Annotated in this window: 54 protein-coding genes and 1 tRNA gene (1 of these 55 cut by a window edge); 18 read left to right on the plus strand and 37 right to left on the minus strand. The window is 59.1% G+C overall.

Annotated elements, in window-relative coordinates; translation table 11 throughout:
• Positions 1-52: 52 nt before the first annotated feature.
• From LOC68_RS27470 to nadC, 6 genes are all read right to left on the minus strand, one after another.
• A complete protein-coding gene (locus LOC68_RS27470; protein WP_230225008.1) occupies positions 53-634 on the minus strand; it encodes a pilus assembly FimT family protein in 582 nt (193 codons plus the stop codon).
• Between the two features lie 4 nt (positions 635-638).
• Entirely contained in the window at positions 639-872 is a 234-nt protein-coding gene (locus LOC68_RS27475) for a hypothetical protein (protein ID WP_230225009.1), read from the minus strand.
• A gap of 28 nt (positions 873-900) precedes the next feature.
• Positions 901-3,108: a LamG domain-containing protein gene (locus tag LOC68_RS27480; RefSeq protein WP_230225010.1), complete on the minus strand. Its 2,208-nt coding sequence runs from the start codon at positions 3,106-3,108 to the stop codon at positions 901-903.
• A complete protein-coding gene (locus LOC68_RS27485) occupies positions 3,105-3,911 on the minus strand; it encodes a PulJ/GspJ family protein (protein ID WP_230225011.1) in 807 nt (268 codons plus the stop codon). The genes LOC68_RS27480 and LOC68_RS27485 overlap by 4 nt, the downstream gene beginning before the upstream one ends.
• Positions 3,892-4,491, minus strand: a complete 600-nt coding sequence (locus LOC68_RS27490) for a type IV pilus modification PilV family protein (protein ID WP_230225012.1) — start codon at positions 4,489-4,491, stop codon at positions 3,892-3,894. The genes LOC68_RS27485 and LOC68_RS27490 overlap by 20 nt, the downstream gene beginning before the upstream one ends.
• Positions 4,492-4,858: 367 nt before the next feature.
• On the minus strand, positions 4,859-5,770 hold the full coding sequence (gene nadC / locus LOC68_RS27495) for a carboxylating nicotinate-nucleotide diphosphorylase (RefSeq protein WP_230225013.1): 912 nt from the start codon (positions 5,768-5,770) through the stop codon (positions 4,859-4,861).
• A 103-nt stretch (positions 5,771-5,873) separates the two neighbouring features.
• Here nadC and LOC68_RS27500 point away from each other — a divergent pair, with 103 nt between their 5' ends.
• A complete protein-coding gene (locus tag LOC68_RS27500; RefSeq protein WP_230225014.1) occupies positions 5,874-6,311 on the plus strand; it encodes a ComEA family DNA-binding protein in 438 nt (145 codons plus the stop codon).
• A gap of 155 nt (positions 6,312-6,466) precedes the next feature.
• Here LOC68_RS27500 and LOC68_RS27505 read toward each other — a convergent pair whose 3' ends face one another.
• Entirely contained in the window at positions 6,467-10,237 is a 3,771-nt protein-coding gene (locus LOC68_RS27505) for a mechanosensitive ion channel domain-containing protein (protein WP_230225015.1), read from the minus strand.
• A 178-nt stretch (positions 10,238-10,415) separates the two neighbouring features.
• Here LOC68_RS27505 and uvrB point away from each other — a divergent pair, with 178 nt between their 5' ends.
• Complete coding sequence (gene uvrB, locus LOC68_RS27510) at positions 10,416-12,479, plus strand: excinuclease ABC subunit UvrB (RefSeq protein ID WP_315858767.1); 2,064 nt, start codon at positions 10,416-10,418, stop codon at positions 12,477-12,479.
• A gap of 295 nt (positions 12,480-12,774) precedes the next feature.
• Positions 12,775-13,206 (plus strand): hypothetical protein, encoded by a 432-nt coding sequence (locus LOC68_RS27515; RefSeq protein WP_230225017.1) that lies wholly within the window; start codon positions 12,775-12,777, stop codon positions 13,204-13,206.
• A 226-nt stretch (positions 13,207-13,432) separates the two neighbouring features.
• Here LOC68_RS27515 and LOC68_RS27520 read toward each other — a convergent pair whose 3' ends face one another.
• Positions 13,433-14,716, minus strand: coding sequence for a GNAT family N-acetyltransferase (locus LOC68_RS27520; protein WP_230225018.1), 1,284 nt, complete (start codon positions 14,714-14,716; stop codon positions 13,433-13,435).
• Positions 14,717-14,871: 155 nt separating this feature from the next.
• On the opposite strand from LOC68_RS27520, the gene LOC68_RS27525 reads away from it, so the two are divergent.
• Together LOC68_RS27525 and LOC68_RS27530 are read left to right on the plus strand one after the other, a co-directional pair.
• Complete coding sequence (locus LOC68_RS27525) at positions 14,872-15,141, plus strand: hypothetical protein (RefSeq protein WP_230225019.1); 270 nt, start codon at positions 14,872-14,874, stop codon at positions 15,139-15,141.
• 360 nt (positions 15,142-15,501) lie between these two features.
• The gene (locus tag LOC68_RS27530; protein ID WP_230225020.1) at positions 15,502-15,783 is read left to right on the plus strand and encodes a hypothetical protein; all 282 of its coding nucleotides are present in this window, start codon (positions 15,502-15,504) and stop codon (positions 15,781-15,783) included.
• Between the two features lie 62 nt (positions 15,784-15,845).
• Here LOC68_RS27530 and LOC68_RS27535 read toward each other — a convergent pair whose 3' ends face one another.
• The 9 genes from LOC68_RS27535 to LOC68_RS27575 all read right to left on the minus strand — a co-directional run bounded on the left by LOC68_RS27535 (position 15,846) and on the right by LOC68_RS27575 (position 20,895).
• Positions 15,846-16,346, minus strand: a complete 501-nt coding sequence (locus LOC68_RS27535; protein ID WP_230225021.1) for a DUF1579 domain-containing protein — start codon at positions 16,344-16,346, stop codon at positions 15,846-15,848.
• A 55-nt stretch (positions 16,347-16,401) separates the two neighbouring features.
• Positions 16,402-16,983 (minus strand): SRPBCC family protein, encoded by a 582-nt coding sequence (locus LOC68_RS27540; protein WP_230225022.1) that lies wholly within the window; start codon positions 16,981-16,983, stop codon positions 16,402-16,404.
• Positions 16,984-17,039: 56 nt separating this feature from the next.
• Positions 17,040-17,525 (minus strand): SRPBCC family protein, encoded by a 486-nt coding sequence (locus tag LOC68_RS27545; protein ID WP_230225023.1) that lies wholly within the window; start codon positions 17,523-17,525, stop codon positions 17,040-17,042.
• A gap of 13 nt (positions 17,526-17,538) precedes the next feature.
• Positions 17,539-17,850, minus strand: a complete 312-nt coding sequence (locus tag LOC68_RS27550; protein WP_230225024.1) for a hypothetical protein — start codon at positions 17,848-17,850, stop codon at positions 17,539-17,541.
• A 39-nt stretch (positions 17,851-17,889) separates the two neighbouring features.
• Positions 17,890-18,714: a DUF899 domain-containing protein gene (locus tag LOC68_RS27555; protein WP_230225025.1), complete on the minus strand. Its 825-nt coding sequence runs from the start codon at positions 18,712-18,714 to the stop codon at positions 17,890-17,892.
• Between the two features lie 37 nt (positions 18,715-18,751).
• On the minus strand, positions 18,752-19,261 hold the full coding sequence (locus tag LOC68_RS27560) for an SRPBCC family protein (protein WP_230225026.1): 510 nt from the start codon (positions 19,259-19,261) through the stop codon (positions 18,752-18,754).
• A 184-nt stretch (positions 19,262-19,445) separates the two neighbouring features.
• Positions 19,446-19,916: an SRPBCC family protein gene (locus tag LOC68_RS27565; protein ID WP_230225027.1), complete on the minus strand. Its 471-nt coding sequence runs from the start codon at positions 19,914-19,916 to the stop codon at positions 19,446-19,448.
• Between the two features lie 3 nt (positions 19,917-19,919).
• Entirely contained in the window at positions 19,920-20,294 is a 375-nt protein-coding gene (locus tag LOC68_RS27570) for an ArsR/SmtB family transcription factor (protein ID WP_230225028.1), read from the minus strand.
• A gap of 91 nt (positions 20,295-20,385) precedes the next feature.
• A complete protein-coding gene (locus LOC68_RS27575; protein ID WP_230225029.1) occupies positions 20,386-20,895 on the minus strand; it encodes a hypothetical protein in 510 nt (169 codons plus the stop codon).
• A 122-nt stretch (positions 20,896-21,017) separates the two neighbouring features.
• On the opposite strand from LOC68_RS27575, the gene LOC68_RS27580 reads away from it, so the two are divergent.
• Positions 21,018-21,692, plus strand: a complete 675-nt coding sequence (locus LOC68_RS27580) for a class I SAM-dependent methyltransferase (protein ID WP_230225030.1) — start codon at positions 21,018-21,020, stop codon at positions 21,690-21,692.
• 6 nt (positions 21,693-21,698) lie between these two features.
• Here the strand turns inward: LOC68_RS27580 and LOC68_RS27585 are convergent, their stop codons facing one another.
• The gene (locus LOC68_RS27585; RefSeq protein WP_230225031.1) at positions 21,699-22,940 is read right to left on the minus strand and encodes an acyltransferase family protein; all 1,242 of its coding nucleotides are present in this window, start codon (positions 22,938-22,940) and stop codon (positions 21,699-21,701) included.
• A 216-nt stretch (positions 22,941-23,156) separates the two neighbouring features.
• Between LOC68_RS27585 and LOC68_RS27590 the strand changes: the two genes are divergently transcribed.
• On the plus strand, positions 23,157-23,792 hold the full coding sequence (locus tag LOC68_RS27590; RefSeq protein ID WP_230225032.1) for a hypothetical protein: 636 nt from the start codon (positions 23,157-23,159) through the stop codon (positions 23,790-23,792).
• Between the two features lie 190 nt (positions 23,793-23,982).
• On the opposite strand, the gene dacB is transcribed toward LOC68_RS27590, so the two are convergent.
• Positions 23,983-25,593: a D-alanyl-D-alanine carboxypeptidase/D-alanyl-D-alanine endopeptidase gene (gene dacB, locus LOC68_RS27595; RefSeq protein WP_230225033.1), complete on the minus strand. Its 1,611-nt coding sequence runs from the start codon at positions 25,591-25,593 to the stop codon at positions 23,983-23,985.
• Positions 25,594-25,822: 229 nt separating this feature from the next.
• Between dacB and LOC68_RS27600 the strand changes: the two genes are divergently transcribed.
• Positions 25,823-27,022 carry a hypothetical protein gene (locus tag LOC68_RS27600; RefSeq protein WP_230225034.1) on the plus strand — a complete coding sequence of 400 codons (1,200 nt, stop codon included), beginning with the start codon at positions 25,823-25,825 and terminating at the stop codon, positions 27,020-27,022.
• Between the two features lie 46 nt (positions 27,023-27,068).
• Here LOC68_RS27600 and LOC68_RS27605 read toward each other — a convergent pair whose 3' ends face one another.
• The 11 genes from LOC68_RS27605 to LOC68_RS27655 all read right to left on the minus strand — a co-directional run bounded on the left by LOC68_RS27605 (position 27,069) and on the right by LOC68_RS27655 (position 38,154).
• Positions 27,069-27,551 carry a hypothetical protein gene (locus LOC68_RS27605; RefSeq protein WP_230225035.1) on the minus strand — a complete coding sequence of 161 codons (483 nt, stop codon included), beginning with the start codon at positions 27,549-27,551 and terminating at the stop codon, positions 27,069-27,071.
• Positions 27,552-27,631: 80 nt separating this feature from the next.
• Positions 27,632-28,024, minus strand: a complete 393-nt coding sequence (locus tag LOC68_RS27610; RefSeq protein ID WP_230225036.1) for a hypothetical protein — start codon at positions 28,022-28,024, stop codon at positions 27,632-27,634.
• Between the two features lie 383 nt (positions 28,025-28,407).
• Complete coding sequence (locus LOC68_RS28680) at positions 28,408-29,760, minus strand: mandelate racemase/muconate lactonizing enzyme family protein (protein WP_230225037.1); 1,353 nt, start codon at positions 29,758-29,760, stop codon at positions 28,408-28,410.
• A gap of 106 nt (positions 29,761-29,866) precedes the next feature.
• Complete coding sequence (locus LOC68_RS27620; protein ID WP_230225038.1) at positions 29,867-30,499, minus strand: response regulator; 633 nt, start codon at positions 30,497-30,499, stop codon at positions 29,867-29,869.
• Positions 30,500-31,048: 549 nt separating this feature from the next.
• Complete coding sequence (gene zwf, locus LOC68_RS27625) at positions 31,049-32,494, minus strand: glucose-6-phosphate dehydrogenase (protein WP_230225039.1); 1,446 nt, start codon at positions 32,492-32,494, stop codon at positions 31,049-31,051.
• 114 nt (positions 32,495-32,608) lie between these two features.
• Positions 32,609-33,394: an SDR family oxidoreductase gene (locus tag LOC68_RS27630; RefSeq protein ID WP_230225040.1), complete on the minus strand. Its 786-nt coding sequence runs from the start codon at positions 33,392-33,394 to the stop codon at positions 32,609-32,611.
• A gap of 58 nt (positions 33,395-33,452) precedes the next feature.
• On the minus strand, positions 33,453-34,895 hold the full coding sequence (gene gnd / locus LOC68_RS27635; protein WP_230225041.1) for a decarboxylating NADP(+)-dependent phosphogluconate dehydrogenase: 1,443 nt from the start codon (positions 34,893-34,895) through the stop codon (positions 33,453-33,455).
• A 79-nt stretch (positions 34,896-34,974) separates the two neighbouring features.
• The gene (locus LOC68_RS27640; protein WP_230225042.1) at positions 34,975-35,844 is read right to left on the minus strand and encodes an HAD family hydrolase; all 870 of its coding nucleotides are present in this window, start codon (positions 35,842-35,844) and stop codon (positions 34,975-34,977) included.
• A 53-nt stretch (positions 35,845-35,897) separates the two neighbouring features.
• The gene (locus tag LOC68_RS27645; RefSeq protein WP_230225043.1) at positions 35,898-37,199 is read right to left on the minus strand and encodes a diphosphate--fructose-6-phosphate 1-phosphotransferase; all 1,302 of its coding nucleotides are present in this window, start codon (positions 37,197-37,199) and stop codon (positions 35,898-35,900) included.
• Positions 37,200-37,492: 293 nt separating this feature from the next.
• The gene (locus LOC68_RS27650) at positions 37,493-37,816 is read right to left on the minus strand and encodes an Hpt domain-containing protein (protein WP_230225044.1); all 324 of its coding nucleotides are present in this window, start codon (positions 37,814-37,816) and stop codon (positions 37,493-37,495) included.
• 41 nt (positions 37,817-37,857) lie between these two features.
• Positions 37,858-38,154: a hypothetical protein gene (locus LOC68_RS27655; protein WP_230225045.1), complete on the minus strand. Its 297-nt coding sequence runs from the start codon at positions 38,152-38,154 to the stop codon at positions 37,858-37,860.
• 343 nt (positions 38,155-38,497) lie between these two features.
• Between LOC68_RS27655 and LOC68_RS27660 the strand changes: the two genes are divergently transcribed.
• The 4 genes from LOC68_RS27660 to LOC68_RS27675 all read left to right on the plus strand — a co-directional run bounded on the left by LOC68_RS27660 (position 38,498) and on the right by LOC68_RS27675 (position 46,193).
• A tRNA-Cys gene (locus tag LOC68_RS27660) sits at positions 38,498-38,569 on the plus strand.
• Between the two features lie 331 nt (positions 38,570-38,900).
• On the plus strand, positions 38,901-41,210 hold the full coding sequence (locus tag LOC68_RS27665) for a serine/threonine-protein kinase (RefSeq protein ID WP_230225046.1): 2,310 nt from the start codon (positions 38,901-38,903) through the stop codon (positions 41,208-41,210).
• Positions 41,211-41,622: 412 nt separating this feature from the next.
• Positions 41,623-43,038 carry an efflux RND transporter periplasmic adaptor subunit gene (locus tag LOC68_RS27670; protein ID WP_230225047.1) on the plus strand — a complete coding sequence of 472 codons (1,416 nt, stop codon included), beginning with the start codon at positions 41,623-41,625 and terminating at the stop codon, positions 43,036-43,038.
• Positions 43,035-46,193 (plus strand): efflux RND transporter permease subunit, encoded by a 3,159-nt coding sequence (locus LOC68_RS27675; protein WP_230225048.1) that lies wholly within the window; start codon positions 43,035-43,037, stop codon positions 46,191-46,193. The genes LOC68_RS27670 and LOC68_RS27675 overlap by 4 nt, the downstream gene beginning before the upstream one ends.
• A gap of 171 nt (positions 46,194-46,364) precedes the next feature.
• On the opposite strand, the gene LOC68_RS27680 is transcribed toward LOC68_RS27675, so the two are convergent.
• Together LOC68_RS27680 and LOC68_RS27685 are read right to left on the minus strand one after the other, a co-directional pair.
• A complete protein-coding gene (locus tag LOC68_RS27680) occupies positions 46,365-47,459 on the minus strand; it encodes a WD40/YVTN/BNR-like repeat-containing protein (RefSeq protein WP_230225049.1) in 1,095 nt (364 codons plus the stop codon).
• A gap of 3 nt (positions 47,460-47,462) precedes the next feature.
• Positions 47,463-47,735, minus strand: coding sequence for a MoaD/ThiS family protein (locus LOC68_RS27685; protein ID WP_230225050.1), 273 nt, complete (start codon positions 47,733-47,735; stop codon positions 47,463-47,465).
• 409 nt (positions 47,736-48,144) lie between these two features.
• Between LOC68_RS27685 and LOC68_RS27690 the strand changes: the two genes are divergently transcribed.
• Together LOC68_RS27690 and LOC68_RS27695 are read left to right on the plus strand one after the other, a co-directional pair.
• Positions 48,145-49,230: a tRNA dihydrouridine synthase gene (locus LOC68_RS27690; RefSeq protein WP_230225051.1), complete on the plus strand. Its 1,086-nt coding sequence runs from the start codon at positions 48,145-48,147 to the stop codon at positions 49,228-49,230.
• A gap of 319 nt (positions 49,231-49,549) precedes the next feature.
• Complete coding sequence (locus LOC68_RS27695) at positions 49,550-50,980, plus strand: glucoamylase family protein (RefSeq protein WP_230225052.1); 1,431 nt, start codon at positions 49,550-49,552, stop codon at positions 50,978-50,980.
• 109 nt (positions 50,981-51,089) lie between these two features.
• Here LOC68_RS27695 and LOC68_RS27700 read toward each other — a convergent pair whose 3' ends face one another.
• On the minus strand, positions 51,090-51,476 hold the full coding sequence (locus LOC68_RS27700; RefSeq protein WP_230225053.1) for a hypothetical protein: 387 nt from the start codon (positions 51,474-51,476) through the stop codon (positions 51,090-51,092).
• Between the two features lie 23 nt (positions 51,477-51,499).
• Entirely contained in the window at positions 51,500-52,156 is a 657-nt protein-coding gene (locus LOC68_RS27705) for an SIMPL domain-containing protein (RefSeq protein WP_230225054.1), read from the minus strand.
• 176 nt (positions 52,157-52,332) lie between these two features.
• Between LOC68_RS27705 and LOC68_RS27710 the strand changes: the two genes are divergently transcribed.
• Positions 52,333-52,929, plus strand: a complete 597-nt coding sequence (locus tag LOC68_RS27710) for a class I SAM-dependent methyltransferase (RefSeq protein ID WP_230225055.1) — start codon at positions 52,333-52,335, stop codon at positions 52,927-52,929.
• A 71-nt stretch (positions 52,930-53,000) separates the two neighbouring features.
• Here the strand turns inward: LOC68_RS27710 and LOC68_RS27715 are convergent, their stop codons facing one another.
• The 3 genes from LOC68_RS27715 to queG form a co-directional block, all read right to left on the minus strand.
• Positions 53,001-53,468: a hypothetical protein gene (locus LOC68_RS27715; RefSeq protein ID WP_230225056.1), complete on the minus strand. Its 468-nt coding sequence runs from the start codon at positions 53,466-53,468 to the stop codon at positions 53,001-53,003.
• The gene (locus LOC68_RS27720) at positions 53,455-53,886 is read right to left on the minus strand and encodes a GNAT family N-acetyltransferase (protein WP_230225057.1); all 432 of its coding nucleotides are present in this window, start codon (positions 53,884-53,886) and stop codon (positions 53,455-53,457) included. The genes LOC68_RS27715 and LOC68_RS27720 overlap by 14 nt, the downstream gene beginning before the upstream one ends.
• Before the next feature lie 229 nt (positions 53,887-54,115).
• Positions 54,116-55,210 carry a tRNA epoxyqueuosine(34) reductase QueG gene (gene queG, locus LOC68_RS27725; RefSeq protein ID WP_230225058.1) on the minus strand — a complete coding sequence of 365 codons (1,095 nt, stop codon included), beginning with the start codon at positions 55,208-55,210 and terminating at the stop codon, positions 54,116-54,118.
• Between the two features lie 133 nt (positions 55,211-55,343).
• On the opposite strand from queG, the gene LOC68_RS27730 reads away from it, so the two are divergent.
• From LOC68_RS27730 to dusB, 3 genes are all read left to right on the plus strand, one after another.
• Positions 55,344-55,916 carry a hypothetical protein gene (locus LOC68_RS27730; RefSeq protein ID WP_230225059.1) on the plus strand — a complete coding sequence of 191 codons (573 nt, stop codon included), beginning with the start codon at positions 55,344-55,346 and terminating at the stop codon, positions 55,914-55,916.
• Between the two features lie 168 nt (positions 55,917-56,084).
• Positions 56,085-56,600 (plus strand): hypothetical protein, encoded by a 516-nt coding sequence (locus LOC68_RS27735; RefSeq protein WP_230225060.1) that lies wholly within the window; start codon positions 56,085-56,087, stop codon positions 56,598-56,600.
• A 56-nt stretch (positions 56,601-56,656) separates the two neighbouring features.
• Positions 56,657-56,879: the 5' portion of a tRNA dihydrouridine synthase DusB gene (dusB, locus tag LOC68_RS27740; RefSeq protein ID WP_230225061.1), read on the plus strand. It continues 863 nt past the right edge of the window; the window shows 223 of its 1,086 coding nt (coding positions 1-223); it begins with the start codon at positions 56,657-56,659; the stop codon falls past the right edge of the window.

Here is a 56,879-nt window from a genome sequence, read left to right on the forward strand (position 1 = left end):
GAAGGCGATTCCGGAAGCGTTCCGCCGCCGGTCGGCCGCTCTCGTGCGGTCGTTAGCTGGCGGGAATGTCCGGAGGGGTTTGCGTAGGATCTTCCAACGTGGCGACGCCCGTAATCGGATGAATCCGTACGGCCGCGTATTTGGAATCTACGCCACTCCCTGCGCGCAGCCAAATGATTGTCGGCTTTGTCGCGGTAGTTTCTCCCAGAGGACCGAATTCGACGAAGGTCGTACGAGTATCGGTATTGCCGGTTACGACGGCTCCAAGGATCGTAACGCTTACGCCGACGTGCGGCAGGTCGGAAAGAGAGGTGACCTGCTGTTTGCGATTCGCTTCGTTGTTATGAAACGGCGAGCGGGGCAACGTATCAAGCGTCGCGTTCGTGCCGACATGGGTCAGCGTGTAGGTGTTGGCCGCATCGTCAAACGTAATTCGATAGGTTGATCCGTTGGCGATCGCCAGGCTGCGTGCGTAGTCGAGATCCGAGACGACGATCTCACCGCACCCTCGTAGCTGTTGATCAAAGGTCGGCGCAAGCTGCGGCAGCACGACTGCGGTGACGATGCTTATCAGCGCCACCACCAGCAGTAGTTCAATCAGCGTAAAGCCGCGCTTAAGAGCCGTCGAGCGCATCGATCTACTTCTCCGCCAATTCCACTTTCAACTTGCCGCTGCGGAGAATCGCGTTTTGCTCTTTCAGCAGTTGATTCGATTCCTTCAGCAGTTGGATCATCTGTTCGCGCTGCGCGACGGCGTTGGCGAACGGCATGTTTGCGGCCGGCGCTTGGGCCTGCGATTGCCACGCAACCATTCCCACGATCGCCAGCGCGTTCAGGCCGAGCAGTGCGAACCAGCGTTTTTCGTTGTTCATCGGACGTAAACTCCCATAGTCGTTCGGTTTAGCCAGCGCCATTTTCGCTGCGGCGCACATATTCCCAAGCGAGACCCTCGTCGGTTGGATCCGCTACGTATATCGGTTGCGATAAATCCGGCCAATAGTAGCTTCTCGCCTCGGCCGGGGGGGCGATCGACAAATTGTCGTTCGGCTGCAGCCCTCGTTGTTCGGCCAGCCACTGCGGAAAGTAGTCGTCGGCGTCGCCGCCGGTCGCCGCAATGAACTGCGAGAGTTGATTGCCCCAGTCGCCCGAATAGGCGTCCCAAGCGGCTCGCGTTCCGATCGTCGCTTGTTGAGCGTGGAGCATGCCGGTCAGCGCGAATTTCGCGTCGTCGGCGCCCGCTTGAACTTCAAATGCGTTGCTGGCGATGACGGCGCCCTCGATCGTAGCTTGGGCGTCGTTGATAAAGACGTCGTCGCGGCCATAGATCGCCGGCAGCTCCCAGGTACCCGTTTCGTGGATCAAGGCCGGCAGGGTCGGCGCCTTCAATTGGACGTTGTCGCCGCTGATGGTCAGGTCGATGCCGTCCCCCGGCGTGATGCACATACCCTCGAACTTAATGTTGCTGCCGAAGGTGGTGTTCCCGGTCAGACGGACGACTCCCAGCGGATTGTCGGTCATGCTAGGAGCGTACGAGCGATTGCTGACGGTCCCGCTGACGGCCGGAACCGTGTAAGCCTTGCCGCCGGGATAAAGTTGGTACGTGGTCGCCGCCGCGGTGATCTCGGTCGGCGTCGTTATGTTGAAGGTTGCAAAGTTGACGCTCAGGCCAAGCATCCGCGCCAAGGTGAGCCAACCGGCGTACGCGTTCGTCGACTGGTTCAAACGAACGCTCCCTTTTAGCGGGCGAGCGTCGCCCAGGCCGGCGGTATTCATCTTCTGCAAGTCGCTCAGATAGCGCGTGCGTGCGCTCCCCGGCGGGTTATCGCCGATCCAAACGCTGGCCGCACTGTTGGTTCCCGGCGTCCCGCTGACCGAATAGCCTGAGTAATAGCTGCCGTTCTTGTAGAATCGGAGCGTGCTGCCGTCGTAGGTGACGGCGACCAGCGACCATTGCCCCGGCGTCACGTCGCCCCCGCTGGCGACATGCGTGTAGGCGCTGCCGCCGAGTTTCATATGCGTTCGAAGGCGTGGAGTGCTGCTGCCGCCGTTATTGAGACCGAGCATAAAAACATGATCGGAAGCGTTCACGCTGGTCGCTTTCGAGATGATGCGTGCGTACGTATTGTCGGCGTCGCCGGAAAACGGCGCGACCCAGGCGAGAATGGTGAACTTTCCCGTCGCGGGCAATTCAAACTTGCCAAGATCCAAATGCCCTGTCTTGCCGTCGAAAAACGCCGCACGATTGGTGCCGTTGACGGTCACGCCGGGCAGCGTTCCGCCGATATAGGTTCCGGTCTTCCCTCCCGCTTGCGCTGCAGCCGTGGTCGAAGCTGAAGAGGATTCGTTGAACCGCCACCAGTAGCTTGGCGATTGACTGGCGATCTGCGAGTAGACGGTAGCGTTGTCCCCGTTACCGTTTTGATAAATTTGATTGATGTTATACCAATCAACCTGTCGGTCGAAGATCGCCAGCTCGTCGATCAGGCCGTAGAAGGGACGTTCGGCCGTCGGCATCGAAGGCAGCAGATCGAGCGTTCCCTGGATATGGGCCGAACCGCTGATCGCAACCGGCATATCGATCGAATTGGTCTGCGTTCCCCACAGGTAAGTCGTATAGGCCTGGGAGGAAGTGAAGTGGCTCGGATTGGCGGTTCGTTTTTTGCGAACGAGTTGGACGACCGCTTCGGCCGAATACTCCGACTTGTAGGTCGTATCTAGCGGATCGAACGCAACGCCGGTCGCCTTCACGGTGACGCGATACGGGTATTCGCTCCAATCGGGATCGGCGGCGGTTAGTTTCGCATCGCCGGTCTCGTAGGTGACGATGTAGCTTTCGTTGTCGCTGAGCGTTCCGCTCAAGGGGACGTTGACCCCTTGCCAATCGGAGGCGTGCATCTTTCGCACGCCGATCGCCAGGCCTGATAACGCGGCGTGTCGCGCTGAACCGGCCCGGTGCATGTTCCGCTCGATCTGGCTGGCGCTCATCTGCGTACGCATCATCGCGTACGACATCGCCAGCGTGATCGACAACAGCGCAAGGACGATCACGACGGCGATGCCGGATCGTCGCTGGCGAATAGGTCGGCGTTGGCGGCGAACGGAACTCATTTTTCCAACAGATAAAAGATGGCGGCGGAACCGAAGAACGGCGCGGCTTCAGGATCGACTGAAGATTCTTGCGCGGCGGTCGCATCGGGGGCAATTTGAAATTGAAACGCGAGCCACGATTGCCGCGTGCCGGAGGTGAGTCCATAGGCGCGTTGCGGCCAGCGGAGCGTTTCCCAGGTTTTAGTGCCGCCGCGCATGTCGGCCATTTCGGCCGCGTCGGGGCGGACGCGCATTTCAAACCGGAGCGTGCTGTATGACTTCACGGCGCCGGAGACCAGTTTCGGGGCGGCCAGCTGATCGGTCAGTTCCACCTTCTCGACGTTTTCGTCCGCGATTAACTCGTCAATCAGGGTTTGCCATGCGGCGTTGGAGGTGGGAGCGGTTCGCGTGTCGCCGGTCGCTTGAAATTCGAGGAGGCGATTGGGAGCGTCGGGATCGGCGGCGAAGAACTTGATTTCGCCGACCTGCGGCAGTCCGTCGGGATCGGCCGCCGTGGCGGTCGGACTCCAGATGGCGATCGCCTGCGGAAAGGGATAGGTCGAATCGTAGTAAGTGACGACTTGGGCGCCGGGAAACGATTCGCTGGCGGTCGCGGTCGAGAAACTACGCTGGATGCGGTCGATGATCACGCGAGCGTGCTGCGCCATCACTCCTTGTTCGGCGGCGTATTCGTGCGCCATCTGCACCGCCAAAGCGATCGTGCTCAGCGCAGCGGCCATCATGCCCATGATGGCGGTCGCCACCAGCATTTCGGCCAGCGTCATGCCGCGGCGCGTCGTGCGGTTAGGTTGTCGGCGGGACATACGTGAATACGCGGCGGCGAGTCAGAACTTCCCGCCACGTCGTGCCGTCCAGGTGAAAGACGGTCGCTTCGATCGCGCGGTAAGGTCCCGAATTGCTGTCGTCGAGCTCCAAGCTGAGGTCGTTTTTGTCGACGTAATACACTTCGCACTTGCAGCGCCACCGCTGCAAAAACGAGCCGCTCATCTGAAAGCTGGCCGGCAAGTATCGCCCTGCCCCATCGCTTTGTCCAAGAGTTATTCCGTCAATCGACGTGGGGGGAGTCGACGTATAGTCGTTGTAGTCGTCGGTATCGTCATATTCGGACCGGCCGGCCGCGCTCGCTTCGGCGGTAGACGCGCTGAGCGACGTCGGATAAGGATCGCTCATCGTCGGATCGACCCAGTCTTGCCCGAGCGCTTCGTCCAGCATTTGATCAGCCAGGCCCGATGCGATGGTCATCTCCTGCGCGTCCATCGTCGCTTCCAGCGTGCTTTCGACGCTCAGCAGCAGCGCAGCCGAAGTGATCGTGATCACGGTGAGGCAGATGAGCGCCTCGATCAGCGAGAATCCGCGGCGTGGGAGTCGGGTGCGAAGACGCATGGCAGGCTGCAAAGTTAGAGCAATAAAAAAGCGCGGCGAGGTCCCCTCAAGCTCCTAGCTTCCTCGCCGCGCAACGAACTTCACCCCTCCCCAAGGCTTCAGTTCATCTGAAAGATAGGGTCTGTCCGACCAGAGTCAAATCGACCCCAAAAATCTAGAATTCGTCCCGGAATTGTTGCGAAAACGCCACGTAAGACGGCACTACTAGCCCGAGGCGCGAGCCGAGGGAGTGCGGAAGGACGCGATTAAGAGCGACGCCATGCGCTTTGCGGCCCGGAGTACGATCCCAGCTTGTACGATATTGCCATACACATTCCCTCGGCTCGCGCCTCGGGCTAGTATCGCGTCTCGCGTTAGTGGCGTCGTACTACGCTTTCCAGTCGAGGCCGAGGTCGAGCGATACGGCGCCATGCGTTAGCGCGCCAACGCTGACGCGTTCGACGCCGGTTTGCGAGATGGCGCCGATCGTTTGCAGATTGACGCCGCCGGACGCTTCCAGTTCAACGCTGGGCGCCAAGCGATTGCGCATTTCAACCGCAGCACGCAGCGTCTCCGGCGGCATGTTATCGAGCAAGATGATGTCGGGCTGCGAGGGGAGGACCGCTTCGAGTTGCTCCAGGCTATCGACTTCGATTTCGACCAGCTTTTCGGCGGCGGCCGCTTCGCCGAGTTGCGCCGTGAGGAACTGCCGCACTTGCGGCGTGATATCGGCCAGCGTCCGCTGCGTCTCGCTCCACGCGAGGTGATTATCTTTGGCCATCACGGCGGCGAACAGACCGACGCGATGATTGACGCCGCCCCCGCACCGGACGGCGTATTTTTCCAAGCGTCGCCAGCCTGGGGTCGTTTTCCGCGTGTCGTAAACGCGGGCCGAGCCGGTCGCCGCTTCGACGTACGTGCGCGTCAGCGTTGCGATGCCGGTGAGCCGGCAGATGAAGTTGAGGATCGTTCGTTCGCTGGTCAGCAAATCGCGGACGCTTCCCGAGAGCGTGCCGACGACGTCGCCGCGAGAAATCGCGTCCCCATCTTGCTTTTGCGGAGTCCAGGTCAGCTCCAACTCCGCCTCTTCGATGATCAGCGGAATCAGTTGGGTGCCGGCCAGTACGCCGCTAGCGCGGGCGGTGATGTTGGCGCTTCCCTGAGCATCGGCGGCGACCAGCGAGACGGTCGACCAGTCTTGCTCGTTGTCGAGGTCCTCGCGAAACGCCAGACGGATCAGGTGGCGGCAATCATCGGCGAGTTGGGCGTCCCACTCCACCTGGCGGTATTCTTTGGGCATGACGGCGATCGGAAAAACGGGCGAATTAGTGACAATCTAAAGTCTCGCTTGGCGTCGCCGTTTTGTCGATAATAGGCGACGCCCCTGGGAGCCCGAATTCGCCATGTCCCCTGCTTCACCGCCGCCGAAATCGAACCGTCGCCTGCGGTGGACGCTGCGCCGGGGGGATCAATTGGCGGCGGTGATCGTGCTGCTGGTATTGATCGTGGGGACTTCGATTTACGCGTGGCGCGACCAGAATCGCCGCTCACGATCGATCCATATCGAACATGTTGAGCCGCTCCCCGCCGCATTCGTCGTCGATATCAATCAGGCCGACTGGCCCGAACTGACGCAATTGCCGGGGATTGGCGAAACGCTGGCCCGGCGGATTGTCGAGTCCCGCGCGGCGGAGGGGCCGTTTCTCGATCATAACGACCTACAGCGCGTCCGCGGGATCGGACCGCGAACGCTGGAGCGTCTCAAACCGCATCTGCTGCCGGCGGCCGACGTCGAGACGATCGCCGGCGATCTTTCTCCGGCGGAGGAAAGCGGCAGCTAGTTCTTCGTGCCGCTGGCGGTTTCGTAGGTTGGGTGCAGCGCAGCGAAACCCAACAATACGCTGGCAAGCGAAAGGTGGATTACGCAAGCGAGCGACGTCAAGCGAGAGCGTTCGTTTTCTTCGACGCTTGCTCCACCCACCCTACGACAATGACGCTAGTTGGTCTTTCCGCCGTTTTCGGTCGGCGAAGTGGAAGAGCTGGTTGGGCTATGCGGCCCTTCCATGTGCTTGCCGTTGCCGTTTCCGTTCCCATTACCAGAGCCGTTCGCGGGGCGGAGCGAATTCTTCCAGGCCTGCGTCAATTCTTCCGGCGCCGAGCGGATATGGAGATCGGTTTGCGGGAAGGCGATTTCGATGTTCGCTTCGCGGAACGCGTCGTCGATCTGTTGGTGAAGCGAATGGATCGTATCGAGTCGATGCTCGAAGTTCGCCAGGTAAACGCGAACGACAAACGACAACGAACTGTCTCCGAAGCCGGAGAACGTGACCAGCGGTTCCGGGTCTTTCAGCACGTAGGGATGATTGGCGACGATCTCACGAAGCGTCGCTTCCGCTTTGCGGGTGTCGGAGCCGTAAGCGATCCCGATCGGAATTTCGATCCGGTTCAGCGTGCTGCTCAACGTCCAGTTCAGCACGCGACCGGTGATGAACTCTTTGTTGGGAACGATAAACTCCTGGCGATCCCAGTTCAAAATGGTCGTCGAACGAATTTGAATTCGGGCGATGGTGCCGGTCACTCCTTCAATCGTGACGATGTCCCCAATGCGGATCGGCCGCTCGATCAACAGGATCAAACCGGCGATGAAGTTGGCGAAGATTTCCTGCAAGCCAAAGCCAAGACCGACCGACATCGCCGCGACGAGCCACTGGATCTTGTCCCATTGCAAGCCAAGCCAACCGGCCGTGATGATCACGCCGATCGCCACCACCAGGTATTGGAAGATGGTCGAGACGGCGAATCGCCCGCCGGCGTCAAGATCGAGTCGCGGCAAGACGAACAGTTCCAGCACGCCAGGCAAGTTGCGAGCCAGCACGAAAGTCGTGAACCCTGCCAAACAGGCGAGGGCGAGCGCCCCCAGGGTCAGCCGATATTCGGTCGACGTCGTCGACGCGGGAGGCGCCGGTTGCAACGAGAGAGCGGGCGCTGGCGCCGTCGATCCTGGATCGCCGCTTGCGTCTCCCGCGGGCGGAGCGGTCGGCGCCGTCGCGATGGCCGAGGGAGCGACTGCCGCGTCGGCCGACTCGCCGAATTCGATCAACGGGTAAATTGTCGTGCGTCCCAGACTACGCATCGCCGGCAAGACGTCTTGCCAGATGATCGCCAGGCCGACCAGCAAAATGCCGCCGAACATCACTTTGACCAGGTGCCGCGTTTGCTCGCCGATGATCGACGGATCGAGCTCCGGCGTTTCTTGGGCGGCGACGGCGACCTCGCTCGAAAGCGTTTCCTTCTCGCTCTTTTGCAACTGCGCCTTCAAGCGTTCGCGGAGCAGCAGCGTTCGCTTCAGCATGATCCAGCGGAAGAGGAAGCCTTGCCCCACTCCGATCGCAATGACCAGGTAGAGAGTCGAGTTGAGCGTTTCTGCGATGCGGACCGCGCCGTAGTAGTAGCCCCACATGGCGGCGACCGCCAACGCAACGGGGGTCGCGATGAACAGCAGGAACAGCATCGGCGCCAGGTAGCGAAAGACGCCGCTGCTGTAGTTCTCCATGATCCATTTGCGGGGAGCGCTTTGGCTGCCGAGCGCTCGCCACAAAACGAACGTGACGAGGGCGATCGAGACGATAAAGACGGCCCGCGCGAGCGGATCGTCGACTGCCGAACCGCTATGCTCTTCCGCAGCGGCGTTGACGCCTGCGGCGAGCGGCAACAGATATTTCAGCGTCCCACTGGTCCAGCGAATGACTTTCGTGACTTCGTCGGGCACGCGAAAGTGCGCTGACATCACGCCGTTGGGCCGAGCCAGTTGCCGCAGCATCTCCAGCGGAAACAACACGAACGTCGTGGCGTACAAGCCGGCCGAAAGGGCCGCGGCGAACGCCGATTCGGTGCGCAGCAGCGAAAGAAAATAGCCGATCGACAGAAAGACCAGGGGCCATATCATCGCCGTCAACGTCGTCAGGATGAGGGCCTCGGTCGTCATGCGGAGCGGCGAAAGCCGTTTCCATGCGAGCTCCGATCCGATGTCGTTCAGGCGATGCCGCATTCGGCGTTTGTAGAACAACAAGGCGCCAAAGAAGATCGCCGTGAACAAAAAGCCGTACGGACTCTGTTTGAATTGGGCCAGCGCAAGGTTGATGAGGCTGTTCCAGTTCGCGGGCGACAGGAACCAACTGGCGGTTCGCCACATCTGCTGGAACTCTTCCCAGTCGACCGTATTGGGCGAGCGAATCCAGAGAATTCGTTCGTCGATAAAGTTCTTGAAGTCGTGCGTCAGCGACGCGAGTTGCTGTTCGTCTTCCTCGAACTCAATCGTCTTGTCGAACAGCTTCTTCGTCGCGGCCGCATAATCGTCGACAATCGTCAGACGGCTCTCGTAGGCGGCTGCAATCCGCTTGACGATTTCCGGATCGTTCAGATCAGGCGTACGTAGCGTCGAATCATGCGCTTCCATCCTGGCGAAGGCGAACGCATCGTTCATCTGGGCCAAACGATTCAGGCTGCGCGATAACCGGAGGCGAATCCGCCCTGCCCCTTCCATGAAGACCGACGGCTCAATCACTCCCGCTTCGACGTCCGATTTGAGCACCAGCAGATCTTTCGCGGCGTCGCGCACGTCAATCAGGTTTAACTGAAGCGTTTTTCGCTCTTCATTCAAGTTCTGCAATTCGACTTGAAACTGACGTTCTTCGGTCAACTGAGCGCGGGCTTCACGCAACATCACGCCGATGGCGTCGGGCGGAAGATCGAGCGCCGCCTTGTTTTCGGTCTGCTGTTTCAGGGCGCGTAGATTGTCAAGCCGCGTTTTCATCGCGGCGACTTCCTCCTCGCGACTCTTCAGGACGTCCAAGAGCTTGGTCCGAACTTCCAGCAGTTTGGTGTTCAATTCCAAAAACTGCGTAATCGCGGGGGACGCTTCGGTATGTTCTTTCTTAGCTTCCTCCAACTCGTCCTTCGCCGCTTCCAATTGCATCTTGGCTTCGGCTTCGCGTTTTTTCGTCGCCAGTTGGCGGACACGCTCCAACTCTTTCTTCAGGAACGCGTTTTTCTTGGTGGCGAGCTCCTTCCGCAGCCCTTGCGCTTCGCTGGAGGCTTCGTAGGCGGTGAGTTCGATCTTTTCGGCGTCGAGTTGCGCCTGGATTTCGACCAGTTTCGCTTCGATCTCGGTACGGCGAGCCAATTGGGTTGGATTGGCGTCGATCGCCGCGGGCAAGGCGCCCAATTCGGTCTGCAAGTCGGTCGCTTGCTGGGTGAGATCGGCGATCTCTTTGGGATTGGCGACTTGGCGTTCGGTACGGCGGTTCGCTTCGGCCGAAGAGTTGAGCAATTCGTTCTGCAACTGCGTCTGGTCACGCTGCAGTTTTTCTACGGACGCTTCAACGAGCGGAAGTTTGGAGTTTTCGTCGACCGGAGAGCGGATTGATTGTTCGGCCGTTTCCAGCTGGCTTTTCAGCTTCGCGACTTGCTGGTCCGGCTGGTCGATCATCGCCTGCCATTCCGCTTTTTTCTCCAGCCACGTTGCGGCCGCTTTCAAGCTTTTGGCGGCGGTCTCAAACTGTCCCGCCAATTTTTCTTTTTCGGCGTCTTCAATTCCGCCGAAATTGGCGACCGCTTTTTGCCGCACGTCGACATCTTCGGCGGTGATTGGGGCGCTTTGGGTGGGGGGAGCGGTATCCTGAGCCAGCGCACTACCAGGGACCATCATGGTCGCCAAAGTGAGCGCCACCGCAAGAAATAGGTCGTTTTTCAGCAATCGATACGGCATTTTCGTCTCCTACGGCAACGATTTTACGGCAATTTGCCGGTTCACGTGAAGACGAGTCAGCGATCGTAAAGGTCGTGGGGATGTCATTTACCGCTCAGAAGGCGATAATGGAAAGATTCGACCTGCGCTATCCATGGATTGATGGCGCCGCTTCCCCCCGAGTTGTACGAGATTGGTAATGCAGTTCGAGCTTCAAGCCCCTTTTGCGCCTGCTGGGGATCAGCCCGCCGCTATCGAGCAGCTTGTCGAAGGACTTCGCGCACAACGTCCCCACCAGTGCCTGATGGGGGTGACCGGTTCCGGTAAGACATTCACCATCGCCAATGTGATTCAGCAGTTGCAGCGGCCGACGTTGGTGATTTCGCACAATAAAACGTTGGCGGCGCAGCTTTACAGCGAATTCAAAGAATTCTTTCCCCACAACGCCGTCCACTACTTCGTCAGCTACTACGACTACTACCAGCCCGAAGCGTACATCCCGCAGCGCGATATCTACATTGAAAAGGATGCGTCGATCAACGACGAGATCGATCGTTTGCGACTCGCGTCGACCAGCGCCCTGGTCAGTCGCCGCGACGTGATCATCGTGGCGAGCGTTTCCAGCATCTATGGTCTCGGTTCGCCGTCCGACTACAAGGCGATGATGGTCAGCGTCGCTCGGGGGCAGATTATCGACCGCGATGAAGTTTTGGGAAAATTGGTCGGGATTCTGTATGAACGAAACGACGTGGCGTTTGAACGCTCGAAGTTTCGCGTTCGGGGCGATTGCATCGAAATCTGGCCTTCCTACGAAGAATTCGCCTACCGCATCGAACTGTGGGGGGACGAGGTCGAACAGCTGTCGATCATTAACCCGCTCACCGGCGAAGTGATCGCGCCGCAGGATCAGCTCTATATTTATCCGGCCAAGCACTTCGTTTTGCCGGAAGAGCGAATCGGCAAAGCGGTGATCGAAATCAAGCACGAACTGGCGGCTCGGTTGCAAGAGCTTGAATCGGCCGGCAAGTTGCTCGAAGCGCAGCGGCTCAATGCGCGAACCCGCTTCGATATCGAAATGCTGCAGGAAGTCGGCTTCTGCCCCGGCGTCGAAAACTACAGCCGTCCCCTTTCCGGCCGACCGCCCGGTTCGGCGCCAAGCACGCTGTACGACTTTTTCCCGAAAGACTTCCTGCTCTTCGTCGACGAATCGCACGTCACCGTCTCGCAGATCCGCGCGATGTACCATGGCGACCGGAGCCGCAAGATGAACCTGGTGGAACATGGTTTCCGCCTGCCGAGCGCGCTCGACAATCGCCCCTTCAAATTCGAAGAGTGGGAAAACATCCTTAACCAGACCGTTTTCGTCTCGGCGACCCCCGGTGATTACGAGCTGGAAAAGACCGGCGGCGAAGTGGTCGAGCAGATCATTCGTCCGACCGGGCTGCTCGATCCAGTCGTCGAACTCCAACCGGCTCGCGGCCAGGTTCCGCATCTGCTGGAGCAAGTCCGCGAACGGGTGGCGATGAAAGAACGCGTGTTGGTCACCACGCTGACCAAGCGACTCGCAGAGGATCTGGCCAACTATCTGTCGGAACAAGGAGTCGCCTGCAAGTGGCTCCATAGCGAACTTGACGCGTTTGAGCGGGTCGAGCTGCTGCGCGATTTGCGAGAAGGCAAGTTCGACTGTCTGGTCGGGATCAACTTGCTTCGCGAAGGTCTCGACTTGCCGGAAGTGTCGCTGGTCGCGATTCTGGACGCCGACAAGGAAGGCTTCCTCCGGAGCGAAACCTCCCTCATTCAAACGATCGGCCGCGCCGCACGTAACGTCAACGCCAAGGTGATTCTATACGCCGACAAGATGACCGATTCGATGCAGGCGGCCATCAGCGAGACCGAACGTCGTCGCAAGATCCAGCAAGAGTACAACGAGAAGCACGGCATCACGCCGGAGACGGTCAAAAAGAACATCCGTCGCGGCATCGAGTCGGAAGCGGAAGCGCATCGCGCGGCCAACGCGGCGGTCGGCAAAGAGGACGACGCCGAATACATCACGCTCGAATACATCGCCGAACTGCAAACCGAAATGCTAGCGGCGGCTGAGAACCTGGAGTTTGAGCGGGCGGCCGCAATCCGCGATCGGATCAGCAAGATGCAAGACTCGGTCGGTAAAAAGGTGAGCGAAGTCTCCGCCGGCGACGACAAAAAAGGGCGAGGCAAACGCCGCCGCGGCGGCGCAAAGACGCCGCGGCCCAAGCGCGGCTAGCGAATCGCCGGTCGTAGAGATGTAGGCTGGGTCGAGACCCAGCACTTCGGATTCGGACCGTAAAATGCTGGGTCTCGACCCAGCCTACGCTTGATGTCTTTGCTAGCGGGGCGTTGTTCTGGTAAGACGCGTCGACTTTAACGTCGCCGCGGTGTTGGACTCTAACGGTTCGTCCAAATTATTCGAATCTGCCGGCGGAAAACGCCGAATCCAGTGGTGTGCACGGACGCGTCTCGTCCGCGCTCCATTCTTGGCTGAAACCCGCCAGCGAACGAACATTGCCTGGAGTCGAATAATGAAGAAGATGATTTGCGTCGCCACGGCGCTGACGACGTTGCTGGTCGCCTCGGCCGCGATGGCTCAAGACTTGACGGTCCTGCGTAGCAGCAGCAGCCCGAGCGATATGCCGGCCCAGCCGCTGGAAAGCGCCCCGGCCTTGTCGGCTTCGACGCCGGAGATGTGGTTCTACCTGATGGAAACTCGCCGCGCCGAGAGCCCGTCGGTTCTGCGTCTGCAACGGGCCCAGTTCATCGCCGGACAGCGTAACGCCCGCATCGCCGCTCGCGAATGGTACGGCGTTTCGGTGGCTCGTCCCGAAGCGAACGCGACCCCGTTCTTCCGCGAGTACTCGAACCTGCGTACGAACATCTCGTATAGCCCGGAAACGCAATTGCGTTATACGACCGGCGTTCGCCCGGTCTACGTGACCGAAGGTCGCCAGTTCTAATTCGCGATTGCGAACAGAATCGAACAATCAAAACGGCCGAGCGTAATGCTCGGCCGTTTTTTGTTGCGCCGGTTCCTATTAGCCCGAGGCGCAAGCCGAGGGAAAGCGGTCGGCGTCATCAGCAAAGATCCCATTTGATTTGCGGTCGGGAACACGCCAATTCCGTTCAGATTAGTTCCGGACCCATTCCCTCGGCTTGCGCCTCGGGCTAGTACGTAGCCCGCTCCTAAATCAAATGGATCATTCCCCGGAGCAGCGCCAGGGAAAAGTAGAAAGTCGCTGTCGTGAGAACGCTGACGGCGATCCAGGCGATTCGCTTGCGGAAACCGGTAAGAGCGCCCCCGATAATCACTGTATAGAGCGGAACCAGCCACAGTTGCTCGGGCCAAGGGAAAAAGGTGAAGAGATAGATTCTTCCGATGATCGTGAAGACGATCAGGGCGTTCAGACAGACGACGTCGACGCGGCGAATCGGTTCGGCGTCGCGGCCGCGACGCGTACGTAGCGGCGACAACAGAAAGCGATAAAGCAGATTGAGTTCTCCCTCGACCGGTCGCCGCATCCCGGTCTCGCGGGAGTCGTCCCACTTTTTCATCGCGCGAGCGATCGACTTGGGATCGGGGGCGATCAACGCGTCGGGAAAACCGTCGGCGGAAAACTGCACGCTCGCTACTTCCGGCAGCTTCTCCAGCACTTGCAGCGTTCGCTCGCGGAGCGGCTCCATATCTTCCAGCGACAGTTTTGGCTGCATGCCGAAAAAGGTGATGCGATCGAGCGGACCCATTTGCAAGAGCGCTTGACGCGGCTCGGCCAGGATCGCGAGGACTCCTTCGTACTTGCGCTCGTCAATCGAAAACGTCCAGCTCCAGCCGACCTCGCGCCACTTCTGGAGCGTCACTTCCATTTCATCTTCCGGCAGAAACTCGGCGGCGATCTGCTGCGTCAGTTTTTCGCCCGGCGGATCTCCCGATTTATCGCTCATGTGCAAAGTGAGCAGAACGTTGAGCGCCTTGACCGGCGACGGATGGGGAACGGGCTGCAGCGTCGATTTGCGTCTTTCGATTTCGGTCGGCTGCAGCGGCTGGACCAGTTCCACCAGCGGAAAGGAGAACTTCAGGACGTCATAGGAACTGAACCCGCCGACCGCTCGATAGCGGTCGATCGTTTTCGGGTCCGCTTGCCGAGCGACTGCGGATGCGGTCTCGCAGTTCAGTTCGACGGCTTTGGCCAGCAATTGTTTGAGCAACTCTTGCGCAACGCCGGCGTCGCGCCACGCGGAAGTGACCTCCACTTCGTAAATGAAAAACTCATCCGCCTGGTTGACGCGGGTCAGATGAACGCCAGAGGCGTAGCCGATCGCGATCCCTTCGACGAAGACGACGCAGAGGTGATTCCGCGGATCGGCGAGAAACTGCTCGAGCAGCCGCGTGTTGAGTGCGCCGTCGAACAGGTCGCTGGGGACGTTTCGTAAGCGGGACGCTTCGTCAGGGGCGAGAAATCGAAAGTCCACAAAGCGTCTCGGCGATAATCAAAAGCGATTCGACATCGACGTATCGTACACGCTGACGCCGGAAACTTCACGCACTGGGCGTGAAACTTTCTTGTCTGCGCCTACGGAATCGGACTACAATCCCGCCTGATGAGCTGGCTGTTCTTGGGGATTTCATGGATCTATTCATCGCGCGTTCCGGCGGCAGCGAGGCGGTCAACCGGTGGCATGCGGAGCACCCGGCGGCTTTGGGGGTGGTGGCGCTGTTGTTTGGCTTGATGGCCATCTTTGCCGGCGCACATACGCTAGCGACAGGAAAAAAGGACCGCGGCAATAAACAAGTCCTGGATGACGCCGACACGGGGATGCGCGCGTGCTTGAGTCTGGCTTTCGGGATTTGCTCGGTTCTCTTCGGAATCGTTCGACTGATCTATGCGGCGTTCTGACGACGTAAGCCCTATTTTCGTTCCGCTACTATTTCTCTCTGGCGTCACTTCAGGGGCGGCCATAATCGCCCAAGGCGCGAGCCGAGGGAATGAGTTCGGCGCTATGACGAAAGTCGCCCTTCCCTTTGCGGCCGGCGTATCCATCTCTACTTGCGCGGCGGTTCTTTGTACATTCCCTCGGCTCGCGCCTCGGGCTACGAATGTGACATGCGTCCGGTTTCACTTGCGGCCGCATTCCCTTGCTGGCGCTGCGGGATAGTGTTGGGCGCCAGAAGATTGACGTTGGATCTTGCCGGAAGTATTTTCAAGGCGGACTGGCGATCGCCAGTTTTGCGTCGGGCAGCTGGGGAAGGTGGAAAAGTGGACGCGGAGCCAAATCCAGAAGCGAGCGAAAAGCCAGGCTGGCCTTCCGCCATCTTGGCGATGGTCGGCGTGGTCGTATCGCTCACCTATCTCGCCAATTTGACGGCGGGAATTATCGAGATTCCCGATAACTTGCCGATCGTCGGCAATATGGACGAGGTCTTTTTCTCCGGCGTCTTATTCGCATCGCTCGCCCGGTTGGGGATCAACCTGCCGGTCGGTCAGCGGCGCGTCTTGATCCCGGTGGAACCGAAGCGGAGCGACGGGAACCAGAAGTAGCCGGCGCAAGAAAGAACGCCGACCAATGGCCGGCGTTCTGCGGTTGTTTCCGTGAGACGTTCTTAAGCGACTCGTTTGTAGACCGCCTTCATGAAGGTGATCCACTCGCCGTCATCGCCTTGCATGGCCGAAGAGAAGAGCCGTTCGTCGGGGCTGACCAGCTGCAGCGATTCGCGATATTGGGCCTTTCCCTCGCTACCGTCACATTTGGGGCCGCTCGTGTTCAAGATGAGAAGTCCCTTTTCCAGATCAAGCGACCCCTCGTAAACCCACATGTGGTTCATCATCGAGCCGATCCAGGTACCGATCATCGCCTGTTTCTCGGGCGAGTAGCCGATCGTCAAGCAGGTATAGCCGGTCGGCCGCGTCTCCAGTTCGTCGCAGGGGATCTCCCCTTCCCCTTCGGCGACCAGCCAATTCTCGCCGAGCATCCGGACCTTCTCTTTTCCCTTCGTCTTGAGCGGCGGCTCGTCGGGCGGGCCAGTCATCTCCGCTTCAAACGTCCAATCGCCAACCATTTGTTGGAGCCACTGGTGCTCCTTGGTGATTTCAAAACCAAACATGACGCTTCTCTCCGTCCACGAATTTCCAACGAAACGCGACAGTTAAGCCAATAAATTACGAGGCCGTTTCGGCGACCCCGGGCGAAGGTTGCTTCGCCTCTTCTTCGGCGATCTTCTTCAGGTTTTCCAACCCTTCGGTGAATTGATCGCCGCACATCTTTTCCATGTTCATGAACAAGCTCATCACCTTGCCCATAAAGTTGTTCTTCCCGTCCATGCGCCAAGAGACCGTCGTTTGATCGCCGCTAGGAACAAAGGTGAAGTAAACGTCGTTTTCGCAGGCGAAGGGACGAATGAACTTCAGGTCGAACTTGATCTGTTCGTACGGCTCCGACTTGGCGATCGTCAGCGAGCCTTCGCCAATATCCTTGTTGCCGTCCCAACTATATTTGGCGCCGTCGCCGGCTATTGTTTCGCCGTAGGTCTTCTTCATGTTCGGATCGAACTTTTCCCAGGGAGACCACGCTTCCCACTTCTTCAAGTCGTTCACATGGGCGAAGACGACTTCCGGCGGCGCGGTCATCGACAGCGAACGCTCGTACGTGAATTCATTGGGGCGCGTCATCGCCGCAATCAGAATGACGACGATCGCCAGGATCAACAGCAGGACGATGCCGAGGACAATTTTGAGGATCATGACTACGATCTCCACGAGATGGAAAGAGGAATCGGGCGGCGGTAACGCCGCATATATTAAGCCGTGCCGGTAACCAACGCCGTAAGGCGATCCAGCGACTGACTCCATCCGGCCGGCATCCCTTCGATGCAATGCGTCGCATCCGACGAATAGATCGCGTCGACTTTCGCCTGCACGCGCAATCCGGTTCGACCGTGCATCTCTTCGAGCGTAACGGTCGTGATCGTAGTGAACATCGGGCGCCGCTCGGCGTCGAGCGCGGAAGCGGCGAAGATGATCCGCGACGGCGCCTTGATTTCCAAGACCTCGCCCCGCATCGGATAAATCGTACCATCGGGAGCGCACATTTCGATGTAGATTTCGCCGCAACTTGTCGGCTCGAATCGGCAGACAGGATTGGTGAAGCATTCCGGGCCCCACCACTTCGCCAGGTAGTCTTGGTTGGTCCACGCGGCGAAAACGGCGGCTCGGGGCGCAGCAATCGTACGTGTAATGACCAGGCCGGCGTCGGTTTGCGGATCGGCGGAGAGAATCGTATTCATGAGCGAAACTCCGTTAGGTTCGTGAAGTTGCGAAAGCGGCGAAACGTCCCGCCCAAGTCGGCAAACGACGCACGGCCAAGTAAACGAGGGAGAGCGTGCAGACCGCAATCAATCCAGTCCGCAGGTAACCGGCGGTCGAAAGCGGAACGCCGACGCCAGTCAAGAGCGCCAAGTAAGCCGCTACGCAGACCGGGCACTTCGGCATCAGGGCGAGCAGCGTGCCGGGAACAATCCAAGCGATCGCCTCGAAAATGCGGCTGCGCCACGACGTTTTTTCGGGCGCCGCCGACTGGGAACAACAGCAGTTTTCGGGCCGAGTCGACATCGTGCGTTTCCCTTTCTGGCGCCAAGGAAGATTTGCCGTTTACTTCGAGCATCCGCAGCAAGTCGAGTCGGGCGACGACTCGTACTTGTCGTGATGTTTCCACCAGTACTTCCCTTGGCTCCCCAGGTCGGGCATGCCGTCCCAGCCTTCGCCGCGTCCCATTGGGGTCAGGTCGAGAAACTGATTGGTGGTCAGCAGCGGATCGAGGCCGCGGGCATAGGTCGAATAGGAGTGGAAGATCTGGTCGCCGTTGCGGAAGAAGACGCTGCAGCCCGGCTGTTCTCCCATCAGGTGATACGCTTCCCCTTTGGCGGCCAGTTCTTCTTTGCTTTGGAAGTTGTATTGGACCGGCTGGATCGACTCGTCCATCGTGACGTAGAAGTCGTAGTTGAAATCGCTGCCGTACGACGAGAACCACGGCATCGTCCACCCCATCCGTTGTTTGAACGGAGTGATCTTCGCGAGCGGCGCCCGGGAGATCATCACCAGGCTGGTGTCGCGAGCGTGCAAGTGAGCCGCGTGGGGCCAACAATCGGCCAGGTGCGAACAGCCGGGGCAGCCAGCTTCGTGCGGGCCATGTTCTTTCGCCAGCGGCGAATCGTCGGGCTCAAACATGAAGTGATAGATGATCAACTGGCGGCGACCCTCGAACAGATCGATCAGCTTGACCGTTCCCTGCGGGCCCTCAAATTCGTAATCCTTGCTGAGCTCAACCATAGGCAGACCGCGGCGGGCCATGTTGACCGCGTCGCGATGTCGGGTGAGCGCCTTCTCGGCGGCGAGCAGCGTTTTGCGAGCGGCAAGCCACTCTTCGCGCGTGCCGACTTCGGGCAACGTCAGTTCGGAACAAGCAATTGAATCCATCTTCCGTCTCCGTAAATCGTAAGGAATTGAAATTGCGTTACAGCGTAGCGAGATACGCTTCCAACTGATTCATCGAACCGCCGAAACCTTGCTTTAGTCCTTCGTGTCCTTCGAGGAAGGTTTGTCGCTCGACGGCGTCGGCATTAATCGGCGTGCTCCAAAGTTCGGCCCGCGTCCGGCCGTCGTCGTCGAACAACTCGACGGCGCTCAGCACTTCCTTGGGCCAGGTCGGGCTCATTGGGTGTGTGGCGATGCCTTCGTCCGCATCGGAAAAGGAGACGACGAAGGTGAGCATCCGATTCGGCTCGATTTCGCGATAAACGAACTTGCCGAACATCTCCGGACCGCCCGGCATCTGCATTGCGTAGTGAAACGTGCCGCCGGGGACGAGATCGAGTTTGGCGACCCGAACCGGCAGTCCCGGAGGTCCCCACCACTTTTCGAGGCGGTCCGCTTCGGTCCAGGCTTGGTAGACCAACTCCCGCGGAGCATCGAAGTAGCGAGTAAGTTGAAAGTCGATTTCGGAATTCGCTTTGGCGGCGGTCATGGGTTTTCTCCGAGCGATTTGGGCGATAGGTCTTTACGTAGACGCGTATTTTCTCTGTCGACACGCTCTGGCGGCCATCGCCGATTGAGCACGTCCTTAGCATGTAATTTGCGGGACTAAGACATGCTCATCCGGCGAAGACGCCGCAAGAGCATGGCGCCAGTCGATAGCGAGAAGCGAACGGCTAGTTTCGTTGGCGAGCCAGCCGTTCGGCGTGGTCCTTGATCCGCTGATTGCGGCTTCCCCAGCCGGCGTTCGCGCCGTCGAAGACTTCCTGGGCGATCTGACCAAGGCCGCGATGGGTCATCTGCATCGTCGTCACGCCGTCTTCTTCAATCAGGCGATATTGCAGATGGTTGGTTACTGCGTAGGACATAAAGAGGGGGCCGCAGATTTCGAGGAGCTTCGACGGCTTGATGACCTGCACATGACCCCAAAGATGGCCCGCGTCGTTGCCGAGATCGCGGTACCAACGTCCGCCGGGCCAGGCTTCCAGCACCATCGGAAACGGCGTGTCGTCGCTGTTCGGCAGGACGCATTCCGGTCCCATTTCGGCCAACATCGCTTCCCAAGCGATATCAATCGGCGCCGCGATTTCTGTTTCTAGATAAATGTGCAGCACGCGGACCGCTTCGGAATTGTTGACGGCGACCATCGATTACATCTCCTTCGGGCTAGAGGACTTGGACTTGGCGGCGCGCTGGGCCGCGATCTTTTCGGCACGCTCTTTGATTCGGGCGAGCTGGCCGCTCCAGAAACGTTCGTAGGTTTTCACCCAGTCATGCACGGGTCGTAACTCCACCGCATTTAGTTCGTACAAGCGGTGCTGTCCCTCTTTCCGCACCGAGACGACGCCAACCTTGCGAAGCACGGCCAGATGCTTCGAGACTGCCGGCTGCGGCAGCTGAAGCGCCTCGACCAGGTCTCCGACCGCTTGAGGGCGGCTGGCTTGGGCCAACAAGTCAATGATCTGCCGGCGCCGCGGTTCGGCGATAGCGTTGAAAACGTCGGTGGTGGTAGCGGCTCGTGGCATGTCTCTATTTATATTCCCATAACGGAATATGTCAACGGACGAAGTTTGAAAAAGTTCAAATCCAAGTTCACGCATTGATTGCCGGAACGTCTTACGACGCTTCGTTCGGCCACTGGATCGCCAGCACGATGGACATGATCGCGCCGAGCGTCATCAGCAACGCGAGCAAGAGAAAGATCCAGTGCGTCCAAAACCAGAGAGAAAGGATGTATTGCTGGGCGCCGGCCTGAAAGTCGATCGGAATGAACTCGCGCAGAATCGCTGGGGCAGGCGTCGACTGCAGCCACGCGAAACAGCTCGCGATCAGCGCGAGCATGCTCGCCAAGAAGAGATCGATGCCGGCGAAGTAGATTCGTCGTCGCGTCGCTTCCGAGGCGAACGTGTGCGTCGCGCGGCTCCAGTTAAACGCCAGCGCGCTGAGCGACATGATGACCAGAAACGAAGTAAGCGAGAGAATTTCTTGTCGCGACGAGAACTCCGTAAACTGCCAGGCCAGCACGATCACGGCGACCAGGAATAAAAAGGTCGGCGCGACGACGCAGGCGATCAGCCGCAGGAGTCTTTGGAGATGGGAAAAAAAGCTAGTTGGCGGGGCGTTCATGGGGCGACTCATCTGGAGAAAAGGAGGGATGTTGCGATACTACGATATCGAACCAGCGAACCGCTCGCCACAACAAATTGTCTTGCCAACTTTCCCACCCATCCCTCTCGAGAGTCAATCGCATGACCAACGACCTCTCCGGCGTACGCCAAGGTTATGATCGCTGGGCGCCGGTTTACGATCATGACTTGAATCCGATGCAAGGAATCGAACAGGCGCATCTGCATCGCGCTGTCGGCGATGTGCATGGCCAACGCGTGCTCGATCTCGGCTGCGGTACCGGAAGGCATTCGCTCTGGCTCGCCGCGCAAGGCGCCGACGTCGTCGCGGTCGACTTCTCCGCCGGGATGCTCGCCGAAGCGAAGAAGAAACCAGGCGCCGAACGCGTGGAGTTCGTCACGCTCGATCTCACCGAGCCCCTCCCCTACTCCGCCGAGTTCGATCTGGTCGTCAGCGGATTGGTACTGGAGCATCTTCAAGAACTAGAGCCTTTCTTCACCGCCGCATTCCAAACGCTCAAGCCCGGCGGACGCGCGGTGATATCCGGCATGCACCCTGCGATGTTCTTGCGCGGCGCTCAGGCCCGCTTCACCGATCCGGAGACCGACGAGTTGGTGATGCCGGGTAGTCTGGCCCACTCGGTCAGCGCTTTCGTCATGGCGGCGGTAAAAGCGGGCTTTCAGCTGGAAGAGGTGAGCGAACATTCGCCTGACGCCCAGTTTTCCCAAGCGTTTCCGCGCGCCGAGCGTTATATCGGTTGGCCGATGTTGGTGTTGATGCAGCTGCGGCGAGCGTAGTTGAGACTATGCGGCTCGCGAACGTGCCGACGTCGGTCTTTCTTCCGCCCTGGGAAACGGTATCGAGATCGTTTCGGGTTCAGCGTCGGCCTCGGCGACTTCTTCTGGCGGAGCCTGGCGTTCCATGAGAGCGGCGGCGCACTTTTTGCCGAGCTTCTGCGTCGGCTTTTCCACCGTCACATGCAGTAGCCAGGCGACCGCGAAGCAGCCGATCGTGACGCTGAACAACGCCGCCGACGGCGAGGCTCCTTGCCGCATCAGCAGGGCCAGCGCAACATAGCCGGCGATTCCGTGGATGACATACAGCGGATAACTGACGTCGGCCAGGAAGTTGGTGACTCGATTGGTTGGGATCAGCCAAGGGGAGTGATAAGCGAAGAGGAAAGCGCACAACGCGAGACCGTAGCACGTGACGTGCGTGAAGCTCTCGGCGAGCGGGCCCGTCGCCCAGGCGGCCGAAAACATGGCGAGCAATCCGGCGGTCAGCCCGTACGCGGTCGGCGTCGTAATTCTCTGTTCGTAGAGGTAGTGAAAGGCCACTCCGATGAACATGAAGATCTCAAATTGCGCCGCGAACGCGAAAATCATCGAGAAGCGATGCGTGTAAGGGGCGTAGCCGAACCAGCCGTTCGAAATGCCGTTGAGTACCATCGCCATGGCGAACAGGCCGACCGGTACGAGAAAGACTCGATGCGATTTGCTTTGGAACAAGCCGATAAAGAGCGCGCAGAGGATATAGAACTTCATCTCGATCTCCAGCGTCCAGATGACGCCGTCGATATTTTGCGTGCCCGCGAAGTCGCGAATGCCGGGAAAGAAATGAGTCACTACGTCGACGAGCGGCCACTTGAAATCGACGTTGAAGTAGTAGCACGAAATGACTAACGCCAGCAGCGTAACGCTGAAGCCGGCGGCGTAGGTGGGAAGAATTCGGAAGAGACGTCCCGTCATAAAGCCAGCAAAGTTCGCCCGCTTCAGCGAGAACGGGATGACGAAGCCGCTGATCAGGAAAAACAGGGCGACGCCGAGCGCTCCCCAGTTGAAGTGCGGTATCGGGATCTTGGAGAGGAGCGGGACCCAAGCAGGCGTCGGATACGTTTCGGCGCTTAGATTCGGCATTCCCGTCAGTTCTGAGACGAGACCTCGATTGAACCAGAAAAGACCGTAAAGGTGCGCGATAAGGACGAATAACGCCGCAATCCCCCGCAATGTATTCGCAAATTCGACTCGATTTCTATTCGGCGTCATATTTACTTCGCGGTTTTGCAGGGAATGGCTTTATGCGACATGCGCGCGGATTGTGGCATAGCTCCTAGGTGGGGACAAGAGCAATTGGCGGTCGGAAAAATGTCACGCTCGAAATCCCGGAAGGTATAGGTAGAATGGGGAGGTCGCTCCCTGTCCCAGACTTGTCGGAATCGTCTGGACGCCCAAATTGATCGACTACCAGCAGGGGTTCGCCGTATGGGGTTGTTTCTCTCGATGTCAGGCGTAATCGGCAAAGACGCCGCCGCCGTTGAAAAAGCGCTCGCCGCGTTCGCCGCGGAAAAAGAGGGTGAGTTCGCCCAGGCGGAGCGGACGATCGAAGACGAAGATTGCCTCGTGCTGGCAGGCGAAGGAGATCGCGTTTCGATCCTCTATCCCAGCGATTTCTTCGATTGGGACGCCGCGAGTCAGTACTTGTCGCGGGTCCTCAGCACGCCGGTCTTTTCGTTCCATATCCATGACGAAGACCTCTGGATGTACTTGCTGTTTCGTAAGGGACAGCCGATCGACGCGTTCAACCCGATTCCCGATTATTGGGACGACAACCTGAGCGAAGAAGAAATCTTCTACTGGTCAGGCAACGCCCGGCAAGTCGCCCAGGCCGTTCCCGGCGTCGCGTCGGAAGAGATCGAGAACTATCTGAAACGGTGGGAAGATCCCGACTACGAAGAAATGCAAAAAGCGTACGCCGACGACGAGTTCGCCGCGGCCGATTGCTGGCAGCTGCTCGACTTTCTGAAAAAGCTCGGCTTTGAATATCCGATCACCGCCGACGGTCAGATCGAAGGGAAGACGTTCCGCTTCGCTTGTGAGACGAAGGGGGAAGGCGTCTAGAGGCGTCGCGCCAACCGCGACAATAGCCCGAGACGCAAGCCGAGGGAATGCGTTGGGCCAAATGACGAATGTCGAAACCAGAATGACGAACGGAGATTGGTTCGTCGTTCTCGCTTCGACATTTGTTGCTTTCTAGAGACCGCATTCCCTCGGCTTGCGCCTCGGGTTAGTGTTGGGCTTCTTGGCCTCTTTAGTTCTGCCGCCACCACCACGCGGCGATTTCTCCTTCGTCTTGCATCACCTGAATAACGTCGTCGATGCCGGAGATGACGCCGATGTTGTTGACGACCAGGACGAAGGCGTACTTGCGGCCGCTGGCGGCGTCAATGTAGCCGGCGGTTCCCTGAGCGCGAACAATCATGCGGCCTTGTTCGTCGCCGGTGATGTAAGTGCCGGTCTTGGCGTAGACGTTCGCTTTGGCGCCTTGGAGCGCGTCGTTTTCTTCGAAGCGAGTGACGGTGGCGAGCGAACCGTTGACTCCCAGGATCGGCAGGGCCTGTTTGAAGGTGGCGAAGTTGTCGAGTTTCGTCCGCGCCGTTAGCATCTTGGCGATCGCTTGCGACGTCGCGGCGGTGTCCCCTCCTCCGCTGCCGTCGACAAAGTGAAATTCACTCGGCGACACGTCGAACCGCGACTTCAGCGCTTTCGCTTCGGCCGCGAGCGACTTTTCGAGCGTATCGACTCCGTTCTGCACGCCGTACAACATCAAGCTGGTGTCGGCGCCGATGTTGTAGCTCACCTTCAAGATCCACTGGGCGAACTGGGCGTACTTGGCCGACGTGAGCTTCGCCACTTGATGATCGGCTTGGTACGATCCGACCGCCGGCAGTTTGGCGGCGTCGTTGGGGGCCGTCTTGTTGGCGGCGACTGCGACGCCCGCTTTGGCGAGCTCTTCGATCAACACGGTGCGAGCGTAGTTTTGCGGTTGCGTGATCCGGACGTTGCGAACGAGCGGCCATTCGCCGGTCAGAACCGGCTTCAGATCAATCGGCAGGTGGCCGGTCAGCGGGACCTGGCAGCCTGCCTTGCCGATGCAGTTCGGGAGATCGTCGTAGTCAAGTTCAAGTTCCGAGCCGGGCCCCGTCGTCTTCAGTTGCGGCGCGAGCGTCAATGCGGCCGAATGAGGACGCCACGCAACGTCAGCCGGTGTGCCCGCTGTAGCGCCTGGCTGCAGCATCATGTCGACGACGTCGTCATTGATGAAGATCGGGCGGAGATCGAACTCGTGCCGGAAGTTGAACGTTTGGAACAAGCGATCGTCGATGATGACGTCGCCGTCGACCCGTTTAATTCCGGCGGCGGCGATTTGCTGAGCAAGATTGCGGTAGCCGGCCAACGGATCGGTCTTCGTCAGGATCGCGTTGCCGAGCGAGTTCGCTTCGTTGTGATCGAATTTGGTGTAGGCGATCGTACCGTCGGCACGTTCACGTCCCCCCATTGATAGATCGCCGGAAGCGACCACGACAAGATCGCCGTTGAGGACGCCATCTTTCACTTCCCCCTGGCGATAGATCGGCGTGACGAAGCGATAGTCTTCGCCCAACTGATCGAGCGCAAGGCCGACCGAAAACATTTTGCGGATCGAACCGATCAGCATCTGCCGGTCGGCGTTCTTCGAGAAGACGGTGTCGCCGGTTTGCAGGTCGATGACCAGGATGCCCCAGGTCGCGTTCTTGTAGAGCGGCTTTTGCAGGATCTTGTCGACTTCCGGTGAGAGAAGGACCTGCGACTGAGCGACCGAGGTCAGCGAGAGCAGGATTACCGGAAGAATCGTCAGGATCGTGCGCGGGAAGCGGAACATCGGGCGGCTCGTGGAATGGGCGGGAGGAAGGACGTGCTTTGTTACCCTACGACGCCAATGAATCGACGCAATCAAAAATCGCATATCGCGACGAAATTGACTGCTGAAGCGACGACCATTTTGATTTAATCTGTTGGAATTCGCCCTATCGCTCGTTGACGGAACGTAGTCCGGAGTTGGGAAACTCAAATATCGTCGAATTTCTTTCTTAGTGCGATTGGAAAAAACTTTGACTGGATCGGTACGACGCGGCCAATGGCTTTTCTTCGTTATTGTCATCCCGGTGGCGCTGCTGGAATCGGCGAACTTGGTGTTGGCGTTTTTGCGTCCCTGGAATGAGATTTCCTGGTTTCGCGGCGTCATTATTCCGGCGGTACTTCTACTTCTTTGTTACTCGCTTTGGTTCGGTAGCCGATCGACCCGCAGCACGCTGGCGATTTGGCTGGGCCTGAAAGGTCTAGTACTGTCGGCAATTATCTTCGCCATTGCGAACGCGATGTTTAAGGAGACGCCGCCGGAGGCGATGCAATTGCTGTTTCAGATAATGCTTCGAGTAGCGGGCGTAATCGCCGTGGGCGCCTGTTTCTATTTTTGGGCCGGGTTAACCGTTTGGCTTTCACCGAGCTTACGGAAGTTTCTTGATCTGCAAGAGATGAAAGAGCAAGAGCTTGGCGTCAGTCCCTTCGCTTGGCTACGTCGCAGATCAACGCACTCGCTGGTGCATCGATACATCGGCGAACTGCCGCTTCCGTCCAGGGTCTTGCTACTCGCGGACCCCAAGAACCTGCCGGGACTGTCGGTAACCGGCTTTGGGGGCGAAGCGGCGTACCTGTTTATGACGCAGGAATCGACTCCCCCGCGATATGGACGAGTTCATTCGGTCAGGGTGATGTTTGAAACAGCCGACGAAGTGCGGCGGCGTAGGCTGGGCGAGGTTCCAATCGATACGGCTCGCTTGGTGCTGGTGGATCAAGGGAACTACGATCGCGATTGGAACGAAGAAGGTCCGATGCGACGTGGAATTATCGTGACTCGCAATAGCGACGATCTGATCGAAGAACTCCATGAGAGTTTGGGCGTCGAGATCGAAGGGACTTTCTCGGGATACCCCTGCATTAAAGGCCCCGTGTCCGAAGAACTGGAAGCCGAAATCCGCGCCTATATCGCTTCCAATCCAAAATACCCTGACTACTTCACGCACTTTGAGATCGCGACCGACAGCAGTCTCGAGCGTGCGTTGTGCCCGGAGGACGGATTGCAGCCGATCGCAGACCGGCCGAAGGGCCTTTTTTTCGTATGCGGCGCTGGCTACGGCGACGGGACGTACGACGTAATCGGGGAATTCGCGAACGAGCGGCTTGTCGCGCTTGAAATCAACTTCTTGACGGAAGAGGAAGCGAAGAGAGTCGAGGCGTCACTTCCCGGCTAAGTTTGCCGGCAGCGGCGACTGCCGACAAGGCTGCGTCAACGAGTATTTATTTTGCCCGCTCAAAATAGAGGACATGTCCTGTTCCACGGTGACACGAACATTGATGGCTATAGGCGATCTCCATCACATGGTCGTTGACCATGTAGCTGCAAAGAAGCCCTTGGCCGCTGGGGAGCGTAAGCATCAGGAGGTCCCAGCGGGAAAAACCGATCTCTTTCTTCTGCGCCGGCAGATTCAGATCGTGGGCGAACGTCGCGGCAAGTTTTCCTTGCAGGTAGATCTGGTTGCCGCGGATTTCGATGGCGGAGCCGTTTTGGGCGAATTCGACCTCCTGCGGAAGCTTACGGTCGTTGATGAAACTGCTGGGCAGGTAGGCGTGTTTCATAATCCATTCCCCCTGCATCAGCTTCAACGTTTCGGCCGGCGAGACCTGCTGGTCGACCTGTTCTTCGGCGACTAGCGGCGAGGCTTGGCTGACGAACAACGCGCAAACGACTGCCGTGAGCAGCCAGTTCTGGAAATTGAACATGAGCGAATCCTTACTGAAGGTGGTGTTGCCGTTCGATGGATTGCGGCAAAATCGGGTATAGGAGGCGCACGATAGGCGACTTAGTTTTTCAAGACGTCGACCCAGTCGGAATAGACGCCTTCGTTCTGTCCATTTTCTCGTTTAACGAAGACGCGCACTTTGGAGTTCTCCTTCGGCACAACGTCATGACCGGAGGCGCCGGGAGAAAACTGGCCAGGATGACGCTGGAAGCAATAGGCGCGAAAGATCTCGCCAGGCTTGATGTTTTTCCCTTTCGTAACCGACTCGACCCGCATCTCGACGATGTAGTTGGCGTAGTCGAAGTGATCCCGGCGATAAACGGCGGTCACTTTGCCGGTGAGCACATAGTCGGCGATCGACCGGTCTTCGCTTGGTCGTTCCGCCATGGAAACGCCGACGAAGGTTACGGCCAGCAAAATAGCGACGATCTGTTGGAGCTTGCGAGGTTTCATATCGATCTTTCCATCAGGCGACGTTAGGGAGACATAGACGGATACGAATCGCTTGCCGCTGTAAGATGAATGTCCAGCGGCGCCCGAAAGAGGACAGCCCCGTCGTCGCCAAGGAGAGACCCGTGGCATACGCTTCAGCGGCGGAACTCTTCACGTTGGCCGCGAACAGCGAAAACAATGCGGCGGCGCAAAGCGTCAAGGAGCGAAGAAAACGCATTGGGGGCATCCCAATAGTGACGTAGGCGATTCGACGTATTCCAAGCGAATACGTCGCCACGAACTACGAAACGCAAGCCGCGCCCCAAAACGGACAGACGCCGCAAAAGAATTTGCGGCGTCTTACTTCAATTCCCTCTCTGGTCCGCACAGCGGACCCTGCGTCGCTAGAAGCCGAGGCCTGGACCGTCGAGAACTGCGGTGCCGACCGTACCGTCGGTGATGTCGAACATGCTGGGGAAGCGTTTCGCCCATTCGACGTTGCCGGCCGGGCAGTATTGGCGGCCGTTTCCTTCGATCGCGGCGATTGTCGGCAGACGCGCGGCCAGGCTGGCCGAATGGAGGAACGAGTAGCCGGGGCAGGTCAGATCCTGCACGCAGAGGAACATCCCGAACTTCTGAGCCGCGGCGCCCATCAGCAGCGCTTCGCTTTGCCCTTTGCAGGCTTTCAGCGCGACGCCGCTATAGCCTTGTTCGCGGGCCAGGAGGAGCGATTCGTAGTCGACGAGCGATTCGTCGATGACGACCGGTTTGATCTTCGCCGCGGCGTGCATCCGGTTTTCAGGATTAGCCCGCAGGTCGCGGCTGGTCGGTTGTTCGATGTACTGAACGCGATCGAGCGCCTCGGGGCTCGACTCACTGAGCTTCGCGAGGAAGTCGAGGATGTACTGCACGTTGGGACAACGCTCGTTGAAGTCGAGCGAGTATTGCCACACTTTCACCCCCCGCTTCGCCTGGGCGGCGATGGCGACGGCGTCGATCTTGGCGACGCGGGCAGCGTCCCAATCAAGGTTGTCGCCGTTCAGCTTGATTTTCAGGTGGGTCAAACCGTCGGCCAAGATCCAGTCGCCGAGCGTCTCGGGCAAGCCGTCGCCGACCGGGTTTTGCAGTTCGTCCAGATCGAGCGGATCGAGTGCGCCGACCAGATGATAGAGCGGCATCTTCGGTTGCGGCTTGCGGAGCGTATAGCGATCGAGATATTCGCCGGCGAATTCGCTGGAGAGATAGGTCGCCAGGTCGGTATTAACGTACTCGGCGCCGAGCAAGTTGTAGCTGTTTTGGCCCAGGGCCTTGCCGTAGGCGTCATGAATCGCCGCTTCGGTCGGGCTGGCCGCGACCAGCGCAGCGAGCTTCGGAACCGCTTCGGTGATGCCGGCCTGGCTGGCGACTTTCGCAGCGATATCGGCGTATTGCGTGTGAGCCGCAGCGGTCAATTCCAAGGGATGGCCGCTGAGGTCGAGCTTTGGCGCCGCTTCGGCGATAGCCGTACCGATGTCGACCAGCGCCTGCAGCGTCGCTTCACCAGAGGTGATCGACGTCGGCCAAGCCCACACGTTCCCCATCGGCATTGAACCGAATCCGCTGCCACGTCGTCCATCGGCCGTTTCGACTTCGAGCGCTACGTTCAACAACGTAACGTCATTGACCACGCGCCCCCCGAACTTGATCGGGGTGCGGTAGTTAATATGCTCCGCCGAGATTTGGACGTCGCAGATACGAATATCGGTAGGCTTGGCCACGTGGTTGCTCCTTGGTTCTACGCTAGCGGAATATTGCCGCGTGTGGTGAACCGTAGAATATGGCGGGAGACAAGCTCCGCCGCAACCAAGCTTAAAGGCTTTTAGACTAAACCAAGCCTTTGCGAACCGCCCAAACTGCGGCTTGCGTGCGGTCCGAGACCCCCACTTTTCGCAGAATGTGTTGGACGTGTTCTTTGACCGTCTCGTAGCTGATGTGCAACGCCTGGGCGATTTCCTTGTTCGTCAGGCCGAGCGCCAGTTGGCGGAGCACTTCGCTTTCGCGTTGCGTCAGCGGCACTTCGACGTCGGCGTTCAAACGCGGGGTAGCCAGCGCGCCGGTCACGCGACGTAGTTCGTCTCGCGTCCAGGCGCTTTCGCCGTTGGCGGCCGTGTGGATCGCTTCGACAAGACGATCGCGCGGATCCCCTTTCAAAACGTAACCGTTGGCGCCCAGGGCGACGGCGCGTGCGACGTAAGTCGGGTTGTCGTAGGTTGAGAGAATCAGGATCGGCAGATCGGGCCGTTCCAGCTTGATGCGACCAAGCGTGGTCAATCCGTCCCCTTCGGGCATGCGAATATCAAGCAACACGACGTCAGGATTGACGGAGGTAACCATCCGCACCGTTTCTTCCCCGGTTCGGGCTTCCCCAGCGACTTCGATGTCGGTACCCGAAACAAGGCTTTTTAAACCGCAGCGGACGACTTCGTGATCGTCGGCAACTAACAATCGAATGGTCATTCAACACTCCAGATGCAACGCTCGACTTGTCGTATTCTTCCTTATTGTACCCGCCATCGGTGTTACTGGCGGCGATGCTCTAGGTTCTTTGCCAAATTCCCTGCGGATTTACGGCAATTTTCTAGCACATCTGGCGCCAAGTAGCGTCGACGGAAATTCGCTGGCTAAAGGTTATTGGGTGCCAAGGAAAAAAATGACAAAAAATGGGTTATTCGAATCTTGGCTGTTTGGCTGAGATTCCACTGGGGGGAATGCTTGCCCTCTCCCCACTAATGCAATCATTACGACAACCGCCCGCAGTTGCTACAGCGGTTTTCCGCGGACTCATCATAAACCACGTGTTTTTTGAAGGAAAATCCGTGGCCGTCGGATCTTGTGGACGACGTTATGCGGCCGGTGCGCATCAATTACGTACCCAGAACTCCTGGCCTACCTATAAATAAGTAGTTCTCCGACGAGTAATGGCTAGTCGTTTTTGCGCTCAAACCGCAAATAGATGATAAGCGAAAAAATGAGAAAAAAGTAGGATAAATTTTCCAGAACAGTCCTCTAGTGGAGGACCGGGCAGACGTCGAACCACTGGCGACCCTGTTTGTACATCCACTCGGCCGACTCTTCCGGGCCCCACCCGCCGGGTTCATACTGCATGAGCTCAGAAGCGGCCGGGCTATTCCAAGCCGCCAGGATCGGGTCGACGATCCCCCATGCCAATTCGACTTCGTCGCTGCGGGCGAAGAGGCTCGCGTCCCCTTGGATCGCATCGAGCAGCAGACGCTGGTAGGCGTCCGGCATATCCCCCGCAAACTGACGACGGAAGCGGAAGTCGAGGTCGGTCGTGCGGGTCCGCATGCCGGCATCCGGAACTTTGCTCTGGATGTGGACCTGGAGCCCTTCGGCCGGCTGGATCTGGATGACCAGGCGGTTTCCTTCCATCGACTGGCAATGCTCAAACAGCGTGAGCGGCGGCTCTTTGTATTGGATGACGATCTGGGTCGTGCGGCAGGACATCGCTTTGCCGCTCCGCAGATAGAACGGAACGCCCTGCCAGCGCCAGTTATCGACCCACAGTTTGAGCGCCGTAAAGGTCGCCGTTTGGCTGTCGGCCGGAACCCCTTCTTCGCTTAGGTACCCTTTGTATTGGCCGCGGATCGTGTTCTCGGCGAAGTCAGCGCCGTGCATGGGGCGAATCGCCTGCAGCACTTTCACCTTTTCGCCGCGGACCATCGACGCGTCGAAGCGGACGGGAGACTCCATCGCCGTGATCATCATCAGCTGCAACAGGTGGTTCTGCACCATATCGCGCATGACGCCGGAGGTGTCGTAGTAACCGCCACGGCGACCGACGACCACTTCTTCGGCCACGGTAATCTGCACATGGTCGATGTAGTTACGATTCCAGAGGGGCTCAAAAATCGAGTTGCCGAACCGCAGCACCAACAGGTTCTGGACGGTTTCTTTCCCCAGGTAGTGGTCGATGCGGTAAACGTGATCTTCCGCGAAGACCTTGTGCACGCGGGCATTCAGTTGTTGTGCGGTCGTCAGGTCGGTGCCGAACGGCTTTTCGATCACCACGCGACGCGGACCTTGCGATTGATCGGCCATACCGGCGGCGCCAATCATTTCGACGGCGATCGGATAGAGCTTCGGCATCGTCGAAAGATAGTAAATGCGAGTCGCTCCTCCACCATCCAGCTCGTTCAAAAAGCTGGCCAGGCGATCCATGTCATCCGACTTTTGCAGGTCTCCCGGTTGATAGTAGACCTGCGAGGCGAACGTATTCCACGCGGCGGCGTCGAACGAATCGCCGGTGAATTTCTGGGTCGTCTGCTCGAGATCCTCACGCCAGGCGTCGTGCGAGAACTCGGTCCGAGCGACGCCGACCACGCGAGTCGACTCAGGCAGACGCCCCTTTTTGTGGAGCAGGTAGAGAGCGGGAATCAGCTTGCGGCTCGTCAGGTCGCCGGAAGCGCCGAAGATCACGATCGTGTGCGACATAGTTGTTTTCGTGTGTTGTTCGGACAGGACGCGCGCAGTGCGATCCGGCTATTCTAGGTTTTCTTTAGCGTTATGCGAAACCCGGCCCTTGGCGAGCTGCGCATCTCGCGAAAATTAGAATCGCATTGCAGTAAAACCGCCGTCGACGTAGATCGTCGCGCCGGTAATGAAGCTTCCCGCCTTGGGAGATAAGAGAGTAATCGCCGCCCCTACCAACTCTTCCGGCTCGCCGAAGCGTTTCATCGGCGTTTGCGCCATGATATTGGCGACGCGATCTTGATCCAAGATTTTTCGGTTTTGCTCGGCCGGGAAGAACCCGGGGCAAAGAACGTTCACGCGAACGTTCTGCGTAGCGTATTCACGCGCGACGTTTTGCGACAGATTAACGACCGCCGCTTTGGAGGCCGAATAGGCGAAAACGCGCGACAGCGGCAAGTGAGCCGTGACGCTGCCGATGTTCAAAATCGACCCGCCGCCAGGCTGCTTCGCCATCAATGGGGCGAACAGCTGGCAGGCCAAATGGGTGCCGGTCAGATTGGTCGCCAGGACGCGGTCCCAATCTTCGTCGGTGATTTCTTCGTACGGAACGGAAGAGTTGATGCCGGCGCAGTTGACCAGCATGTCGATCGAACCGTACTTGGCGAGCGTCACGTCCTTCAGCTCGGCCAGCGACGCCCGACTAACCGCGTCGACCGGCTGAAAAATCGCATCGCCACCAAGTTCGAGGATGCGGGCACTCTGGGCTTCCCCACGCTCTTCGTTCATGCCAGAGACGACGACGTTGGCGCCGGCTTGGGCCAGCCCTTCGGCAATGGCCCCGCCCAAAACGCCTGTGGCGCCGATAACGATGGCCGTTCGCCCTTCAAGACCGAACAAACCCCGCAAATAACTATCTGACATATCGCCCTAATCCTCTTCCGTACGATCTAACTCTAACGTTCTTTGCTGGCGAAAAGCCTTACTCTTGCGGCTCTTTACGCAGCTTCAGCCATTCGGCGTGGAAGGTTCCTTCCATGTCGGTGCGCTGGAACGTGTGAGCGCCAAAGTAGTCGCGTTGGGCCTGCAGCAAGTTGGCCGGCAATTCGGCGCGACGGTAGCCGTCGTAGTAGGCCAACGCGCCGGCGAACGCCGGGGCCGGGATGCCGAGCTTCGCCGCGGTGGCGACGACGTTACGCCAGCCGGCTTCGGCCTTCGCGATCGCGTCGGTGAAGTACGGGGCGAGGAGCAGGTTCTCGAGGTTGGCGTCGGCGTCGAACGCTTCCTTGATGCGATCAAGGAACTGAGCGCGAATGATGCAGCCGCCGCGCCATAGCAAGGCGCAGTCGCCGTAGTTGAGCGGCCAGTCATGCTCAGCAGCGGCAGCTTGCAGCTGCACGAAGCCTTGGGCGTAGCTGATGATCTTCGAGGCGTACAGCGCGTCGCGAACGTGGGCGATGAATTCCTTCTTGTCGCCGGTGTAGCCTTCAGTCGGACCCGACAGGACCTTGCTGGCGCGAACGCGAGCGTCCTTGGCGGCCGACAAGCAGCGAGCGTAAACGGCGGTGGTGACCAGCGTGCTGGGAACGCCCAGGTCGAGCGCCAGCTGGCTCATCCACTTGCCGGTACCCTTGGCGCCGGCGACGTCCAGAACCTTGTCGACCAGGAAGTCGCCGGTCTTTTCGTCGATGACGCTGAAGATGTCGCGGGTGATCTCGATCAGGTAGCTCTGCAGTTCGCCCCGGTTCCATTCGGCGAAGACGTCATACAGCTCTTCGTTGGTCAGGCCGATGCAGTGCTTCAGCAGGAAGTAGGCTTCGCAGATCATCTGCATGTCGCCGTATTCGATGCCGTTGTGGACCATCTTCACATAGTGACCGGCGCCGCGCGGACCAACCCATTCGCAGCACGGAATGTCGTTGTTCGGACCGACCTTCGCGGCGATCGATTGGAAGATCCCCTTCAGTTCCGGCCAGGCCGCTTCGCTACCGCCCGGCATCAGGCTCGGACCCTTCAGCGCCCCTTCTTCACCCCCCGAAACGCCGGTGCCGGAGTAGAGCAGGCCCTTTTCTTCGACGTACTTGGTGCGGCGTTCGGTGTCGCTGTAGAGCGTGTTGCCGCCGTCGATGATGATGTCCCCTTTGTCCATCAACGGAATCAGCTGATCGATCAACGAGTCGACCGCCGGGCCGGCTTTGACCAGCATCATCACCTTGCGGGGAGTCTTCAGCGACTTGACCAGGTCTTCCAGGGTGTGGCAGCCGACGAACTTCTTGCCGGCGGCGCGACCAGCGATGAACTCGTCGGTCTTTTCGGTCGTGCGATTGTAAACGGCGACGCTGTAGCCGCGGCTTTCGACGTTCAAGGCGAGGTTTTCGCCCATGACGGCCAAACCGATCAAACCGAAATCACATTTTTCGGACATGGTTGTTCACTTTCTTGCAAGATGACTGGTCCGACGCGGTACGCGGACTGGCGGTTACTTCAATATCTCAGTGTGCTCGTTAATCTTCGACAGGCCAGCTGGGACGCGAAGGGAGATAGCGATCGAATTCTTCCAACAGCGATTGTTGGTAGGCTCCGGCGAACTGGCCGCTGAGGAACTTGTCGATCCCTTCTTCGTAAAAACGCTTCCAGCTGTTTTCCTCGTCGCCCGGGTTGATCGGGTAGAAGAGGCAGTTGTTGGCTTTGGCGGCGGCGTAGTCGCCGGGGGCGTCGCCAATCATCAGGGTGTGGTTTTCAGCGTACTGCGTCGCGTTGGTCAGCGATTCTTTCTTGTTGCCCGCTTCCTGGCCGCAAATCGCGGTGACGAATTGGGTCAGGTCGTGTTCGGCCCATTCCGCTTCGAGCGCTTCGTTCGGCGTGGCCGAAATGACCAGCATGTCGGCGCTGTCTTTCAGCTTTTCCAGCGACTGGCGAACGTACGGGAACGGCGGCACGCCGCGAACCATCCCGGCGATCATTTCGTTGACGGCGACCGACCACTTCAAGCAGTGAGCCAGCTCTTCGTCACCCGTCTCTGCGACCTTCTTCTCGAGGGCCGGGTTGCCGAGCTTCGTCTCTTCCTTCATCCATTTGGCGACCGCTTGCGGGATCTGGATGTCGTAGCCGCGAGCCTTCACTTCCGGACGCTTCGAAAGCCATTCGAGCGCTTCGATGAGCGCCGGAAAGCGGTTGATGCCGCGGCTCTTGCTGTACAAGTTGACGAACTCCGCCGCTTCGCGAGCGTACTTGCTGACGCCTTGCAGTTCGTAGTAGTTGATGATGTTCGGAATGAAGCATTCTTTGTGCTTCAGTTCCATCGTGTCGAAGACGCAGCCGTCGGAGTCGATGCCGACGAGGAACTTTTTGCTCGGTTCGATTTTGTAGGTCATCGTCTTGATTCAGTCTTAAAGTTCGTGATGGGGAAAACGCCGACAGCGGCTGACTACTTCGGCGCCTTTTGGCGATCGGCTTGCGGCACGTAAGCGGGCAATTTCTGCTCGGCGAAGATCGGCTGCAGACGGGTCATCCGTTGACGGCCGTCGATCATCGGCAGCGAGATCATCCCTTCGCCCAGCAGCGGCTTGGCGTAAGCGACGAATTCGTCGGTCACGTCGTAACCGCTCGGCGTGATCCATTCTTTCGGGAAGGTCCGTTCGCTGTTGGCGACTTCGGCCAGCGGGGCCTTGTCGTAGCGAACGCTGTAAACCGGGCCTTCGTTTCGCAGGATCGTCGACATGAAGCCCGACTCGCGATTCGAGGCCAGCAGCGCCGCTTGTTGACCGGCGTGATACGCTTCTTCCAGGTCGACGCTCGAAGCGTAGGCCATCGCGTGACGCTGATCGGTACCCGAAACGTTGCAGCGAGCGGCGCCTTTGGCGGCCAGGCCCTTTTGGTTCAGGTAGTTGGTGACCGTCTGGGCGACGGTAATCTGGCTCGAGCTGAACGAGGTGTGGCCGAACGCGTCTTTGACTTCGCCGATGTCGCCGACGTTGAACCCTTCGCTGATGACGACCATGCAGCGGCCATCTTTCTTCAGCTGTTCGTTGACGTTCTGGTGCAGCTCTTCCAGCGAGCACGGCGACTCGGCCAGATAGATCTGCAGCGGCATTTCGCGGTTGGGGTCGGCCAGGCGAGCGGCGGCCGGAATGTAACCGATCTTGCGCCCCATCGCCTGCATCACGAGAACCGGATCGGCCGGGCTGCTCCCTTGGTTTTCTTCGTTGGCGTACTGAACCATGTGCATCCAGTACTTGGCGGTCGAAGCGTAGCCAGGCGTGTGGTCGATCAGCTTGAATTCGCTGTCGCCTACGTCATTGTCGATCGTCTTGGGTCCGCCGATGCCGATCAGGTCGAGGCCGCGCTCTTGGGCCATGATCGCCATCTTGTTGGCGGTGTCCATCGAGTCGTTGCCGCCGATGTAGACGAAGTAGCCGATGTTGTGCGCCTTGAAGACTTCGATCACGCGATCGAAATCCTCGTTCTGCCAATCCTTCAGCTTGTAGCGGCAAGTGCCGATCGAACCGGCGGCCGGCGTGTAGCGGAGCAGCGAAATTTCTTCGGCCGGCTGATCCGAGAGGTTGATCAACTCTTCTTTCAGCACCCCTTCGATGCCGTGATGAGCGCCGTAGACCGTGCCGATGTTGTCCAGGTCGCGAGCCATCTCGACGATGCCGCGCAGGGTGTTGTTGATCACCGGACTCGGGCCGCCGCTTTGGGCGACGATCATATTCTTGGGTGCGCTCATTGGGTAACTCAGGCAGCAAAGGGGCGATGAAATTCGTGCCGCTGACACCACTGATGAAACAGAGGGCCGCGACAAAACCGCCAATTTTAGTCGAGTAAAAAGAACCCGACAATTAGGGGCGAGAGAACCCAGGCAAGCGCCGAAGATGGCGGGATTGGGGAGGAGATTGGGGGATTAGCCCCGGAAAAGCGGAAAGCGGAAAGCGGAATGGGCATTTGGAAGGACATTCGAGCGCTGCCAAACGGCAAGCGCTTTCTCGTCCGCTTTCCGCTTTCCCGTTTCCGCTTTTCTGCTTAGACCGTCGCTTTCCGGCCAGCTCGGGCATACGCGCCCAGCAGTTTCAGCACATGGCGTCCCGCTTGTTGCTTGTCTCCCCCGGCGGCGGCGTTGCAGACCGAGCCGGCGATCTCGGCGATCTCCGGGTAGCCATACACTTCGCTGCAGCGATAGATGAAATGGCTCAGCCGGCCCGCTTCGGACCAGTTCTTATCTTTGACGGCGGCGACCAACTCGTCGATGTGAGGGGTGAGCCCGTCCAAAAACTTCTGTACGCGGACGTTATTCAGCGCGATTCGAAGCGACATACCCGAGATGTCGGGCAGTTGAGTATCGGACAAGGTAGGAGGCTCCTCGGTGGCTGGGGCAAAAACGTAGTCGGCTACGCCGCCTTGGCGAGTCGAATGTAATCGCGCGATTGCTCGGCGGTCGGCTTCAACAGTTCGGAGACCAGCATCAGCGCAAGCGACGCTTCAAAGAGTCGTTCGCGATGGCGAATCACCAGGTGACGCTCGGCGCCCCGGATTTTGTCGAGTTCGGCGTGGATCGCTTGAGCGGCCCGAGCGCGAACAAATCCGCGGAATTCGGCGTCCGACATATCACGACATTCGTCATCCAGCCGGCGACGGACCACCGGAATCGCCGCGGTGGCGATTTTGGCGGACAATTCAGCAACCATGCGTCGTCGGGATCTTCCCCAAGGGTTCAACCAATCCATGGCGTTCCCTCCCCTGTTTAGGCAGTTTTTCCGAAAGCTGCGTTCACCCCGGCAGACGCCGGTTCAACGCATCTCTACTATTCGAACAAACTCCACCGGAGCGATCAGACTTCTCGCCGTTGGTTCTGTTAGTCCGTACAGCGAAATCGGGCCGCTGGTAACTTTCGTAACATTTAGATCAAGCTGAACGGTCATGACGCCGATATTGAACCTTGTCGCTAACGAACAATCGCTACGACCGGAACTGCTACCGCCACTTGACCAGCAGAGGCAGTTTCTCTAAGTTTGCGTGAATCAAAGACATGGCGCCGTGGCCAAGTGGCTAAGGCAACGGATTGCAAATCCGTCATCCCCGGTTCGAATCCGGGCGGCGCCTCTCTTCAAACCCAAGTCAGATAAAGACTTGGGTTTTTTCATACGCACGCTGCGACAGCAATTCTCGGTGCGAATTTCGCCCGAAATTGTGATTGGCTTCCTAGCTTCGCACGCTTTTCTACCTTGCCTGAATTGAGGCCGCTCCGTCGATCCGTTCGACGCGCCTTGCCGCCGCCGCAGCTATTTTTTCCAGGCCCCGATTTTGAGGCATGCGCCGCGCCAAAGTTGCGGCGCGCGGTTCCGGAAATGCTCCCCGTGGCACGGATTGCCATGTAAGCTTGAGTAATCTAGTCCTGATTTTCCGGCCACTCCCCCCAACAGCGAACCATCGCATGTCTCCTTCCGACTCCTTCGGCGATTCCAGCTTCGGCGAAACGGTCGCTCATTCGGCCAATGGAGATTTCAGCAAAGAGCAGCAGGATATTGCGATGTCCGCTTTGCTGCTGCGGACGGGTGCGCTGACCGAACGTCAGCTCGCGCAGGGGTTCGCCTCGTGGACGCTCCACGGCAATTTGCCGCTCAACGAGCATCTCCTGGCGATCGGCATGATCGACGACGATACGAATAAGCGAATCAAAAACGGCGCTCCTCGTCTGCTGGAGGAGATGGAGAAAGGAGGTCAGCGCAACTCGTCGGTCGAGTGCGTAGTGGCCCAAACGCTAGATGCCGTCGATCCTGCGGGCACGATCGCCCGGCTGATGGGGATCCGCGCGGTTGCCGGTTCTGGCGCCGCCGACGCGACCGGAGTACGCACTTCCGAAGCCCGCTACAAGCTGCTGCGCAAGCTTGGCCAGGGAGGTCTCGGCCGCGTTTGGTTGGCGTATGACGAACATCTCAAACGCCCCGTCGCCGTCAAAGAGATCACTGCCCGCGACCAGGCGACCGCGCTCGAGCGTTTTCGTCGCGAAGCGGAAATCACCGGGCGGTTGGAACACCCCGGCATTGTGCCGATCTATCAGCTGGGGGAAGACGCGGCGACCGGCCAGGCGTTTTACGCGATGCGATTTCTTGGCAAAGAGACGCTGCATGATTCCTTGATGGAATACCATGAGCGCGTGGCCGAAGGAGATCACGATCCGATGCTGCTGCGGCGATTGTTGACCGACTTCGTCAACGTTTGCCAGGCGATCGGCCATGCTCATTCGCGGAAAGTGATTCACCGCGATCTCAAGCCGGAGAACGTGGCGATCGACAGCTTCGGTCAGGTGATCGTGATCGACTGGGGGATCGCCAAAGTGATCGACGAGCTGCAGTCGCTCGATCATCTGGCCGGCAGCCACAGTGCGGCCGGCAGCGGCCATAGCACGATGGAAGGCCAGATCCTCGGAACGCCTCTTTACATGGCGCCGGAACAAGCGGCTGGACGCGTCGATGAATTGGACGAACGGACCGACATTTACGGTCTGGGGGCGATCCTCTACGCGATTCTGACCGGCTCGGCCCCGCATGAACAAACCCGAGAAAACTCGAAGACGACGACCGGACGAGAGCTGTTGTCGGCGATCGCCGGACGCCCTTCACCGAGCGTCTTGGAAGCGAATCCGCATGCCGACCCGGCTCTGGCCGCGATCTGCGCCAAGGCGATGGCGCGTCGGCAATATGCCCGCTACCAAAGTGCTACCGAACTGGCCGAAGACGTCGAACGCTGGATGGCCGGCGAGCATGTCAGCGCCTATCGCGAGCGACCGCTCCAAAAACTGGCCCGCTGGATCCAGAACCACCGGATCTGGTCGCAGGCGATCGGCTTGTTGGTGGTGACCGGGATCGTCGGTTTGACGGTCATGATCGTCGCTTCGCATCAAGCGGCCCGAGCCAACCGCCAGGTTCGCTTTGACGAGATGCGCGGTTATAGCCGCGAACTGGAAGTGCAACTGCGGTCGACTGCCGAGCAGGTGTCGAAAGACGCCCGATTCATGTCGAACTTGCCGCCGATTCAGACGTTGATCGCTCCCCCAGAGAACGCGGCCGACGGCGAATCGGAAGAGGTCTGGAAGAGCCGGCTCGGCATGATTTACGAAGAGTTCTTGCGGGCAAATCCCGACTACGTCGCAATCGCTTACATGAAGCTAAGTGAGGAAGCGGCGACCGATATTGTTCGTGTTGAACGGAACACGAGCGATGCTGCCTACATCCGCCGCGTGCCGACAAGCCGGCTGATTAAGTTTGAAGAGCAAAACGTGCTAAGGCAGACGATGCAGCTCGATCGGGGCGATGTTCAGCTGGTGCTGCGAGACGCCAATGACGATCCAACCGACACGGTGACCGACGGCGTTCGTCTGTTTGCGGCGACGCCAGTTTACGACGCCGTGAAAGGAGACCTGTTTGGCGTGGTCGTGGTGCAGGTCAATCTGCTGAACCGGCTGTCGAAGTTTCTGGCGCGGGTCGACCAAGGCACAGCGATCATTGACGTGACCGATGGCGAAGGAAACGTCTGGATCAGCGACAAGCCAGGGGTCGGCGTCGTCGCCAGCAATAAAGTGACGCCGATCTCGACGCAGATCCCCGAGCTGAAAGAGTTCTTCAGCGACCCGGATCAGACGAAGAAGATTGACGCCGCCGCCGGAGTGATCGCGTCGAAGTTGACCCTCGACCGGCTGGACGACAAAACGACGGTCGGCGTGGTTCTAAAGCTGACCGAGTAACTTGGTTTTCGGCGGGCCAAGGTGCAAGCGGGGCGATTCTCCGCAATTCTGGTTTAGTTTGCACGCTAATGTGTTGGATCGCACCGAGGGGAAGCGGTCGGCGGCGTTATGATTGGTGATTGTGATCTAAGTTGCCTGCATAAAGCGACTTAGGTCGTTACTCCCCTGGCTTCCTCCCTCTCCGTAGCTCTCTTGCGGCGCACGAAAAACTCCCTGCTGAATCGCATTCTGGAGGATCAGGCAAGTAGTTGACGTATAAACAAATGCCCGCAAATCTATGCTATCAGAGAAAGATTACTAGGCGAATCGTTAGCCTGTCGGCTAAAATTGCCCCGACGGTAGAAGCCTGGGCAAAGTGCCTGTCTGGAAAAAGTCGGAATTATCAAAGCATTCCCCTGAGCAATTGCTTTTTATGATGAAAACAAGCCATACTCGCTTCCTTCTGTTGGCCACAGCGGTCTCCTGCGGACTTGGTTTTGCAGCATTCTCAGGCTGCAACCAGGCTTCCAGCGGTCCCCCTCAGCGCCCGACCCCGACCGTCACGGTCGCCCAGCCGATTCGCAAAGAGGTGGTCGAGTGGGACTCCTACACAGGGCGACTCGAGCCGATCGAGTTTGTCGAAATCCGAGCGCGGGTCAGCGGCTATTTGCAGTCGATTCACTTCGACGAAGGGCAACTGGTTAAAGCGGGCGACTTGTTGTTCGTGATTGATACGCGGCCGTTCGTTGCGGAATTGAACGGCGCGAAGGCGGCGCTCAATCAAGCTCAATCGCAACTCGCGCAGGCCAACGCCCAAATGCAAGAGTCGGAGGCGCAGCAGCAACAAGCCAGCGCCCGGGTCAAATTGGCGATCTCCCGCGTCACGCGTGCTCGGACGCTGCGAACTTCGGCGGCGATCTCGCAGGACGAGCTCGACCAGCATGAGGCCGAAATCGAACAAGCTCAGGCCGACGTCGCCGCCGCGAAAGCGGGGATTGGACTCGCTTCGGCTGGAATCGCCACGGCGCAAGCGGCGATCGAAGCGGCGCAGGCCGGCGTCGAAGCGGCCGAGCTCAATCTGAGCTACACCCAGATTCACGCTCCCGTCTCGGGGCGAATCAGTCGCGAGTACGTCACCGAAGGGAACTTGGTGAGCGGCGGCACGGCGACTTCGACCTTGCTGACCACGATCACTTCGATCCAGCCGATTTATTGCACCTTCGACGTGAATGAGGCCCAGGCGCTCAAATACATCCGTTTGGCCCAGGCCGGCAAACGAGAAAGCTCACGCTCGGCGAAAAACCCGGTCTATCTCGGCCTGGCCGACGAACAAGGATTCCCGCACCAAGGGCACATGGACTTCGTCGACAACCGCTTCGACAACAACACCGCCAGCATGCGGGTTCGCTGCATCTTCCGGAACGAAAGGCAGGACCTGGTGCCGGGGATGTTCGCGCGAGTTCGCTTGCCCGGCAGTGCGGCGGAAGAACGCGTGTTGATTCCCGATTCGGCGATCGGCACCGATCAATCGACGCAGTTCGCCTACGTCGTCGTCGACGGCAAGATCGAACGCCGTGACTTGCAAGTCGGCCCGCTGGTCGACGGCTTGCGGGTGGTGCGAGAAGGTTTGAACGGCGACGAAGCGCTGGTGGTCGAAGGGCTGCTGATGTCGCGTCCTGGAATCGCGGTGAATGTCGAACAACGCACGATTGAGATCGCCGACGACGGCTTGCCCGACACGTATCAACCGCTGCCGCCGGACCAGTGGATCTCGGCAGGGCTTACTGCTTTACCGGAATTGGATGACACGGCGAACGCGTCGCGCCAGAAGCGGGAGAAAGTGCAATGAAGTTCCCCCACTTTTTCATTGAGCGGCCGATCTTCGCGTCGGTGCTGTCGTTCATCATCGTGCTGGTCGGCGGGATTACCTACCTGACGCTGCCGGTCTCGCAATATCCGAACGTCGCTCCGCCGACCGTGCAAGTTCGCGCCAGCTATCCCGGCGCTACGCCGCAGGTGATCGCCGACACCGTCGCGACGCCGATTGAGCAAGAGATGAACGGAGTCGACGACATGCTTTATATGGAGTCGTCGTCGAGCGCCGACGGAACGATGCTGCTGACCGTGACGTTCAAGCTCGGTACCGACTTGGACGACGCCCAGGTGCTCGTGCAAAACCGCGTTTCGGTCGCCCTCCCCCGCTTGCCCGAAGCGGTCCGTCAGATCGGCGTGACCACGACCAAGCAGATTCCCGACATGCTGCTGGTGGTTCACCTGACGTCGCCCGACAGCAGTCGCGATCAGCTGTACATCAGCAACTTCGCCTTCCTGCGGATTCGCGACGCGCTGATGCGTTTGGATGGGGTCGGCGACGTTCGTATCGCCGGCGGTAACGAATATGCGATGCGCGTCTGGCTCGATATCGAGCGGATGATTTACCTCGATCTGTCGCCGGGGGACGTGGTCAACGCGATCCGCGGGCAAAACGTGCAAGTGGCGGCCGGCGTGATCGGCCAACCGCCGACCGACGATACCGGCGCGTTTCAATTGAACGTGACGACGCAAGGTCGGTTGGAGAGTCCGGAAGAGTTCGAACAGATCATCGTCAAGCGTGGCGAAGATGGCCGCGTGACGCGGCTCGGCGACATCGCACGGCTGGAACTGGGCGCCCAGGACTACTCGCGTATCAGCTATCTCGACGGCAAGCCTGCGATCGCGGTGATCGTTTATCAGCGTCCCGGAACCAATGCGGTCGAAACGACCAACCAGATCAAGCAGACGATGGTCGATCTGGAAAAGGACTTCCCGCAAGGGGTCGGCTACGAGATCGCCTACAACCCGACCGACTTCGTGGAAGAGTCGATCGCGGAGGTGTTCGACACGTTGATCATCACCACGGTGCTGGTGGTGCTGACCGTCTTTTTGTTCCTGCATGGGTGGCGGCCGACGATCATTCCGGTGATCGCGATTCCGATTTCGCTCATCGGCACCTTCGCGGCGATGCAGTCGCTGGGGGTGACGCTCAACACGTTGTCGCTGTTCGGCCTGGTGTTGGCGATCGGGATTGTGGTGGACGATGCGATCGTGGTGGTCGAGAACGTCGAGCGTCTGATCGGCGAAGGGATGGAGCCGCGGGCCGCGACGCATAAGGCGATGGATGAGGTCGGCTCGGCGCTGATCGCGACGACGCTGGTGTTGATCGCGGTGTTTGTGCCTACCGTCTTTATTCCGAGCATCAGCGGACAGTTTTATCAGCAGTTCGCGTTGACGATTGCGATTTCGACGGCGTTCTCGACGTTCGTCTCGCTGACGCTCAGTCCGGCGATGTGCGCGTTGCTCCTCCGTCCGAAAGACGCCGAAGTGAAAGGCTTTTTCGATCGGGCCGGCGACTTTTGCTTCGGCTGGTTCTTCCGCTGGTTCAATCGGACGTTTGACCTTTCGAGCAATTTGTACGCCTGGATGATCGGGCGAACGATTCGCGTTTCGGCCGTCGTGCTGTTGGGCTACGTGGGGCTGTTGGTCGCCACGTGGTATAGCTTCGGGCTGGTTCCGACCGGCTTTATTCCGCCGCAGGATCAAGGGTATTTGATCTGCAGCATCCGCTTGCCGGATGGCGCCGCGTTGTCGCGCACCGACGTCGTCACCAAGAAAGTGGCGGAAGTTGGCGGCAAAATCGACGGCGTCGCGCATTCGGTCGGCATCGCTGGTCTGAACGGCTCGACCTTTACGATCAGCCCGAACGCCGCAGTTACCTTCCTGCCGCTGGAAGATGCGAAGGCTCGCGCCGCTCGCGGACGCGATTTGAACGCCATCATGGCCGATCTGCGCAAGGAGATGGCCAAGATCAACGAAGCGGAGATCTTCGTGATTCAGCCTCCTCCGGTCCGTGGCATCGGCCGTGGCGGCGGTTACAAACTCTACATTCAAGACCAGAGCGGCGCCGGACTCGATGCGCTGAATCAGGTCACCAACAAGATGCTGGCCGACGCGAACGCGCAGCCGGGGCTGGTTCAGGTTTACTCCAACTACCGACTGAGCGTGCCGCAGGTCTTCGCCGACGTCGATCGTACGAAAGCGGAAATGCTCGGGATTCCGGTGAGCGACGTCTTTACTGCGCTGCAGGTTTACCTCGGCTCGGTCTACGTCAACGACTTTAACTTCCTGGGACGAACCTACCGCGTGACCGCCCAGGCCGAGCCGGAGTTCCGTGACGATGCGAGCGACATTCTGCAATTGCGGACTCGCAGCGATCGGGGCGCCAGCGTGCCGCTTGGTTCGGTCGTTCAGTTAGAACGCGTGACCGGTCCGGATCGCCTGGTCCGATACAACTTGTATCCAGCGGCCGACATCAACGGCGATACGGTGGCCGGTTTCAGCACCGGTCAGTCGCTCGCGACGATCGAACAGCTTGCCGATCAAAATCTTCCCCCAGGCTTCGGCTACGCCTGGACCGACATCGCGTTTCAAGAACGTCAGGCCGGCAACACCATCGTTTACCTCTTTCCGCTGGCGGTCCTCTTCGTCTTCCTGACGTTGGCCGCGCAGTACGAAAGCTGGATCTTGCCGCTGGCGATTATTTTGATCGTGCCGCTCTGCTTGTTGTTCGCGATCCTCGGCATTTGGTTCCGCGGGATGGACAACAACATCCTGACGCAGATCGGCTTCATCGTGCTGGTTGGCCTGGCCTGTAAGAACGCGATTTTGATCGTCGAGTTCGCCAAGGCGGAAGAAGACGCCGGCAAGGATCGCTTCGAAGCGGCGATCAGCGCTTGTCGTCTCCGTTTGCGTCCGATTTTGATGACCGCGTTTTCGTTCATCCTCGGCGTGATTCCGCTGCTGATCGCAACCGGCGCCGGTTACGAAATGCGACGCGTGCTCGGCACCGCGGTCTTCGCCGGAATGCTCGGCGTGACGATCTTCGGGTTGTTTTTGACCCCGGTCTTTTACGTGGTGTTGCGACGCTTCGCTCGCCAGCCGAAAGAAGCGACAACCCCGGCGGCGTAAGAAAATCGAAACACTAGTCCGCAGCGCAAGCGAGGGAATGCGTTCGACTAAATGACGAATGTCGAAACCAGAATGACGAATAGGAATAGATTCGTCATTCGAGCTTCGTCATTCGTCATTTTATGATGACCGCATTCCCTCGGCTCGCGCCTCGGGTTAGTGTGGCGACCACTACGCCACCAGGCTCTCATCAATGTGCGTCACCGCGTAGATCGGCGGGAGTTGCGACGAAAACGTTCGCCAGGTTTCGCCCCGGTCGCTTGACGTATAAAAGCTGCCGCCGGCAGTCGCCAGCGCCAGATGATCGCCGCAGAGCGACATGCCGTGGCGATAGGCGAAATCGTAGACGTGCTCTTGTGGGAGACCTTCTCGATACTTGCGCCACGTTTTGCCGCCGTCGGTGGTGTGAGCGACGAAGAGAGCCCGGTCGATCGCGACTCGCTTTTCATCCGACGTAGCCGGCACGACCCACGCCGTGTCGCCGTCATCCGGATCGACCACAACCGTAAAGCCAAACTTTACGCCGACGTCCGGCTGCGAAACGTCTTGCCAGTTCTCGCCGTAGTCGTCGCTATGGAAGACGCCGCAGTGATTCTGTTGCCATAGCTTGTGCGGTTGGGTGCGGCACTGCACCAGCAAGTGCGGATCGTGCCCAAACTCGACATCCGGGTTGGGCATGAACTCCGCCTTCAGCCCTTTGTTCCGGTGCGTCCAAGACTTGCCGCCGTCGCGCGTTTCAAACACGCCGCAGCAACTGACGCCAACCAGCATCCGGTCATCGTCATTGGGATCAATACAGATGCTGTGAATTCCCGCTTCGTCGCGACCGCCCCCAAACCAAAACTCGGGACGCGACGGATGATTCCAGAGAGCGTCGTTCAGTTGGCTCGCGGCGCCTTGCTCCGCGAGTTCAAACAGCCCGCCTGGTTCGCTGCCGAGGTAAAACGTTCCCGGCCGTTTGTCGCTCGGAAAGCCGACGGCCCACAAGTATTTCAGCACGGCCGGATCGCCGGGACGGATTTCGGATCCTTCGGGATACTTTGGGGCTTCGAGCTCGGTCCAGGTCTTGCCAAGATCAGCGGAGCGATGAAACTTCACGCCCCAATGCCCGTGATCCAGACAAGCGTAAAGCGTCCCGTCGCGCGGGTCTTGCGCGGTGATCGACATTCGCGCGCCGAGAAACGATTCGCTCTCCAAGGCGAAGCGGTCCCCGTCGTCGCGTACCAGCAAGAGACCTTTGCGAGTCGTCAGTGCGAGCAGCGGCATGAATTAGCCTCCCGAAAGGGCCTGCATGATGAAGAGTCGAGTCACCCCGGCGGTCGAATCGCTCAAGCGTTGGCGATCGCGCACGAACTGGTCGTCCAGGAAGATATTGACGTGGCGCCGCAATGAGCCGTCTTCGTGACGCAGGTACGAATCGATTGCGGGCGCAATCATCGCCAATTGATCCAGCGCAGCGGCGACCGTCGGCGCGTCGACTTCCACCGAGTCGGGAAGGTCGACCAGCCGTCGCAAGTGCGAGGTGAACTCGATTTCAAGCATAGACAGACGAAGCGAAGTTCCAACGAAAGCGAAGCCGTTATGATTTCCGCTGGCGGCGCCGCACGCAAGAAAGAAAAAAGGACCGACCGGTTGGGGCAGGAAACCGGTCGATCCCCAGAGGTTGCCGCCTACGTAAGACAGGCGACAACATGTTAGAATGTTTTGATTAGCGGCGGAGTCGAGATCTCGTCGCGTTTCCCCGTCATCGGGGAACCCTCTCCGCCGTCGTATATATGGCTATCGGTCGCTTGCGGTCTACCGCCTTAGCGCAAAGTCGCCAGGGATTCCCTAATTGCGGGTGATGGTTGCCGCTGACAGAGGAGGCGCAGTTTTTCGCCGTTAACCGCCGTAAAACCGCGGATTGCGCCGGCGAAAAGAGTAGTGAATAACTGGCTGTTTGTGACTTTTGATGATTAACAACCAAACGAACCTGGTCGAACAATCCCCATTTGCCCCGCTGCGCATCGGCGAGATCGAGCTCGGTTTCCCGGTCGTCCAGGCGGCCCTCTCCGGCTATAGCGACATGTCGATGCGCGTGATGGCGCGTCGCTTTGGGGCGTCGTACGCGATCTGCGAGGTGATGCTCGATCAGTTCCTGGTCGCCTTCAAAGACCGCAGTAAGAACCGGCACTTTCTGGCGATCGCCGATGAAGAGCATCCGGTCGGCGGTCAGTTGATGGGCGCCGAGCCGATCCAATTCGCCGCCGGCGCGGTCAAGTTGGTTGAAGCAGGTTACGACGTTATCGACATCAATTTCGGCTGCCCTGTCAAAAAGGTGCTTGGCCGTTGTCGCGGCGGCTTTCATCTCAGTCAGCCGGAAGTCGCCCTTGAAATTGTCGCGCGTACTCGTGACGCGACGCCGCCGGAGATTCCGGTCACGGTAAAGATGCGCCGCGGCATCGACGACACGGCCGAAAGCCGAGACAACTTCTTCCGCATCCTCGACGGTGCGTTTGATCTCGGGGTCGCCGCAATCACCGTTCACGGCCGCACGGTTCAGCAGCGCTACATTGGGCCGAGCCGATGGGAGTTTCTCCGCGACGTGAAGGAGCATGTCGGCGACAAAACGATCTTGGGAAGCGGCGACTTGTTTACCGCGCAAGATTGTTTCGACATGATGCGCCAGACCGGTATCGACGGCGTGACGGTCGCACGTGGAGCGATCGGCAATCCGTGGATTTTTCAGCAAGCCCGGGCGCTCTACGCCGGGCAACCGCTTCCCCCGCCGCCGACCGTTTTCGAGCAGCGGGAGGTCATCCAGGAGCACATGCGGATCGCCGACGAGCTGTACGGCGAAAAACGTGGCTTGGGACATATGAGGAAATTCGGTATTAAATACTCTTTCCTGCATCCCGACCTGGAACTGGTCCGCAGCAAGTTCACGAAAATGCGGACTTTAGAGGACTGGTACGCGATTCGGGACGAGCACTACTGCGAAGACCGTCCTGGTAACTACCTGAACCCTCAGGTCCATGCCGGCACAGCCGAGTGCTAGCCAAGCTCTTCTTACGCTTTCTACTCTTCAGCCCAGGGGGCTTAGGGGCCTCCGTTCAATAAGGTGAAAACGCCCAACGTTAATCTCGTGCCAGTCCACCCACAAGTGGCAATTTGCGGGAAATGGCCACTTTAAGTGGCATCTAAAAGGCCTAGTTCGCCTTTACTCTATTCTGAGTTTCTCATATGATTCTGTGACGAATCACCACTCCCCCTCTGGGATTTCGTCGGCCTGGACGGCTCGATGCCCAGAGGAAACCGTCACCAGAACTGCCTCCCGTAGCTCCATCCTTCCTTTCGCCTTTAGGGACGAGTGCGCAATGAAGCGTCGAACTTTCCTCGCTGCCGGTCTGTCGCTGCCGCTGGTGATGAGCGGACTGCTGTCGCGTCGCACTTTTGCCGATTTTCTTCCGAGCGATCCCGCCGCCGGACTCGACGGCGAGGCGTTCGTTCGTGATATGCAGCGCCGCTGCTACCGCTACTTTCTGGAAGCGGTCGATCCCCAAACGCAACTCGTCGCCGATCGCGCTGCCGCCGACGGCAGCGGACACAGCACCTACGCCAGCAGTGCGGCTTGCGGCTTTGGTCTGGCCGCGCATGCGGTCGCCTCGCAGTATGACTGGGCGCCGCGGGCCGAAATCGAAAACCGCACCCGGACGATGCTCCACTCGCTGGTCCACCTGGCCGCGCACGAAAAGGGATTCGTCTACCACTTCTTCGACGCCAAGAAGGGGACGCGGGCGATGCGCTGCGAAGCGTCGACGATCGACACCGCGCTGATGTTGGCCGGCGCCCTGACCGCCCAAGTCGCCTTCCGCGACAACTCCGAAATCAGCATGCTGGCCGACGAACTCTATCGCCGCGTCGACTGGCGGTGGATGCTCGGCAGCAACAACTGTCTGCACATGGGGTACTCGCCGGAACTTGGGATCCTGCCGTACCAGTGGGATCACTACAGCGAACATCTGATTCTGCTGCTGTTGGCGATTGGCGCTCCGGAGAACCCGGTTCCTGGTTCGGCTTGGAACGCCTGGCGGCGCGAGCCGGTGATGGAACTGAACGGCAACAAGTTCCTCAGCTACCCGCCGCTATTCGTCCATCAATACCCGATGGCGTTCTTCAACTTCCAGAACTACCGTTCGTCGCGCGGACGCAACTACTGGGAAAACGCGGTCACCGCTCACCAGGCGCAGATGCAGTTCACCGACAGTCTGGCGGCGAAGTACCCGAAACAACTCGGCCATTACAACGCCGATCTCTGGGGGATCACCAGCAGCGACAGCCAGACCGGTTATCGCGACTGGGGCGGACCATACGAAGATGGCCGCGTCGAGCCTGATCGCGGCATCGACGGGACCGTCGTGCCGAGCGCCGCCGCCGGCGGTTTGGCCGCCGTGCCGAACGAAGCGCTCCGCACGCTCGCCTATCAAAAGGGGAACTACGGCGACCAGGTCTACGGCCGCTACGGCTTTGTCAACGCGTTCAACCCGGCGACCGGTTGGGTCGGCTCCGACGTGATCGGCATCGACACCGGCATCTCGCTGCTGATGGGCGAAAACATGCTGACCGGCCAGGTCTGGAACATGTTCATGCAGCACCCGGCCGCGACCCGAGCCCTGGAACTTGCCGGCTTCACCCCGGCCAACGCTCCAGCCGTCAGATTGGCCAGCCACACCGAACCAGTCGAAACGCCAGACAGCGTCCCAGTCCTGGCGGACGAAACGATGGTTTCGATCCCTGCGACGCAGTAATCGGAGCGTCTCCTACGACGGGTGGCCCAGCCAGTCTGCCAAGACTGGCTGGGTCGCTTTAGCGACAAGATGCCGCGCCATGCGGCTGAGCATCTCCATTTCGCTACTTCTACCAGTCAAAATCTTCCGCGATCGCGTCCCAATCAACGCCGCGGATTCCGTCGAAGGCGACCTTTTCGATCGACTCGTCTTTCCACTCCTCTCGATACCAAACGATCCACGCTTGCGACGCCATCGCCTCGCTGCCAATTGGTTCGCTGCACCAAACGTAGGCGACCAATTGCACGGGCGGAAGAACAGGATGATCGGGGTCCTCATCATTGATCCGCGGCGGTATGACGAAGGCCCGACTCGCGGTTTGGGATCGCGTCCGGTCGATGATCGTATAGTTCAGTCTCGCTGTAGGCCGCCCTTCGAGCAGACCGCTATAGGTCCGGCTGTACTTGAGAGAGTCGAGAAAGACCGAGCGGCCGCAATCGAGTTGAAAGCTGAGCATGGATTTGATTTCCCACAGGTGTATTACGCCGCGCTGGCCGCAAACCTCTCCACCATAAAATCGGCGCTGACCGACACGACGAGTTGGGTCGTATGCGAGAGTCCGAATTCGGTAAGCGAAGAGGCGCACGCTCGGGCTTTGCGGTATTCATCTCGCGATTCACTACGCAGACGGAGCATGTCGTCCAGTCCGCTGACTTCGTACGTCAGCTTGTGCACGCCCAGCAGCGCGACTCCGAGCGACTCGGCGACCAGTTGGGCTGCACGCTTCGCCGTCTCAATCGCGGCTTGCATCACTTCATGCTTCGCCTGGTCGAGGTTCTCATACTTCCAGGCGATCGAGTACAGCTTCGCATTCTTTTGCGACGAGATCGCCGCCATGATCGGGCCGAGCGATCCGCTGTTGGGGCAATCGATCAGCAGGTCGTAAGCGGCCGACGAACTTTTGGTAAGGAGCCCGCTGTCGACTTGCAGCGAAACGTTCCGCAAGTGGACCTGCTCTTCCGCCAGTCCAACTCCCTTCAGCGCCGTAACCAGCTGCGCCACTTCGGCCGCTTTGGTAAACGCCTGGTCGCCGGTGAAAAACGACTGCCCGGCGACGCGTACCGCCAGCTTGGCGCCGCACGCATGCAGGTCTTTGGAAGAGGCCTCGCGAACCGAAATCAAGTGAATCGTTTCCATGGCGTCCAATCTCGCGGGTGAATCTGAATTGCCAGCGCCACTTCGCGAATTCTAGCCGTCCGTTACAACGGTGGCGAACAATATGCGCCCCGCTCGTCCGAGTCCTCTATAATGGGATTGGCGAAACGAGACTCGTTCGCGATTGCAGTTCTTTCTCTAGCCGCCGAGGGAAGACCATGCCAGAAATACACGATTGGAATCAACGCTACTTGGAAGGCAACCTTCCCTGGGACACCGGACTACCGTCGACAGAGTTGCAGAAGGCGGTGATGCAGCACAAGCTGGGGCCGTGTCGCGTGCTCGATATCGGCTGCGGGACCGGGACCAACAGTCTGTGGTTGGCGGAGCAAGGTTTTGAGGTGACCGGAATTGATCTCGCGCCGCTGGCGATCGAGCGGGCCGAGCAGCGAGCTCGCGACGCTCACTCCAGCGCGACCTTCGCCGTCGTCGATATTCTCACCGCGCCGCTGGCGGCCGGGCCGTTCGATTTCTTCTTCGATCGCGGCTGCTACCACGCCGTCCGCCGCGAAGCGCCCCACGGGTACGCACCCGCCGTCGCGCGACTGCTGGCGCCAGGCGCCTGCGGTCTGATCCTGGCCGGCAACGCCAACGAACCGCATGACCCTGGCCCGCCGGTCGTGTCGGAAAAGCAGATCCGCGAAGAGCTAGGAACCGAATTCGAAATCATCGAGCTCCACGAATTCCGCTTCGACCCCGGGCCAATGCGAGAAGAGCCGTTCTTGGCCTGGTCGTGCTGGGTCGAAAAGCGGTAAGTGAAATCGTAGGGCAGGCCGTGCCTGCCGAAATGATTGCGGCCTGATCCATTCGGCAGGCACGGCCTGCCCTACGACGCTTCATGATTGGTTCGTCGACGATTCTGTTGCACCGCCAACTGCCGATTCCGTTCCGGCTCTCCCAGCTTGTCAAACCAAATGTGGAGCCAGCGAAACGCTAAGAAGATCAAGAGGTAGAGTGGGACGCCGACGCCGTAGTACGAAGCGATGCCCTCCGCATTGAGAATCAAACCGATCCCGAGGGCAATTGGAATGGGCCAGAAGACGACAAAGTCAAATGTCGGCACGCCGCCGCCACGGAAGGGATCGCGTGACGCATTCCAAACGACGCATACCTTGAACGCAGCGCCGAGGATTCCGATCACAAGGATGACGATTCCGCTCCAGAACATCATGGGGAAGGCATTCCGAATGCCGTTGACTTGGGCGAGACCAAGCTCTTCCTGTTGGTGACTTTGAAAATGCGGGGTCTTGACCCAGCCTATAAGGCTGAGCAAGCGATTGTTAGGAGGGATCACGTTTCATTTTCGCGCTGTCGTCTTGGCGAACGAATCCGAGGCGTCCGTACCAGTTTATCAACGCGTTCTGATCTAAGTCGATTTTTCGAGCGTACGGATATGCCAATAACGAAAGTGTTATTGAATTGGCGTCCGCGAGCGCGCAAAGGGCTTTCATTAATCGGGTCGCGTTTCCTTGGTTTCGTTCGGATTCGTTCGTTTCAATATGCTCGATATAAATTTGGGCGTCACGTGTACTCAGCGTTGCTTTTGACGATCGAATTTGAATGGAGTAAAAATCCCCTGACTCGGTTATTCCTTCTGATGAAAGGAACCTTTTTTGATTGGCCGTATGGGTTGCTCGCTTCCTTTCCCGAAACTGTTTGACGAAAGTTTCAAAATGATTGGCCTCAGCTGGCCTTGGTTTTTCTTTGGCCATGATGTTCTCTAAATTAAAATGACGATAAGTCGATCGCATGGTGGGGCATATGTGTTGCAATTACCAGGATGAATCTTCTTTCAATACTGACTTGTCCAGCAAGCTTCGCTCTCGTGGCTCTGATTTGGATCCTTTGCTGGATTCTATGCGGTGACACGAGGTTTGGCATACTTCCCGTAGTTCGACGTTTCGTGAAAAGCGAGCGTTTCACCCTAAATCATAAAACGCCTTAGTGCTTCAAAGCTAGATGGATCTCCTCCTGGACATCGGTATCCTTTTCCGTCAATATTCGTGCCTGAAGTGCCATCAGGGATTTAGCACACCCATACTTCGAAAGCGCCCAAGCCGCCGCGCCGCGGATTAGCGGCTCCTCATCATTCAATCCTTTAATTAGCGCCGGCACCGCTTCCGGCGTTGGCCGGTTGCCGAGTGCGATCGCTGCGTTGCGCAGCAGGCCTCTTCTGCGCGGGCGCCAGATCGGCGATTTGCGGAAACGTTGTTTGAACGCTTCGTCGTCCAGATCGAACAGTTCGATCAGATCGAGCGGGTTGTTGCCGCGCTGAGGGAGGAATTGTTTTTCTTCGCTGTGCGGCGCTTTGCGGTTCCAGGGGCAGACGTCTTGGCAGAGGTCGCAGCCGAAGACCCACTCTCCCATCCCTTCGCGGAGGTCGCGGGGGATGGGGCCGCGCAGTTCGATCGTCAGGTAGCTGATGCAGCGGGTTGCGTCTAAGACGTGCGGCGCGGGGAAGGCGCTCGTCGGGCAGACGTCTAAGCAGGCGGTGCAGGTCCCGCAATGGCTCGCGTTGTGCGGCTCATCATATTCGAGTTCGACGTTGGTGAGGAGCGCAGCGAGGAAGAACAGACTGCCGGCATGCTTGTTGAGCAGCAGCGTGTTCTTGCCGATCCAGCCGAGCCCGGCGAGTTGGGCGAAGTCACGTTCCAAGAGGGGCGCGGTATCGACCACTCCGCGAGCGTCGGCGTCGCCGGTTAGTTGTTGGAACTCGCGCTTCAGCGCTTTCAGCTTGTCGTGAATCAGGTCGTGGTAGTCGACTTCGCCCCAGGCATAACGGGAGACTCTCCCCTGTCCTGCTGCGGTTGGCCGCGGCGTTTCGGTGCGGTACGGCAGGGTCAGCATCACGATGCTGCGGGCGCCTTCCAGCACGCGGCTGGGATCAGCGTAGGCGTCGGCCCGGTCGGCCAGATACTGCATTTCCCCGGCATATCCGGCGGCGAGCCAGTCGCGGAAGGCGTCGATTCCGGTCGGCGTTACGGCCGGGCAGACCCCGACATGCAAGAAGCCAAGCCGGCGGGCGGCTTCCTTCAAAGAATGCGTCAGAGTCGATGGATCAGGCGGACAGGTCAATCGTTTTTTATTTGACTGCTAGCGATTCGTAATTAGCGTGAGAGTTATTGAACCAAGATAGGTGCTTATCGTCTCCCCGACAAGCGAGTCTCCCATGTTACGCTCTCTTTTGTTCGGCCTTGTCGCCGTTGTAGGCGCTTGCGCCGTCAGCTCTCAGGCTGACGCTTTTTTCCCTGGCTGCTTTGGACCGCGCGTTGGATATAGCGGTTTCGGCATCACCAACTTCGGCGGCTACGGCGGATTTGGTTACTACGGCGACAACATTCCGTCCCCGCCGTACTACGCGATTCACCCGCCGGTCTATTACTCGTACCCGGTCGCGCGTCCGTATGGCGTAAGCCCGTTCGCGATTGGCGCGTATCAGCCGTCGCAGCGCTTCGTCTATCAGGCCCCGACTCCGGAGCCGCAGGTAGTCATGAACCCGTACGTTTCGACCGAAGTTCCGGTCGCTACCGACGCTCCGGCGGAAGTCGCCCCGGCTGATTCGCCGAGCGATGAAGGCGCTGGGGAAGAAGGTTTGACCGACGAGCCGGCCGCGGAAGAAGCTGCCCCGGCGGCGAACGAAACGACTGCTAGCCCCTGGCCGACGCCGCTGGTGGTGATCAACCCGTTCGTCGATTCGAACGAAGTTGTGCCGGTCAGCTTTACCAAAATTGTGACTCCGTAGTCAGAATTTTGAAAATACCTCTTGGTCGGCGCCAGCGATCTAGCTATCCTTCCGCGTGCTTGCATCGACCAAATCAAAACCGCTCGTCGTCATTTCGTACGAAATGCGACGAGCTGACGCGTCCGACTCGAGGATCGAACGAGACGTTTAAGGGGAAAGGAATTCCCGATGAATCGCGTATATCTTGGGCTCGCTCTCGCAGCATGCGGACTGACGCTCGGCTGCCAAGGCAATAACTCGCAGCTCAATCCCTTTGCGGCCTATGGTCCGCAGCGAGTTCCCCCTCCGGCAACCGGCAGTTACGCGCAGCCGGCGACGACCGCCCCCTATTATCAGCCGCAAGTAGGCGCGGCCCCAGCCGCGACGCTTGGCGCTCCTGCGGCCGGCGCTTACGCTCCGCTGGGCGGAACGTTGGCTCCGCCGCCAACGAGCGGCGCGGCCCCTGCTCTGACTGCGCCCCCGGCAATGACTTATCCGGCGACAGGCGCTCCTCCGGCCAATCAGTGGCGCGGCTCAAGCTATGACACCGCGAGCAATTCCAACGTCCAACTGACCAGCGCTGAAGAGCCGATCCAATCGGTGACCACTCCGGTTGCGGCGACCGGCGCGCCGACGCTGCAGACCCAGGGAATGCGCGTCAACGAGCCTGCCGGCGGGCTGAACTGGCAGCCGGTCAGCCAATAATCGTTGCGGCAAGCGCCGCTTGACGGCAAGCGGCATGGCGCCGACGATAGAGCGTTATGAATGAATCCGCCGACACAACGCTCCCCCCGGTCTCTGTAAAGCCGCTGAAAATCGGCGACCTGGTGATTGATATCCCCATCCTGCAAGCGCCGATGGCGGGGTACACCAACTACGCCTTCCGGCAAATCGTCCGCGAATATGGGGGCGCCGGGCTGCAAGCGACCGAAATGGTCAGTGCCCGCAGCTTCGTCTGGCTCGATCAGCAGGCCGAATTCCCCG

This window comes from Blastopirellula sediminis (assembly GCF_020966755.1).
GTDB classification, from domain to species: Bacteria; Planctomycetota; Planctomycetia; order Pirellulales; family Pirellulaceae; genus Blastopirellula; species Blastopirellula sediminis.

Coding starts and splice junctions, on each gene's coding strand:
- LOC68_RS27580 (WP_230225030.1), top strand. CDS start 21,018: ATGACCAACGACCTCTCCGGCGTACGCCAAGGTTATGATCGCTGGGCG.
- LOC68_RS27505 (WP_230225015.1), bottom strand. CDS start 10,237: ATGCCGTATCGATTGCTGAAAAACGACCTATTTCTTGCGGTGGCGCTC.
- LOC68_RS27555 (WP_230225025.1), bottom strand. CDS start 18,714: ATGGATTCAATTGCTTGTTCCGAACTGACGTTGCCCGAAGTCGGCACG.
- LOC68_RS27680 (WP_230225049.1), bottom strand. CDS start 47,459: ATGCCGCTGCTCGCACTGACGACTCGCAAAGGTCTCTTGCTGGTACGC.
- LOC68_RS27590 (WP_230225032.1), top strand. CDS start 23,157: ATGGGGTTGTTTCTCTCGATGTCAGGCGTAATCGGCAAAGACGCCGCC.
- LOC68_RS27550 (WP_230225024.1), bottom strand. CDS start 17,850: ATGTCGACTCGGCCCGAAAACTGCTGTTGTTCCCAGTCGGCGGCGCCC.
- LOC68_RS27565 (WP_230225027.1), bottom strand. CDS start 19,916: ATGGTCGCCGTCAACAATTCCGAAGCGGTCCGCGTGCTGCACATTTAT.
- LOC68_RS27475 (WP_230225009.1), bottom strand. CDS start 872: ATGAACAACGAAAAACGCTGGTTCGCACTGCTCGGCCTGAACGCGCTG.
- LOC68_RS27500 (WP_230225014.1), top strand. CDS start 5,874: ATGTCCCCTGCTTCACCGCCGCCGAAATCGAACCGTCGCCTGCGGTGG.
- LOC68_RS27480 (WP_230225010.1), bottom strand. CDS start 3,108: ATGAGTTCCGTTCGCCGCCAACGCCGACCTATTCGCCAGCGACGATCC.
- LOC68_RS27490 (WP_230225012.1), bottom strand. CDS start 4,491: ATGCGTCTTCGCACCCGACTCCCACGCCGCGGATTCTCGCTGATCGAG.
- LOC68_RS27640 (WP_230225042.1), bottom strand. CDS start 35,844: ATGACCTACAAAATCGAACCGAGCAAAAAGTTCCTCGTCGGCATCGAC.
- gnd (WP_230225041.1), bottom strand. CDS start 34,895: ATGTCCGAAAAATGTGATTTCGGTTTGATCGGTTTGGCCGTCATGGGC.
- LOC68_RS27735 (WP_230225060.1), top strand. CDS start 56,085: ATGAATCGCGTATATCTTGGGCTCGCTCTCGCAGCATGCGGACTGACG.
- LOC68_RS27470 (WP_230225008.1), bottom strand. CDS start 634: ATGCGCTCGACGGCTCTTAAGCGCGGCTTTACGCTGATTGAACTACTG.
- LOC68_RS27560 (WP_230225026.1), bottom strand. CDS start 19,261: ATGACCGCCGCCAAAGCGAATTCCGAAATCGACTTTCAACTTACTCGC.
- LOC68_RS27545 (WP_230225023.1), bottom strand. CDS start 17,525: ATGAATACGATTCTCTCCGCCGATCCGCAAACCGACGCCGGCCTGGTC.
- LOC68_RS27610 (WP_230225036.1), bottom strand. CDS start 28,024: ATGAAACCTCGCAAGCTCCAACAGATCGTCGCTATTTTGCTGGCCGTA.
- LOC68_RS27705 (WP_230225054.1), bottom strand. CDS start 52,156: ATGGAAACGATTCACTTGATTTCGGTTCGCGAGGCCTCTTCCAAAGAC.
- LOC68_RS27540 (WP_230225022.1), bottom strand. CDS start 16,983: ATGATCCTCAAAATTGTCCTCGGCATCGTCCTGCTGTTGATCCTGGCG.
- LOC68_RS27485 (WP_230225011.1), bottom strand. CDS start 3,911: ATGTCCCGCCGACAACCTAACCGCACGACGCGCCGCGGCATGACGCTG.
- nadC (WP_230225013.1), bottom strand. CDS start 5,770: ATGCCCAAAGAATACCGCCAGGTGGAGTGGGACGCCCAACTCGCCGAT.
- LOC68_RS27670 (WP_230225047.1), top strand. CDS start 41,623: ATGATGAAAACAAGCCATACTCGCTTCCTTCTGTTGGCCACAGCGGTC.
- LOC68_RS27730 (WP_230225059.1), top strand. CDS start 55,344: ATGTTACGCTCTCTTTTGTTCGGCCTTGTCGCCGTTGTAGGCGCTTGC.
- LOC68_RS27675 (WP_230225048.1), top strand. CDS start 43,035: ATGAAGTTCCCCCACTTTTTCATTGAGCGGCCGATCTTCGCGTCGGTG.
- LOC68_RS27700 (WP_230225053.1), bottom strand. CDS start 51,476: ATGCTCAGCTTTCAACTCGATTGCGGCCGCTCGGTCTTTCTCGACTCT.
- dacB (WP_230225033.1), bottom strand. CDS start 25,593: ATGTTCCGCTTCCCGCGCACGATCCTGACGATTCTTCCGGTAATCCTG.
- LOC68_RS27575 (WP_230225029.1), bottom strand. CDS start 20,895: ATGAACGCCCCGCCAACTAGCTTTTTTTCCCATCTCCAAAGACTCCTG.
- LOC68_RS27695 (WP_230225052.1), top strand. CDS start 49,550: ATGAAGCGTCGAACTTTCCTCGCTGCCGGTCTGTCGCTGCCGCTGGTG.
- LOC68_RS27605 (WP_230225035.1), bottom strand. CDS start 27,551: ATGTTCAATTTCCAGAACTGGCTGCTCACGGCAGTCGTTTGCGCGTTG.
- LOC68_RS27630 (WP_230225040.1), bottom strand. CDS start 33,394: ATGTCAGATAGTTATTTGCGGGGTTTGTTCGGTCTTGAAGGGCGAACG.
- LOC68_RS27535 (WP_230225021.1), bottom strand. CDS start 16,346: ATGTTTGGTTTTGAAATCACCAAGGAGCACCAGTGGCTCCAACAAATG.
- LOC68_RS27515 (WP_230225017.1), top strand. CDS start 12,775: ATGAAGAAGATGATTTGCGTCGCCACGGCGCTGACGACGTTGCTGGTC.
- LOC68_RS27720 (WP_230225057.1), bottom strand. CDS start 53,886: ATGGCCAAAGAAAAACCAAGGCCAGCTGAGGCCAATCATTTTGAAACT.
- LOC68_RS27525 (WP_230225019.1), top strand. CDS start 14,872: ATGGATCTATTCATCGCGCGTTCCGGCGGCAGCGAGGCGGTCAACCGG.
- LOC68_RS27620 (WP_230225038.1), bottom strand. CDS start 30,499: ATGACCATTCGATTGTTAGTTGCCGACGATCACGAAGTCGTCCGCTGC.
- LOC68_RS27685 (WP_230225050.1), bottom strand. CDS start 47,735: ATGCTTGAAATCGAGTTCACCTCGCACTTGCGACGGCTGGTCGACCTT.
- uvrB (WP_315858767.1), top strand. CDS start 10,416: ATGCAGTTCGAGCTTCAAGCCCCTTTTGCGCCTGCTGGGGATCAGCCC.
- LOC68_RS27645 (WP_230225043.1), bottom strand. CDS start 37,199: ATGAGCGCACCCAAGAATATGATCGTCGCCCAAAGCGGCGGCCCGAGT.
- LOC68_RS27710 (WP_230225055.1), top strand. CDS start 52,333: ATGCCAGAAATACACGATTGGAATCAACGCTACTTGGAAGGCAACCTT.
- LOC68_RS27690 (WP_230225051.1), top strand. CDS start 48,145: ATGATTAACAACCAAACGAACCTGGTCGAACAATCCCCATTTGCCCCG.
- LOC68_RS27655 (WP_230225045.1), bottom strand. CDS start 38,154: ATGGTTGCTGAATTGTCCGCCAAAATCGCCACCGCGGCGATTCCGGTG.
- LOC68_RS27665 (WP_230225046.1), top strand. CDS start 38,901: ATGTCTCCTTCCGACTCCTTCGGCGATTCCAGCTTCGGCGAAACGGTC.
- LOC68_RS27585 (WP_230225031.1), bottom strand. CDS start 22,940: ATGACGCCGAATAGAAATCGAGTCGAATTTGCGAATACATTGCGGGGG.
- LOC68_RS27570 (WP_230225028.1), bottom strand. CDS start 20,294: ATGCCACGAGCCGCTACCACCACCGACGTTTTCAACGCTATCGCCGAA.
- zwf (WP_230225039.1), bottom strand. CDS start 32,494: ATGTCGCACACGATCGTGATCTTCGGCGCTTCCGGCGACCTGACGAGC.